The 46,650-nt window shown below is 44.3% G+C and carries 52 protein-coding genes and 2 pseudogenes; 37 read left to right on the forward strand and 17 right to left on the reverse strand.

Going from position 1 to position 46,650, the window contains the following annotated elements; all coding sequences use genetic code 11:
* The 3 genes and pseudogenes from NIES593_RS19765 to NIES593_RS19775 all read left to right on the forward strand — a co-directional run.
* Window positions 1-186 (forward strand): zinc ribbon domain-containing protein (locus tag NIES593_RS19765; protein ID WP_139253760.1); only part of this gene is annotated, 186 nt, incomplete at its 5' end.
* 85 nt (window positions 187-271) lie between these two features.
* Window positions 272-763, forward strand: a pseudogene (locus NIES593_RS19770) (glutathione S-transferase family protein); the annotation flags it as partial.
* A gap of 330 nt (window positions 764-1,093) precedes the next feature.
* Window positions 1,094-1,387, forward strand: coding sequence for a hypothetical protein (locus NIES593_RS19775; protein ID WP_041393096.1), 294 nt, complete (start codon window positions 1,094-1,096; stop codon window positions 1,385-1,387).
* A 335-nt stretch (window positions 1,388-1,722) separates the two neighbouring features.
* Here NIES593_RS19775 and NIES593_RS19780 read toward each other — a convergent pair whose 3' ends face one another.
* Window positions 1,723-1,974, reverse strand: coding sequence for a hypothetical protein (locus tag NIES593_RS19780; protein ID WP_073601220.1), 252 nt, complete (start codon window positions 1,972-1,974; stop codon window positions 1,723-1,725).
* A gap of 131 nt (window positions 1,975-2,105) precedes the next feature.
* Between NIES593_RS19780 and NIES593_RS24350 the strand changes: the two genes are divergently transcribed.
* The gene (locus NIES593_RS24350) at window positions 2,106-2,249 is read left to right on the forward strand and encodes a hypothetical protein (RefSeq protein ID WP_175561185.1); all 144 of its coding nucleotides are present in this window, start codon (window positions 2,106-2,108) and stop codon (window positions 2,247-2,249) included.
* Window positions 2,250-2,277: 28 nt separating this feature from the next.
* On the opposite strand, the gene NIES593_RS19785 is transcribed toward NIES593_RS24350, so the two are convergent.
* The 3 genes from NIES593_RS19785 to NIES593_RS19795 all read right to left on the reverse strand — a co-directional run bounded on the left by NIES593_RS19785 (window position 2,278) and on the right by NIES593_RS19795 (window position 3,669).
* Window positions 2,278-2,568, reverse strand: coding sequence for a DUF2470 domain-containing protein (locus NIES593_RS19785; RefSeq protein WP_073601221.1), 291 nt, complete (start codon window positions 2,566-2,568; stop codon window positions 2,278-2,280).
* A gap of 10 nt (window positions 2,569-2,578) precedes the next feature.
* Window positions 2,579-3,412: a cobalt-precorrin-6A reductase gene (locus NIES593_RS19790; protein WP_175561186.1), complete on the reverse strand. Its 834-nt coding sequence runs from the start codon at window positions 3,410-3,412 to the stop codon at window positions 2,579-2,581.
* A 68-nt stretch (window positions 3,413-3,480) separates the two neighbouring features.
* Window positions 3,481-3,669, reverse strand: a complete 189-nt coding sequence (locus tag NIES593_RS19795; protein ID WP_073601223.1) for a hypothetical protein — start codon at window positions 3,667-3,669, stop codon at window positions 3,481-3,483.
* A gap of 200 nt (window positions 3,670-3,869) precedes the next feature.
* Here NIES593_RS19795 and NIES593_RS19800 point away from each other — a divergent pair, with 200 nt between their 5' ends.
* Together NIES593_RS19800 and NIES593_RS19805 are read left to right on the forward strand one after the other, a co-directional pair.
* Window positions 3,870-6,401, forward strand: a complete 2,532-nt coding sequence (locus tag NIES593_RS19800) for a mannose-1-phosphate guanyltransferase (protein ID WP_073601224.1) — start codon at window positions 3,870-3,872, stop codon at window positions 6,399-6,401.
* A 198-nt stretch (window positions 6,402-6,599) separates the two neighbouring features.
* The gene (locus NIES593_RS19805; protein ID WP_073601225.1) at window positions 6,600-7,100 is read left to right on the forward strand and encodes a single-stranded DNA-binding protein; all 501 of its coding nucleotides are present in this window, start codon (window positions 6,600-6,602) and stop codon (window positions 7,098-7,100) included.
* Between the two features lie 143 nt (window positions 7,101-7,243).
* On the opposite strand, the gene NIES593_RS19810 is transcribed toward NIES593_RS19805, so the two are convergent.
* A complete protein-coding gene (locus tag NIES593_RS19810; RefSeq protein ID WP_073601261.1) occupies window positions 7,244-7,849 on the reverse strand; it encodes a vWA domain-containing protein in 606 nt (201 codons plus the stop codon).
* Between the two features lie 372 nt (window positions 7,850-8,221).
* Between NIES593_RS19810 and NIES593_RS19815 the strand changes: the two genes are divergently transcribed.
* On the forward strand, window positions 8,222-8,542 hold the full coding sequence (locus tag NIES593_RS19815; protein ID WP_073601226.1) for a hypothetical protein: 321 nt from the start codon (window positions 8,222-8,224) through the stop codon (window positions 8,540-8,542).
* Between the two features lie 87 nt (window positions 8,543-8,629).
* On the opposite strand, the gene NIES593_RS19820 is transcribed toward NIES593_RS19815, so the two are convergent.
* Window positions 8,630-9,418 (reverse strand): ABC transporter permease, encoded by a 789-nt coding sequence (locus NIES593_RS19820; RefSeq protein ID WP_073601227.1) that lies wholly within the window; start codon window positions 9,416-9,418, stop codon window positions 8,630-8,632.
* A gap of 18 nt (window positions 9,419-9,436) precedes the next feature.
* Here NIES593_RS19820 and NIES593_RS19825 point away from each other — a divergent pair, with 18 nt between their 5' ends.
* Entirely contained in the window at window positions 9,437-10,420 is a 984-nt protein-coding gene (locus tag NIES593_RS19825; RefSeq protein ID WP_073601228.1) for a hypothetical protein, read from the forward strand.
* Here NIES593_RS19825 and NIES593_RS25830 read toward each other — a convergent pair.
* Together NIES593_RS25830 and NIES593_RS19840 are read right to left on the reverse strand one after the other, a co-directional pair.
* Entirely contained in the window at window positions 10,417-10,587 is a 171-nt protein-coding gene (locus NIES593_RS25830; RefSeq protein WP_217651980.1) for a hypothetical protein, read from the reverse strand. The two genes, NIES593_RS19825 and NIES593_RS25830, sit on opposite strands and share 4 nt — an antisense overlap.
* A 318-nt stretch (window positions 10,588-10,905) precedes the next feature.
* The gene (locus NIES593_RS19840) at window positions 10,906-11,886 is read right to left on the reverse strand and encodes an ABC transporter ATP-binding protein (protein WP_073601230.1); all 981 of its coding nucleotides are present in this window, start codon (window positions 11,884-11,886) and stop codon (window positions 10,906-10,908) included.
* A 325-nt stretch (window positions 11,887-12,211) separates the two neighbouring features.
* Between NIES593_RS19840 and tftA the strand changes: the two genes are divergently transcribed.
* The 5 genes from tftA (at window position 12,212) to NIES593_RS19865 (ending at window position 17,369) form a co-directional block, all read left to right on the forward strand.
* Window positions 12,212-13,516: a hormogonium tapered terminus morphoprotein TftA gene (gene tftA / locus NIES593_RS19845; protein ID WP_073601231.1), complete on the forward strand. Its 1,305-nt coding sequence runs from the start codon at window positions 12,212-12,214 to the stop codon at window positions 13,514-13,516.
* Between the two features lie 29 nt (window positions 13,517-13,545).
* Window positions 13,546-14,118, forward strand: a complete 573-nt coding sequence (locus NIES593_RS19850; protein ID WP_073601232.1) for a DUF924 family protein — start codon at window positions 13,546-13,548, stop codon at window positions 14,116-14,118.
* Between the two features lie 218 nt (window positions 14,119-14,336).
* Window positions 14,337-15,104: a YebC/PmpR family DNA-binding transcriptional regulator gene (locus NIES593_RS19855; RefSeq protein ID WP_073601262.1), complete on the forward strand. Its 768-nt coding sequence runs from the start codon at window positions 14,337-14,339 to the stop codon at window positions 15,102-15,104.
* 79 nt (window positions 15,105-15,183) lie between these two features.
* Window positions 15,184-16,548 (forward strand): glycoside hydrolase 100 family protein, encoded by a 1,365-nt coding sequence (locus tag NIES593_RS19860; protein WP_073601233.1) that lies wholly within the window; start codon window positions 15,184-15,186, stop codon window positions 16,546-16,548.
* A gap of 8 nt (window positions 16,549-16,556) precedes the next feature.
* Window positions 16,557-17,369 (forward strand): RNA methyltransferase, encoded by an 813-nt coding sequence (locus NIES593_RS19865; RefSeq protein ID WP_073601234.1) that lies wholly within the window; start codon window positions 16,557-16,559, stop codon window positions 17,367-17,369.
* A 278-nt stretch (window positions 17,370-17,647) separates the two neighbouring features.
* Here the strand turns inward: NIES593_RS19865 and NIES593_RS19870 are convergent, their stop codons facing one another.
* Together NIES593_RS19870 and NIES593_RS19875 are read right to left on the reverse strand one after the other, a co-directional pair.
* On the reverse strand, window positions 17,648-18,400 hold the full coding sequence (locus NIES593_RS19870) for a phycobilisome rod-core linker polypeptide (RefSeq protein ID WP_015143734.1): 753 nt from the start codon (window positions 18,398-18,400) through the stop codon (window positions 17,648-17,650).
* Window positions 18,401-18,543: 143 nt separating this feature from the next.
* Window positions 18,544-18,975 carry a nucleoside deaminase gene (locus NIES593_RS19875; RefSeq protein ID WP_073601263.1) on the reverse strand — a complete coding sequence of 144 codons (432 nt, stop codon included), beginning with the start codon at window positions 18,973-18,975 and terminating at the stop codon, window positions 18,544-18,546.
* 182 nt (window positions 18,976-19,157) lie between these two features.
* Between NIES593_RS19875 and NIES593_RS19880 the strand changes: the two genes are divergently transcribed.
* The 5 genes and pseudogenes from NIES593_RS19880 (at window position 19,158) to serS (ending at window position 22,479) form a co-directional block, all read left to right on the forward strand.
* A complete protein-coding gene (locus tag NIES593_RS19880; RefSeq protein WP_073601235.1) occupies window positions 19,158-19,409 on the forward strand; it encodes a hypothetical protein in 252 nt (83 codons plus the stop codon).
* A 2-nt stretch (window positions 19,410-19,411) separates the two neighbouring features.
* Entirely contained in the window at window positions 19,412-19,729 is a 318-nt protein-coding gene (locus NIES593_RS19885; protein ID WP_073601236.1) for a hypothetical protein, read from the forward strand.
* 114 nt (window positions 19,730-19,843) lie between these two features.
* A pseudogene (locus NIES593_RS19890) lies at window positions 19,844-20,200 on the forward strand (ankyrin repeat domain-containing protein); the annotation flags it as partial.
* Window positions 20,187-21,077 (forward strand): SagB/ThcOx family dehydrogenase, encoded by an 891-nt coding sequence (locus NIES593_RS19895; RefSeq protein WP_073601237.1) that lies wholly within the window; start codon window positions 20,187-20,189, stop codon window positions 21,075-21,077. The pseudogene NIES593_RS19890 and the gene NIES593_RS19895, both read left to right, overlap by 14 nt.
* A 115-nt stretch (window positions 21,078-21,192) precedes the next feature.
* Entirely contained in the window at window positions 21,193-22,479 is a 1,287-nt protein-coding gene (gene serS, locus NIES593_RS19900; RefSeq protein WP_073601238.1) for a serine--tRNA ligase, read from the forward strand.
* 30 nt (window positions 22,480-22,509) lie between these two features.
* Here serS and NIES593_RS19905 read toward each other — a convergent pair whose 3' ends face one another.
* Entirely contained in the window at window positions 22,510-23,790 is a 1,281-nt protein-coding gene (locus NIES593_RS19905; protein WP_073601239.1) for a sensor histidine kinase, read from the reverse strand.
* Between the two features lie 5 nt (window positions 23,791-23,795).
* Complete coding sequence (gene rppA / locus NIES593_RS19910; RefSeq protein ID WP_073601240.1) at window positions 23,796-24,476, reverse strand: two-component system response regulator RppA; 681 nt, start codon at window positions 24,474-24,476, stop codon at window positions 23,796-23,798.
* Window positions 24,477-24,600: 124 nt separating this feature from the next.
* Between rppA and NIES593_RS19915 the strand changes: the two genes are divergently transcribed.
* From NIES593_RS19915 to NIES593_RS19965, 11 genes are all read left to right on the forward strand, one after another.
* On the forward strand, window positions 24,601-24,987 hold the full coding sequence (locus tag NIES593_RS19915; RefSeq protein WP_073601241.1) for a hypothetical protein: 387 nt from the start codon (window positions 24,601-24,603) through the stop codon (window positions 24,985-24,987).
* Window positions 24,988-25,147: 160 nt separating this feature from the next.
* A complete protein-coding gene (locus NIES593_RS19920; RefSeq protein ID WP_073601242.1) occupies window positions 25,148-25,873 on the forward strand; it encodes a precorrin-2 C(20)-methyltransferase in 726 nt (241 codons plus the stop codon).
* Window positions 25,874-25,997: 124 nt separating this feature from the next.
* On the forward strand, window positions 25,998-26,198 hold the full coding sequence (locus NIES593_RS19925; protein WP_015143743.1) for a hypothetical protein: 201 nt from the start codon (window positions 25,998-26,000) through the stop codon (window positions 26,196-26,198).
* Between the two features lie 286 nt (window positions 26,199-26,484).
* The gene (mgtE, locus tag NIES593_RS19930; RefSeq protein ID WP_217651982.1) at window positions 26,485-27,879 is read left to right on the forward strand and encodes a magnesium transporter; all 1,395 of its coding nucleotides are present in this window, start codon (window positions 26,485-26,487) and stop codon (window positions 27,877-27,879) included.
* A gap of 15 nt (window positions 27,880-27,894) precedes the next feature.
* On the forward strand, window positions 27,895-29,400 hold the full coding sequence (locus NIES593_RS19935) for a WD40 repeat domain-containing protein (RefSeq protein ID WP_073601243.1): 1,506 nt from the start codon (window positions 27,895-27,897) through the stop codon (window positions 29,398-29,400).
* A 118-nt stretch (window positions 29,401-29,518) separates the two neighbouring features.
* Window positions 29,519-29,995: an MEKHLA domain-containing protein gene (locus NIES593_RS19940; protein WP_073601244.1), complete on the forward strand. Its 477-nt coding sequence runs from the start codon at window positions 29,519-29,521 to the stop codon at window positions 29,993-29,995.
* A gap of 175 nt (window positions 29,996-30,170) precedes the next feature.
* Window positions 30,171-31,100, forward strand: a complete 930-nt coding sequence (locus NIES593_RS19945; RefSeq protein WP_073601245.1) for an ABC transporter permease — start codon at window positions 30,171-30,173, stop codon at window positions 31,098-31,100.
* Between the two features lie 46 nt (window positions 31,101-31,146).
* Window positions 31,147-32,367, forward strand: coding sequence for an ABC transporter ATP-binding protein (locus NIES593_RS19950; RefSeq protein WP_073601246.1), 1,221 nt, complete (start codon window positions 31,147-31,149; stop codon window positions 32,365-32,367).
* A 19-nt stretch (window positions 32,368-32,386) separates the two neighbouring features.
* On the forward strand, window positions 32,387-33,031 hold the full coding sequence (locus tag NIES593_RS19955; protein WP_175561187.1) for a class I SAM-dependent methyltransferase: 645 nt from the start codon (window positions 32,387-32,389) through the stop codon (window positions 33,029-33,031).
* A gap of 37 nt (window positions 33,032-33,068) precedes the next feature.
* Window positions 33,069-34,004 carry a hypothetical protein gene (locus tag NIES593_RS19960; protein WP_073601248.1) on the forward strand — a complete coding sequence of 312 codons (936 nt, stop codon included), beginning with the start codon at window positions 33,069-33,071 and terminating at the stop codon, window positions 34,002-34,004.
* Window positions 34,005-34,085: 81 nt separating this feature from the next.
* Window positions 34,086-35,342: an arylsulfatase B gene (locus NIES593_RS19965; protein WP_073601249.1), complete on the forward strand. Its 1,257-nt coding sequence runs from the start codon at window positions 34,086-34,088 to the stop codon at window positions 35,340-35,342.
* A gap of 104 nt (window positions 35,343-35,446) precedes the next feature.
* Here NIES593_RS19965 and NIES593_RS24675 read toward each other — a convergent pair whose 3' ends face one another.
* Entirely contained in the window at window positions 35,447-35,662 is a 216-nt protein-coding gene (locus NIES593_RS24675) for a hypothetical protein (protein ID WP_073601250.1), read from the reverse strand.
* Window positions 35,663-35,747: 85 nt separating this feature from the next.
* Between NIES593_RS24675 and NIES593_RS19975 the strand changes: the two genes are divergently transcribed.
* The 4 genes from NIES593_RS19975 to NIES593_RS19990 all read left to right on the forward strand — a co-directional run bounded on the left by NIES593_RS19975 (window position 35,748) and on the right by NIES593_RS19990 (window position 38,833).
* Window positions 35,748-36,563 carry a sulfotransferase gene (locus NIES593_RS19975; RefSeq protein ID WP_073601251.1) on the forward strand — a complete coding sequence of 272 codons (816 nt, stop codon included), beginning with the start codon at window positions 35,748-35,750 and terminating at the stop codon, window positions 36,561-36,563.
* Window positions 36,564-37,361, forward strand: a complete 798-nt coding sequence (locus tag NIES593_RS19980; protein ID WP_073601252.1) for a class I SAM-dependent methyltransferase — start codon at window positions 36,564-36,566, stop codon at window positions 37,359-37,361.
* 5 nt (window positions 37,362-37,366) lie between these two features.
* A complete protein-coding gene (locus tag NIES593_RS19985; RefSeq protein ID WP_217651983.1) occupies window positions 37,367-38,329 on the forward strand; it encodes a glycosyltransferase in 963 nt (320 codons plus the stop codon).
* Window positions 38,330-38,497: 168 nt separating this feature from the next.
* A complete protein-coding gene (locus NIES593_RS19990; RefSeq protein ID WP_073601253.1) occupies window positions 38,498-38,833 on the forward strand; it encodes a DUF2752 domain-containing protein in 336 nt (111 codons plus the stop codon).
* 449 nt (window positions 38,834-39,282) lie between these two features.
* Here the strand turns inward: NIES593_RS19990 and gnd are convergent, their stop codons facing one another.
* From gnd to NIES593_RS20010, 3 genes are read right to left on the reverse strand one after another with little or no spacing between them, the layout of a single operon-like run.
* Window positions 39,283-40,704, reverse strand: coding sequence for a decarboxylating NADP(+)-dependent phosphogluconate dehydrogenase (gene gnd / locus NIES593_RS20000; RefSeq protein ID WP_015143759.1), 1,422 nt, complete (start codon window positions 40,702-40,704; stop codon window positions 39,283-39,285).
* Between the two features lie 51 nt (window positions 40,705-40,755).
* Window positions 40,756-42,144 carry an AtzE family amidohydrolase gene (locus tag NIES593_RS20005; RefSeq protein ID WP_073601255.1) on the reverse strand — a complete coding sequence of 463 codons (1,389 nt, stop codon included), beginning with the start codon at window positions 42,142-42,144 and terminating at the stop codon, window positions 40,756-40,758.
* On the reverse strand, window positions 42,141-42,329 hold the full coding sequence (locus NIES593_RS20010; RefSeq protein WP_073601256.1) for a DUF4089 domain-containing protein: 189 nt from the start codon (window positions 42,327-42,329) through the stop codon (window positions 42,141-42,143). Before NIES593_RS20010 ends, NIES593_RS20005 begins: the two co-directional genes overlap by 4 nt.
* 10 nt (window positions 42,330-42,339) lie before the next feature.
* Between NIES593_RS20010 and NIES593_RS23740 the strand changes: the two genes are divergently transcribed.
* Genes NIES593_RS23740 through NIES593_RS20020 form a run of 3 tightly spaced genes read left to right on the forward strand, consistent with a single transcriptional unit; the run spans window position 42,340 to window position 43,194 of the window.
* Complete coding sequence (locus tag NIES593_RS23740; protein ID WP_139253761.1) at window positions 42,340-42,543, forward strand: hypothetical protein; 204 nt, start codon at window positions 42,340-42,342, stop codon at window positions 42,541-42,543.
* 14 nt (window positions 42,544-42,557) lie between these two features.
* On the forward strand, window positions 42,558-42,857 hold the full coding sequence (locus NIES593_RS20015) for a hypothetical protein (protein ID WP_073601257.1): 300 nt from the start codon (window positions 42,558-42,560) through the stop codon (window positions 42,855-42,857).
* Window positions 42,835-43,194, forward strand: coding sequence for a DUF5615 family PIN-like protein (locus NIES593_RS20020; protein ID WP_073601258.1), 360 nt, complete (start codon window positions 42,835-42,837; stop codon window positions 43,192-43,194). The genes NIES593_RS20015 and NIES593_RS20020 overlap by 23 nt, the downstream gene beginning before the upstream one ends.
* A 272-nt stretch (window positions 43,195-43,466) precedes the next feature.
* Here the strand turns inward: NIES593_RS20020 and NIES593_RS20030 are convergent, their stop codons facing one another.
* Window positions 43,467-44,954, reverse strand: a complete 1,488-nt coding sequence (locus NIES593_RS20030) for a glycosyl hydrolase family 57 (protein WP_073601266.1) — start codon at window positions 44,952-44,954, stop codon at window positions 43,467-43,469.
* A 286-nt stretch (window positions 44,955-45,240) separates the two neighbouring features.
* Here NIES593_RS20030 and NIES593_RS20035 point away from each other — a divergent pair, with 286 nt between their 5' ends.
* Window positions 45,241-46,566, forward strand: coding sequence for a PhoH family protein (locus NIES593_RS20035; protein ID WP_073601260.1), 1,326 nt, complete (start codon window positions 45,241-45,243; stop codon window positions 46,564-46,566).
* Window positions 46,567-46,650 lie beyond the last annotated feature (84 nt).

Below are 46,650 nucleotides of genomic sequence, written 5' to 3' on the forward strand. Positions count from 1 at the left end.
AAAACTTGCTCTAGTTGTGGAACTATTAAAAAGACTCTCAAGTTATCAGAGAGAGGCTTTAATTGTGCTTGTGGATTTAGTTGTGATAGAGATTTAAACGCTAGTCATAACTTAGCGAAAATGGCGGTAAGCTCTACCGTTACAGTCTGTGGACAGAGTAGGTTACAGAAACTGATGTTTCAGTGACTCTGAATGAAGCAGAAATAAGACATCAGGATAGTGTCTAAGTCGATCTAACTTTATCCTATCTTGTCTAAGTTCTTAAGAGCGGATTCCTTACGAATTCGTCCTGCTCGATATGGAAGCTGGAGAACACCGAAAACCAGATTTTCTGGCAATTAATCCCATAGGAAAAGTTCCTGCGATTGTTGAGGGAGATTTCCGGCTTTGGGAATCGGGAGCAATTTTGCTTTATTTAGCGGAAAAATACGGCAAAATGCCCGAATCTTTGGAGGGAAAAAGCGCTATCGTTCAATGGGTAATCTTTGCCAATTCAACCTTGGCGACGGGACTTTTTGTCGAAAGCGTTCGGGAGCAGGAAACGCCGAAGTTATTGACACCACTCAATCAGATCTTCGATCGCCAGCCATTTCTATTAGGCGACGAGTTTACCGTAGCCGACGTTGCCGTTGGCTCGATTTTGGCTTACGTGCCGATGATGCTAAAGCTAGATTTGAGCGAATATCCAGCCGTTTTAAACTATATCAAGCGAATTTCCGAACGACCTGCTTTTGGAAAAACAATAGGCAAGCGTCCTGCCTAATTCTAACTCTAATACAATACTGTAGAGCTTTACGGACTAATTTAGCAGGAATTTTTACGGTTTTGCAAGGCATGTCTAAATCTTGTGCGATCGCTCCAGGAATCACTTCACAGTCAATAAAAAACTATCGGACTTATGCCATTTCTATAAGCAAGCAACGCCTTTCTAAAAAGATAGAATGGTAGTAGAAATAATCGCGTTTCTCTACTGTGTAGCACAGATAACAAAAAAAACAGAAAAAATTCTTACGAAAAGATAGGAATTTTCTGGTTGAGATAAAGTGAAAAGATGTGAGGCGCGATTGCTTTATATGGACAATTTGAAAACTTTATGAGTCATCCCTATTCATCTTTTGATTGCACTAGCGCAGATTTTGAAAAAGCCGCACTTAACCGTTTTCGGTCTTTAGTCACTTTTCTCCCTCAAGATTGTAAAGTTTTCCGAGAACCGTGGGACTGTTCTACCGTACTTTGTCTAGATTTTGTTAATTGTCCCGACTATCTTAACTCTGTAAAAAAACAAGCTCATTTGCTCGTGAGTGCCGCTCAAGAATTAGGACTAGCAAATGCAATAATTTTTAGAATTGGTAGTAAGTTTATGGGATGGAGGGGAAATAGTTATTAGTAACCTGACTTTTCACAGTATCTTTCTTGTGTGGGGGTCTTCAGTACCTAGTATGCTTAATTAGTAGTTAAAATGCCAATTAAGTAAACATTAAAATCTCGCCAAGAAATAAATTTCTTGGCTAACAGTATAAGTCCATTAAAATGGACTAAAAGCCTTATCTAGTCATCATTTAGTCCTAGAGGCGAGGACTTTCGCGTTCGAACTTGGGAATTCATTCCCTTGTTGAGTGAAGCGGAGGTACAAGATCTGAGTCTATTGAGGTTGGCGATCGCGTAATTTTTTAATACCTGTGATTGGGGTTTATAGAGCGCGATCGCCAACCTAATAAAGGTCTAGGGATTGCCCACAAAGCCAAACAGTTTGGCGAGTCCCCCTAGAATAGCGACAATCAAACCGATCAGAACACCTCGACTGATAAACTCTTGAGACTCGAAGCGTTTACCTAATCCATCCATTTTTTCCTCTAATCTGGCTTGCCCTACCTCTAGCTTGTTAAGACGTTCATCAATTTTGTCTAGCTTAGTATTGATTTGGGCTAGGACTTGATTTAAATCTGTCGTGACCTGTATTGGTATATTGGACATTGTGTTGTTATATACTGCCGTTGTCTAGTCAATGAGTCTCAAACGCAAGATACGTGTTTGTTATCTACTTAAAAATTCTAGTTCTAATTCGAATAGTTATGAGGAAATCATATCGTTTTATATGAATCTACATGATTGCATATGGCACTTTGCTCAGAACGCTTTTAGGACTTGACGATCATACAGAAGCAATTAACCTCAGTGGAATTTATAATCAAGTTCTCAGTGGTTTAGTCAAGATGATTACCTATCCAGATGATTGGTTGATTGACTAACTCCCCACACCTTCCACACTCCTCCTCCTTACGCCTGTACCTGCATTTGTCGAGCTTGTTTAACCATATCGATAAGTTTATAATGAGCGTCTTGGGCATCTTTGAGATCGCGATCGAACTTGATGCGAACGGGTACAGTTTCGCCTTTGATTTGAACCGCTAAATTCATCCCCTGGGGATCGATAGAAATCATCTGGGCGGTTTCAGCTTCGGGCGAATTCCCGAAGGCTTTGGCATAGAGAACCAAGGCATCGCCGTGATCTTCGTTCATGTGCTTGCAGATGCGATCGCTAATAACTGGCGTAATCGGTTCGGACATAATTATCTTCCTAATCGAGCAATAAATGTTGACGACAAAAGGCTATAACATCTGAGAGATTGCTAGTTTGCTGTGGATAGGCAACCTTCGGTCGGGCAATGACAATCAAAGAAACACCTAACTCTGCTGCAACGGATCGCTTGACATCTTCTCCTCCTGCTCTTCCAGACGCTTTAGTGACGACCAGAGAAATCTGCCATTGCTGCCATAAAGCTTTTTCTAACTCGGCACTGACAGGAGGGCGAAGGGCAATAATGCGATCGCTGCTAAAGCCAGCAGAAATAGCAACTTCTAACGAGTTTAGCGCAGGAAGAAGACGAGTAAATAATGTCGCTCGATTTTGCCACGGCTTAAATAAAGGTAAAGCTTTATAACCAACGGTTAATAATACCCGCTGTCCTAGAAGGTAATCGCCATTGACGAGCGTTTCAAGACTATCTAACTCGATCGCGCCCTTATCTAAGCTAGGAAAATTGACTGAAGGACGTTCGTAACGCAGGTAGGGAATCTGTTTTGTCTGGGCAGTTGCGATCGCGCCCTCAGAAACCGCTACGGCGTATGGATGAGAAGCATCGACGATGGCAACGATTTGCTCGCGCCAGCAAAACTTATCCATTTGGGAAATATCCATAGATGCTATCTCAATTTTTAAGTTTTGTCTCTGCGGATAGAGCGATCGGGCTGCACTAGTTGTTACAGTAACTGTACAAGGGAATTGTTCGGCTGCGATCGCTCTGGCAATTGTCGCGCTGTCGCTCGTTCCGCCAACAAGCCAAATTTTTCCCTTAGGAAAGCACAAGGATGGGGCAGAGAACGGAATCAATCTTTCTGTGTCATCCTTCATCCTGACCGAACCGACAAATTTTCAAATCAGTCATTGTTAGGAAATATGAGTCGATTAACTAGGGTTGCCTAACCTCTAAGTGCTTTTTGAAAGTTTTTTCGATAGGACGGATTCATAATGAGCAAAACGGGCCACAGCAAAGCTAACCGCGTGCGATTGGGCAAACTGCGATTAAAATTCGTGCGATCGAATCCTTTCCAGAACTTCCAAGCGCCCCAAATATAGGCAATGACCAAGATAACTCCTATCAGTTTCATCTCAACAACCCCTATTAGCCTTTTTTATTCCATTTTAAGAGAACTAATTCCCTTAAGGTACTTCTAAGACCTTTGAGGTGGCGTTTGTGGGGATGGTAGAATGCAAGGCAATCTTAACTTTAAGTAGGTAGAAAGCAACAGAAAGAGAACAAGCGAGTTGTTCTCTTAGTATAAAAGTATTAAAAAGGCAAGGAGGACTTATGCGCGCAGTGCTGATGGCTGGAGGTTCGGGAACGAGGCTAAGACCCTTAACCTGCGATCTACCAAAACCGATGGTACCCGTTCTAAACCGACCGATCGCAGAACACATCATCAATCTGCTCAAACGGCATCAAATTACGGAGGTTATTGCTACGCTTCACTATCTCCCAGATGCGATGCGAGACTATTTTCAAGACGGGAGCGAATTTGGGGTAGAAATGACCTACTCGGTAGAAGACGAACAACCTCTAGGTACGGCTGGCTGTGTCAAGAATATTGCCGAGTTGTTAGACAATACCTTTTTAGTCATCAGCGGCGATAGCATCACTGACTTTGACTTACAAGCTGCGATCGCCTTTCACAAAGAAAAGCGATCCAAAGCAACCATCGTGCTGACTCGCGTTCCTAACCCCATTGAATTTGGGGTCGTCATTACCGATAGGGAAGGACGCATTCGCCGCTTTCTAGAAAAACCCTCTACCAGCGAAATTTTTTCCGACACCGTTAATACGGGAACCTACATCCTCGAACCAGAAATTTTAGAATATCTACCTCCTAACGAAGAAAGCGACTTTTCTAAAGACCTTTTTCCCTTACTTTTGCAAAAAGACGAACCCATTTACGGATTTATTGCCGAAGGATACTGGTGCGATGTCGGTCATCTCGATGCCTATCGAGATGCCCACTACGATGCCTTACAAAGAAAAGTCAAACTAGATTTTGCCTACGAAGAAAAATCTCCCGGACTGTGGATCGGGCAAAATACCTACATCGATCCCACTGCCAAGGTAGAAGCGCCAGCGATTATCGGCAACAATTGCCGTATCGGTCCGGGAGCCAACATTGAAGCTGGAACGGTCGTTGGCGACAATGTTACTATCGGTGCAGGCGCAGACCTCAAGCGACCGATTATCTGGAATGGCGCTACCATCGGCGACGAAGCCCACCTAGCTGCCTGCGTCATTGCCAGGGGCACGAGAGTCGATCGCCGCGCTCAAGTCTTAGAAGGAGCAGTCATCGGGTCGCTCTCCACTATCGGCGAAGAAGCCCAAATCAGTACGGGAGTCAGAGTCTGGCCCAGTAAGCGCATTGAATCGGGGGCAATTTTAAATATTAATTTAATCTGGGGCAGCACCGCCCAACGCAACCTCTTCGGTCAACGGGGCGTTTCCGGACTGGCCAACATCGATATCACGCCAGAATTTGCCGTCAAACTTGGGGCTGCCTATGGTTCGACCTTAAAACCCGGTTCTCAAGTGGTGGTTTCCCGCGACCAACGTAGCGTCTCTCGCATGGTTAGCCGTTCTATTATTGCAGGTTTGATGTCAGTGGGAGTTCACGTGCAAAATCTAGAGGCAACGGCTATTCCCATTGCGCGTACCATGACCCCGAAGCTGGGCGTGGTAGGTGGCATTCACTCGCGGGTTCATCCCGATCGCCCGGACTCGATTCTGATCGAATTTTTCGATTCGCAGGGAATTAATATTTCAAAAGCGAAAGAAAAGAAAATTGAAGGAGCTTATTTTAAAGAAGACCTGCGACGCGCTTCCATTCAGGATATTGGCAATATGTCAATTCCTTCGCAAGCTCAGGTACTCGATACTTACAGAAAAACTTTTGAAACCCAGCTTAATGTGGAAGCCATTCGCCATAGCGGCTCAAAAATCGTCATTGACTATGTTTATGGAGTTTCGGGAGCAATTTTGCCAGAATTGCTCTCCAAGTTCGGCTGCGATGCAGTGGTTCTCAATGCCAGTTTGCGCCAAACAGCTATTTCAGCAGAAGAACGCGAGGCATTGCTCGGTCAACTCGGTCAAGTAGTAGAAGTCCTCAAAGCCAATTTGGGAGTTCAGGTATCGGCAAATGGAGAACAATTCATATTAGTCGATGAATCTGGACTGGCGATTCGGGGCGAACAGTTGACAGCTTTGATGGTGAATATGATTCTTACCGCTTATCCGAGAAGTACGGTAGTCGTTCCGGTACACGCCTCCAGCGCGGTAGAACAAATTGTCCGCCGCCACGATGGAAAGGTCATTCGCACAAAAGCCAACCCAACGGCATTGATGGAAGCGTCTCAGGATAATCCCAACGTCGTTTTGGGCGGTAGCGGCGAAATGGGCTTTATCTTCCCCCATCTCCATCCGGGATTCGATGCTATGTTCAGTATTGCTAAACTGATCGAAATGCTGACCATACAAGAGCGATCGCTGGCTCAAGTTCGTACCGAACTGCCGCGCGTTTATCATAAGTCCTACACCCTTCGCTGTCCTTGGAAGGTAAAGGGAGCTTTGATGCGATATCTTGTAGAAACCCACACAACAGAAGAGCTACAGTTGATCGATGGCGTAAAAGTCATCAATCCTCGCAACGACAATTGGGTGTTGATTTTGCCCGACGCAGGAGAGCCGCTAGTTCATATCTTTGCCAACAGCGACGATCGCGATTGGGTCGATCGCGCTCTTAAAGATTATCGAGGGCGCGTTCAAGAATTTATCGACCGAGAACAGAGCGAGATCGCAACCGTTTAGGAAACTCCCGGACAAGGAGACAAGGAGAATTTTAAATTTCTGTACGGGCGGGTTTAGTCTTGTTAATCTGGAGTTAGATTGGATGTTTTGAGAATTAAACTCGCTCCTGCTCCTAAATTCTCCAACAAAAGACAAAGGACTCACAAATAAAGTACAAATGTTCTATACTAAGAATAATCAAAAAGGAACTCAATTAAGATGAATAGCTGTATTTTAATGGCAACAATCGTTCGCAAGCCGGAACTGCGTCACACGCCCGATGGAGTTCCCGTCACTGACATGTTAGTGGAGTTTGAAGGGACAAAACCGGAGGAGCGATCGACCTTATTAGTGGTTGGCTGGAGAAATTTAGCCGAAGAGATGGCACAAAACTATTCTGAAGGCGATCGCGTTATTATTGAAGGCCGTCTCTCGATGAAAACAGTCGATCATCCAAAAGGATTCAAAGAAAAAAAAGCTGAATTGGTTGCATCTCGCATTTATCATATCGAGGGGATGGCTGTCTCAACTGCTCCGTCAGTCAAAGCTGCTTTTGAAGGAAATCGCCCAACTGCTGCGACTGTTCGTCATTCAAAAGCTCCTGCACCGACACAGACACAAAGCGATCGGTTTTCTGAGCTAGAAGCTGAAACGATAGGAACGCCCAAAGAACCCGTTTCTACGGTCGCTGAAGGGGATTTGGATGACATTCCTTTCTAAAGGTCAATAAAGCCTGCCGAGTATCCGTTGGCGTTAGCGTAGCGGAGCCGAAGGCTCTCAGCGTCTTTAAAGGAGATAGCGATAGCTAGAGTTGGTTGTCTTACCCCCGCTAGAACTCGTAGCTAGTTTAGCGGCGGGAATATTCATGCAGCGATCGCCTTGAGTAAAACATCGCTCAGCGTCATGCCTTCCATCTCGTCAATCGTAATAGTACTAACAATATCAAATTTGGCTCCGGCATCTTTGAGTCGATCGTCTAAAGCTTTAAGAAACTCTGTTGCTTTTTTATCTTTCCCCACTTGAATCAGAAAAATCGCTAGTTCTTTATCGCAATCGATCGCGCAAGACGCTTCGATAATCTCCCGCATCACCGCTTTGCGATCGTAGGGTTCGCCATCCGTAATTACCAAGATAGTTTCTCCGTTCGGCTTAGTCTTCCCCGCAGCTTTGCGCTGAAAATAGTTATCCAAAGCATCCTGAAGTACGCTAGCCAAATCGCTACGACCCATGGGCTGGTTTTCCTCATAAATTTTCGCGACTCGATCGGAAGTCACATTATCGTATCGCTTAAAGCGACCGGAAAACAAATATAAGGTAATGCCGTCAGGATCGAACTTTTCGCATTCTTTAGCCAAAGCTAGCGTACACTCTTGGGCAGTTTCCCAACGAGTCTTACTACCTGGTCGATCGGAAGTGGACATGCTGCCACTCTTGTCGATGATGAGCGTATAATCGCGATCCCGAACGATAGAATTTCCTTCCACGCGGTTGAATAACCTCCTACAAATTGTAATTGGCTTTCTACTTCTAGCCTATTACAGGATATGAGAAAGTTTGGAAAAATCCCTAATTTCCTTGGGATCGGCGATTGGCACGGTCAAATTCACAATTCGCAATTGACATCGACGATCGGAGCGCTTCGCTATTCCCCCATACTCAATTCAGCCAACATCTGTAGCACTCTTATTTTCAATAATATTACTTATACCGCTGATGACATAAAAGACATCGATTGTAAATTCATATTGCGACTCTTTAGAAAAATCTTTAAATATAGTCTAGAACAAAGATCGTAGCCTTAACCTAGAGCATTAAACTAATACGATTTTGGGATAAGTACGATGGAAAAAGAAATTCAAAGATATCGTATGATCTGTACTCTGACTTTTGGCGATATCTATGGGCAAATTATTGTCTGGTTGATGGTTATCTTCATAACGCTGGCTACTACCTTGGCCTTGTGGAGCAGCACTCGTCAAATCTATGCCTTAGCCACGGTAGGGATCGTTCTGGTTCTGTCATTGCCATTTTTGCTGTTTGCATTCGTGACTACTTTATTAAACCATATAGAGTTTGCTCCTATAGAAGAAGCAACTACTCGCACGTCTTCGACTCCCAGAAACGCCAGCCCATCTCAAAAAGCAGCCGAAGCTGCAAGCTAAATTCAGTTACCAGTTATCAGTTACCAGTTACCAGATATTTGTCGCTCGCTTATGACTGTTTACTGGTTATTGTGCGCTGGTAACTGATTATGCTCCCATTCCTGAATATTGTTGCAGTCCTCGCCGCCATAGCCAACGGTTGATAATGAAGAATAGAATTCCCCATCCCAAGGTAATTAAGGCTCCGCGAATAAAATTAACTGGAAAACCGACCAGTAATGCTGCCGGGAAATATAAGAAATAGGGCAGTGGAGTCCAGAGAACAATTTCCCGGACGAGCGGCGGAAAAACTTCTAGAGGAGCGATTAGTCCGGACAGAAAGATATAGAATAAAAACCAAAATTGTTCGATCGCACTTGCTCGTTCCGTCCAAAAGGCAAACATAGCAAATGAATACTGACTCAAAAAACGCAGCGCAAATGCCATGACAGTTGCGATCGCAAAAAGCAAAAATTCTTTAGGACTTGGTATCCAAAACGCTTGGGGATAAAGCCAGAAAAAGAGAACGATTAGCACGATCGCCAGCGGCAGGCGGGTCATTTTTTCTGCGATGTGCCTAGCAATATGATGCCATACCGGATCGATGGGTTGCAGCAGTCGAAAGGACAACTGACCTTCTACCACTTCCCTTTCAAATTCCCAGATGACCCAAATCGTTGTAAATTGTCGGATTATGAAAACTGCGAAAAAGTAGCGAGCAAAATCGACCGAACTAAAACCAAAATCTCCCTGTTGCGATGCTTGAATCCAAACTCCCATTAAAATAAGCGGTAAAGAATTTGAGAGCGCCCATAAAAATATCTCGGCTCGATATTCGAGCATGTGAGCGTAGTGGGTTAATAACAGGGTAGTCGCCTGTTTCCATATCCATTTCATGATTCGTTATTTCTCAATATGAAGGCAGTTCGTACTACTTTACTCATTTTTTACTGGTGTATTCCTTGTTTGACGATTTTATGGTTATTAAATTTATTTTACTTCAATCGCTTTTTTGAAACCCCAATCCTATCTCCTCGCGCTCCCCTCGATTATCCTTATAGTTTTGCGATCGCAACCTTTGTTTCTCTATGTTGTAGCGCGATCGCGATCTGGGTTTATCAAGAACGCAGAAGCAACTTTAACCCTTTAATTATTTGTTTGGGAGCTTTTATTGGTTTTTTAGGTAACGTTTTGATTATCACTAAGGTAGATAATTACAATCGCTCTATTGGGATTGCTTTTTTCTTTGTATTGGCAACCACTTTATTGTCAGTTTTAATCTTTCTAATTTTGGGATTTTTTATTGCTTCTGTTCCCAAGAAAACAAAAGGCTATCTTTTAAGATCGTCCCTAGAAACCGCCTCGAAAATTTCTTTAGCCTTGCTGATTTATCTTTTTCCCTTTGCAATTATTTTTGGGTTAACCATTTTTCTAGCCTGTCAATTTCCAGCTCAGAAAACGCCATCTTTTTCTCAGAGATTGCTTTATGGCAGTCCTTTATTAGCTACAATTTTAATTCCTTATTTCCTGCTTATTAATACTTCTTTTCCTCCGGGAACGATTATTCCTGCTAACATTCGACACGAGTGGGGATTAAGAAATTTTTCATATACCTACGAAGGAGAAAGCAACCGCCTCGAAGCTTGCAAACTTATTACAGACTATATTGGAGATGTCAAAACAACCGCTCTTGTAGAAGATAATAATGCGCTTTATAGAAGCCTTTCCCCAAGCGATAGCTATTCTATGTTTACGTTAGAATTAATTGGCACTAAAGGCATTGCGATCGCAAAAGTTTGTTCGTCAACGCGCTGTCCCCGCACTAATTTTATCGGCATAATTAAATCGAAGTCAGGCTCTCAAGAAATAGATATTTCTCCTTGTTTGAATTTGAATTAATGAAGTTTCTTCATCTTCCGGCAAATCGCCCAATCCAGTAATGGCACAAACATCACTTCCATCTTGGCTTGCAGGCGATTGAATTGATGCTCTAGTCGGTCAAATCGACTTCTAAATTCGCTTTCTATGCGATCGAGTCGAGCATAAACCTGCTCAAACTTAGTCATCCACATGATTTTCCATCGCACTAAAAACCTCGGTAATTCTTCCGTCAGGCTCCATATCTAATACCAATTTTCAGGTTTTCGCGATCGACATTCTTCTCCCCTCTCCCAAATNGGGAGAGGGGTTGGGGGTGAGGGCGATCGACTATCTGTGTCATTAATGAATGAAAAATGGTATAACTCTAGCGTTTTGATCCGCTCTACTGCTTGCGTCAGTTGCCTTCGTATTTGATTAATACGTTTGTTTTGTTCTAGCTCGCTCATTGTTGGATTATGGGTATTACTCTTATCTCGTCCTATTTTTTGTCTCCATTTCGATCGTCAAACCACTCCCGTACTGAAAAGACGACCGATAACATCTTCAATAGGAGGTTCGGTCACGCTTAAATCGATTACTTCTAATTGAGCAAGAATTTGAGAAATCGTTGTTGTTAATTTCTCTCGCCGCACGAGAAAACGAACTTCTTGTCCTTCTACTGTCTCAATCTCGCCGTATCGAGCCAATTTTTCTGGCGGCATCGGATGCGCCAATTCTACTCTCACTTCTCGACAGGGTGCAAACCGTTCTAGCAGTTCTTCTAAACTCCCGTCGTACATTAACCGTCCCTGATGAATCAGAATGACTCGCTTGCACAAAGCGGTAATGTCTGCCATATAATGACTGGTCAGCAAAATCGTCGCTTGATAGCGTTGGTTGTATTCTTTTAAAAATTCCCGGACGGCAGCTTGGGCATTAACATCTAAACCCAGCGTCGGTTCGTCTAAAAATAGCACTTGCGGGTGATGGAGAAGGGCTGCTAACAGTTCCGCTTTCATGCGTTCGCCGAGAGAAAGCTTGCGCACTGGTTGAGTTAGTTTTTCTTGCAAAGAAAGCATCTCGGCGAGTTCTTGCAGTCGTCGCGCAAAGATCCTGTCGGGAATTTTGTAGACGGCAGCATTGATTTTGAGGGAGTCGAGGGCAGGTAAATCCCAGAGTAGCTGTTGTTTTTGCCCCATGACTAAGCTAATCTTCTCTAAAAACTGCGGCTGTCGGCGAAAGGGAACGTAACCTGCGACTTCTACTCGTCCGCTAGAGGGATGAATAAGTCCTGTCAGCATTTTCAGGGTAGTGGTTTTTCCTGCACCGTTAGGACCCAAAAATCCTACCATCTCTCCCGCTTCTATTTGAAAGGAAATATCTTGTACGGCTTTGACTTGTCGGTAGGTACGGCGGAAAAAATGGGTTAACGTGCCTTTTAGACCCGGTTGTTTGATGGCAACCGGATAGATTTTGGTTAAGTGTTCGACATCGATAACGGGCATTGTTTTGTGTTTGAAAGGTGCAATCCGCGAAGCGATGACCTAAGAAATCGCCTATTTTACGGCTTATAGTAAATTGAAAATGAGTTAGAGCGAGCGTTTAGATTTTGGAGAAGCTGCCGCACGTTCTCGGAGAAGGTTCTTTTAATGGTAAAGTGCAGGTATCTTGAAAAGCGCGAGCGAGACGTATGCCCTCCGGACACGCTACGCGAACGCACTACAATATTTATAATTCATTTAATGAGAACTTGTCTTGCGATCGCTTACAAATATAAACCTAAAATAAACTCGGACGCGATCGCAACGAAAACTCAATTTCTCCTGCATTATGGGCAGAATTTTTCTTTGGACGGGTCATGCAAAACAGCCAGGATTTTTTTGTGCTCAAAAAGTTGCAGCAACCGAGCAGATGGTAATGCTGCGAGATGGGATCGTTGCCGAACTGCGATCGCGCGGAGCCGAAGTTTTTGTCGTACCCGACGATTTGAGTCTATCTAATTCTATTCAATGGATTAACGATCGCTCTCTTCCTACAGATGTAGCTTTAGCGATTGAGAATAGCAGCGATTGCCTTCAAGGAACGAGCATTTTTTACATCGCTAACAACGCCGAACGCAAAAAACACGCCGAACTCCTTTCACTATTCTTAATTCGCAGTCTGCCTCAACTAAATAGTCAGGGATGCCAACCCGATACTGTTACAAAAATGGGAAGGTTAGCCTTTTGCCGTCAAGCGAACATTCCTTCTTTATTGATAAAAATCGGTTCTTTGAGTAATTCCAATAGCGATTTCGATCGCCAAATGACGATAGGATTGGCTGACGGATTGATAGCTTGGAGTCGCGAGGTTGCCAATTTTGTTCCCAATTCCAGCTATCCCAATATCGATATCGAACTCAATCATCAAACCTATGAAGAACGGGGAATTCTGGTTAATGGCAATGCCTATATTCCTATCGATTTATGCGATCGTTTGGGAGTTGATTTCACTGAGTTTGACGATATTCGTTTGGTTTGGGATCGAGGGGTCGTTTATCTCAAAGCAATTGAGTTGCGCGATCGCAATTTTTCAGTTACCTGGGATCATTTAAGTCAAACGGTTATTTTGCGATCGATTTTGTCGATCGATCGCGATCGAATCGATTGCATTATGGGGCAGGGAAATACTTCAGACGTACAGATGATGATTTTCCTCAAAGCCAATAATGAAAATGCATTAGATAAGTTCTCCGATTTGCCCAAAATTTATCGAGAAGAGGGAACAATTGAGGGAGTTAACTATGACATTGCTTTCTGTCAAATGTGTTTAGAAACCGATTTTTTACGCTTTGGAGAAAGTTTTCAGTTTTCTGAGAATAATTTTGCTAATTTAGGTTCTGTAGATAGCAGCGAACATTTAGCTACATTTCCCGATCCTCGTCTCGGCGTTCGAGCGCAAATTCAACATTTAAAAGCTTATGCCAGTTTAGAACCTTTAGTTCAAGAGGTAGTCGATCCGCGATTTTATTTAGTGCGGCGAGGAGTTGCGTCTAAAGTCTCTCAGCTATCGGGAAGATGGTCGGCAGATTTATCTTATGGAAATCGAATTATGGCAATGCTAAGGCGACTATATGAATCAACTAATTTATTATAGACATTCTTTCAAACTTATCTTGGTTTATAATGCAATTTGAAGACATTTTAGAGTTTTGGTTTGGCAAACCCAAAGCTGCTAATTATGGCAAACTTCACAAAGAGTGGTTTATTAAAAATATAAATTTTGATAAAGAAGTGCGATCGCGCTTTCTAGAGACTTATCAAAAAGCTGCATCAGGGAAATTAAACTCGTGGCAAGAATCGCCCCTAAGTTGTCTAGCTTTGATTATCGTTTTAGATCAATTCCCTCGCAATATGTTTCGGGATAAACCACAGGCTTTTGCCACAGACGAACTAGCCTTAAAATTTGCTAAATACGCTTGCGATCGCGACTTCGATAAAGAACTTTTATCCGTGCAACGCTGGTTTATTTATTGCCCGTTTGAACACAGTGAAAATCTCGAAGATCAGCAAAAAGCAGTCGAATTATTTTCGACTTTAAAAGACGATCCTGACAGTGCAAGTGCTATTGATTACGCCTACCGCCATCTAGAAGTTATCAAACGTTTCGGACGCTTTCCCCACCGAAATAAAATATTAGGTCGCCAAAGTACCCCAGAAGAAGAAGAGTTTCTCAAGCAACCCGGTTCATCTTTTTAGAGGCTATTTATTAAGGTAAGTGGTTAGTCGTTAATTGTCTCAAAAGTCCCCCAATCTCCCACTCCTCCGAATTCTAACTCCGCCGCGCACCTAACCCCTCTGACAGGGGGGATAGCCTCCGAACAGCGCCGACTTCTGAATTCCGACTTTCGACTTTCCCCCGTCTCCCCGCTTGCCGTAGTAATCTAGATCGAAGGGATTGGATGATTAAACTAGATATGGCAGGACATAGTAAGTGGGCGAACATTAAACGTCAAAAAGCTAGAGTCGATGCAAAAAAAGGTAAGACATTTACCCAGTTATCTCGTGCCATTATCGTAGCGGCGCGGCATGGCATTCCCGATCCGGCAGGCAATTTTCAACTGCGGACGGCGATCGAAAAAGCCAAAGCAGCAGGAATTCCCAATGAAAATATCGATCGCGCAATCGCCAAAGGAGCGGGAACTTATCAAGACGATGGCGTTATCCTAGAAGAGATTCGCTACGAAGGATACGGGCCCGGCGGCGTCGCAATCTCGATCGAAGCCCTCACCGACAATCGCAATCGCACGGCAGCGGAATTGCGGGCTGCTTTTAGCAAAAATGGTGGTAACTTAGGGGAAACAGGCTGTGTTAGCTGGATGTTTGAACAAAAAGGCGTTGTCAGCATCGAAGGAGAAATCGAAGAAGATGCCCTTTTAGAAGCCTCCGTAGAAGGCGGTGCGGACACCTATAAGTTAATCGAAGACGAAGACACAAAGGGGGCGGAAGTCTTTACAGAAGTGACAAATCTGGAAAACCTCTCTCAGACGTTGAAAGAGAAAGGATTTAACGTTACCGATGCAGAATTACGCTCGATACCCAATCATAGGATAGAAGTGACCGAGCCAGAACAAGCGCGATCGCTCCTAAAACTCATCGATACGCTAGAATCTCTCGATGACGTGCAAAGCGTAACGGCAAACTTTGAAATGGCAGATGAGTTAATGGCTGTCGCGATAGCGTGAAATTTTAAAGATATCGCTTTCGAGAGAGTTTTCTATAACTAAAAAAGGAAATATAAATTTTTAAATCTATAGGGTTGAAATGACATACGATCGTAACCTAACAGAGAACGCCTGGAAAGCGCTAGAAGACTCGATTATTTATTACTGCGATCGCCCAGTCGGTACGGTAGCGGCACGCGACCCCAGCGTAGAAGCACTTAATTACGATCAGTGCTTTATCCGCGATTTTGTTCCTTCAGCCCTCGTATTTTTGTTTAACGGACAAACAGAGATCGTTCGCCACTTTTTAATCCAGACCTTAAAACTGCAAATTAAGGAGAAACAGCTTGATTTTCTAGAACCCGGACGCGGTTTGATGCCTGCCAGCTTTAAAGTGACCCATGAGAATGAGGAGCAATATTTAAAAGCCGATTTTGGCGACCATGCCATTGGTAGGGTGACTCCCGTTGATTCTTGTCTGTGGTGGCTGTTTCTCCTGCGGACTTATGTCAAAGCAACGGAAGAATATTCTTTCGCTCATACGCCCGAATGTCAAAAAGGGATTCGCCTAATCATGGAATTGTGTCTGGCGGCACGTTTTGACATGTATCCGACGTTGTTAGTTCCCGATGGGGCTTGTATGATTGACCGACGCATGGGAATTAACGGTCATACATTGGAAATTCAATCGCTATTTTATGCCGCTTTACGAGCAGCTAAAGAACTGCTTTTAGACAATCCAGAAAACGCTAAGATCAATCAAGCCGTTAAAAATCGATTAGAACCTCTCGTCTATCACGTTCGCCAACATTATTGGCTAGATATCGAACGATTGAATGTCATTTATCGCTACAAAAGTGAAGAATACGGAGAAAAAGCACTCAATCAATTTAATATTTATTCTGATTCGATTCCCTATGCTCAACTGAGCGAATGGCTGCCAGAAGACGGCGGTTATTTAGCAGGAAATTTGGGACCTTCTCAACTCGATTGTCGCTTTTTTACCCTTGGAAATTTGGTTGCGATCCTATCTTCATTAACCTCAGAAAAACAGTCTCAAGCACTCATGAATGTTATTGAAAGTCGATGGGACGATTTGATTGGCTATATGCCAATGAAAATTTGTTTTCCCGCTCTTAAAGATCGAGACTGGCAAATGATTACGGGATGCGACCCCAAAAATCGTCCCTGGTCGTATCATAATGGCGGAAATTGGCCGGTTTTATTGTGGCTTTTAACGGCAGCAGCCCTAAAAACAGATAGAGAAGAAATCGCTCGTAAAGCCATTCACATTGCTGCAAATCGTTTGCTCAAAGATGAGTGGGCAGAGTATTACGATGGCAAAAATGGAAGATTAGTCGGTCGAGAAGCTAGAAAATATCAAACCTGGACGATCGCGGGTTTTTTATTAGCTCAAGAATTAATTAATCATCCTAAATATTTAAAGCTTATTAGTTTTGCGTGACAACAAAGATGGCTAAATTAAGCAACCTCAGAATTGTTCTCGTCGAACCAGCAGGCGCTTTAAACGTGGGTTCGGTGGCGCGGGTGATGAAAAATATGGGGTTGGAGCAGTTGATCTTGGTTCAGCCGCACTGCGATCGCAACTCCGATGAGGCGCGGCAAATGGCAGTACACGGCATTGATGTCTTAGAAGGAGCGATAGAAGTCGATAGCTTGCCAGAAGCCCTCAAAGGATGTCACAGAGCGATCGCGACTACATCCCGCAGCCGCACGCTCACGACTCCCCTAGAATCGCCGCGCATTGCTCTCCCTTGGTTGCTGGAAGAAAATATTACTTCTGCCCTAATCTTTGGACCCGAAGATCGGGGATTGAGCAATGTAGAACTCAACTACGCGCAGCGATTTGTCGGCATCCCTGCCAATCCCGAATATCCTTCGCTCAATCTAGCGCAAGCCGTTGCCGTCTGCGCCTACGAACTCTATCAAATCACTCTCGAACAAGAAGGCGAAAGCGCGCGATCGATCCCATCCTCTAGAACCGATGTAGCCACGCTAGATGCTCTAGAAGGATACTACCAACATTTAGAATCCGTATTGCTCCGCATGGGCTATCTCTATCCCCACACTGCCGCCGCCCGCATGGAAAAATTCCGCAGCCTCTACAATCGAGCTAATCTCAGCCACGAAGAACTCGCTTTGTTGAGAGGAATTCTCGGACACCTAGACTGGATTTTACAACTCGTCCCCGCTCGAAGAGAAAGGGAGATAGGGGGACGGAGAGACAAAAGAGAATTGGGAGAGTGGGAGACAACTAACAACTAACTACTGTACGGACGGGTTTTTGACAGTAACTGTGGAGAAATCTCTCGCGTTTTTAGGATAAACTCTCCCCTGCTAACTACTCCCCCATCCTTTCATCGAATCACTGGTAACTGTCTTAACTGTCTCCTGCATAAAAGCCTTCAGACTCCTAAGACTGATAACTGATAACTGATAATTGACAACTGAATAAGAGACAGCCTCAGATTCACAGAATAATCTATTTCTTTAATTCAATCATCCTGCCAATCCGCGACTATCTCTCGTTTAAATACAAGCGATTAGCGACGAGGAACAGAAGCCTCGATATTGATATTCATCGCTGAAACTCTGGGAGTTGGATTGCCTCTGGCGCTGCTTAAGCTGCGTGCCATATCTAAGTACAGAGAAGGATCGCCTGCTTTGGGTTTCTTCTCTTGGGGCGTAAAGCGCTTGACTTCGTTTTGCCAAACGATTTGGGGGAAGCCCAGGATACGGCGATAGTAGTCATCATAGCGCGGAGACTTGATGTTGAAAGGCAGCTCGCCCTTCTCGCGGCTGGGTAAATTCCGGCGCCGCTGATAGGGAACTGTATCGTAACCAAAGTTTTCTAGGTACTCGTCGCTGTTAAGCAACTGGTCTACCAATCCTTTGATTCCTTTTGTCGCAACTACGATAGACCAAGCAATCTTTTCGCGCTGATTGTAAACATCGCGTCCCAAGACTCGCTGAACGCATTGTTCGACAAAGCGATAATTGCTGTTTTTTTCGTAGAAGCTGTTGTAGAAAGTCTTTGAGAGCAGCAAGCCGCGAATAAAGTCCCGCACGGTAATCTGTCCGTTGCGGAGTTGAGATTCTAAGAAAGGCTCGCGATCCCACTTGAAGGCATGGAAAAAGATCTGGCGGTATGCCGCTTCGATCAAGTCATCCATGTCGCTAGGGGAAAGCAAGTTTTCTGTCGTGAAAATTTTCGGCTGCTCGTCGCCAGGAACTTCATATCCAGCAACGCGCGTATTTGGACAGGTTGGCTTGTAATCTAATAGAGGAATAGCCAAATTTGAACCTCCGTTATCTTAGAAATGCTTAAAAACAGTCATCCTAATCATAAGGGAGTTGGTGCCTTTACGCGGACGATTGTTAAGAATTGTTACAAGCATTAAGATAAACTGTTCCTCATGCAGCTACTGGGAATACGACCTCACTTTCCAATATCTTCATTCCAAAGCTGAGGCTTCTGGGCAATAAAATCTTTCATCAACTGCTTACATTCATCTAAATTGAGGTCGATCGTCTCAACGCCGTGAGACTCCATAAATTCTCTGGCACCAGCAAAGGTTTCTGACTCTCCGGCAATGACTTTTTTAATCCCAAATTGCACTACCGCCCCCGCACAGAGATAGCATGGCATTAGGGTTGAATATAAAACCGTATCGTCGTACTTGCCGATCCGACCTGCATTGCGCAAACAGTCAATTTCTGCGTGGGTCACGGGGTCGTTATCTTGGAGGCGCTTATTATGACCCCTTCCGATAATTTTGCCATCTTTGACCAGAACCGAACCGATAGGAATTCCTCCCTCGCTCAATCCTTGCCTCGCTTCTGCAATGGCTGCTGCCATGAAACTATCGATGTTTTGCGTCATTGTCGATCGCTCGAATTAAGGTAACTACTATTTTCCTTTCCTTTATTTAATCGATTATCTCGTTTTGCGATCGATTTTCTCGTTTTATGTCAATGTGGCTTTTAATACGGCTTTCTCTATTTCATCAAAAATAAGCTTTTAATCAGATCGCAAAATACTATCTATTTGTCATGACCGAAGAACGCCAAAGCCAGTATTTACGTTTGATCGAGCAGTTAATGCGCTGCCCCAACGGTCAAGAACCCGAAGTATTAGATACAAATTCAGATTTGCTGGATGCTGGCTTAGTGCAAACCATGATGCAAGTGGCAACGATGTTTGCCCATGAGAATAATCCAGATGGGGCAAAGTTTCTCATCCATATTGCTCGCGAACTAGCCAAACAACTCGGATTGTACCCGCAAACGCCCGTACAGGAATAGCTATGGAAATAACCGCACCCGAAGCAGAAGAACTGGCTTTATCCTTTCTAGTTGAAGATTTGGAAATTCCTCCAGACGAGCAAGATTATTTCGCCGTCCTCAACTCTCGTCCCATTGGGGAAGACTGGTATGTCGTAGAAATCGGCGTAGAAGGATTTCCCGATAAATGGGTGATTCAGGTATACGATACTCACGAATGCGATCCCTGCTATACGTTTGTCTCTCCCATGCCTCCTACGGAAGCTAATACTGACTTAGACGAATTGCCGCAGTCGCTAGCTGAGGTATTGCTGACACATCGAAGCGAACAAAAAGTTTAATTGGGCAATGCTACGACGATGAATATAACGATAGGTAAAAATGCCCAGCAGTGGATGCGCGATCGCGGCTACAATCCCAAAAATCTCGAACAACGGTGAGATAATGGCGATACAGCCATAATGAAAGCAACTAGAGAAGGAGAACTTGCCATTGTCAAAGAATTGCTCGATACAGGAGCAAATGTTAATTCTAGAAATAACGATGGCAATAATGCGCTTTGGTTTGCTTGTTTTGGCAATTACGAGAATTTAATTCATCTACTCGTCAAAGCCAAAATCGATCTTAACAACCAAAACGACAATGGAACGACGGCACTGATGTATTCAGCCTCATCAGGAAAGGCAAAAATTGTAAAACTTTTGTTGGAAGCTGGGGCTAATTATAATCTCAAGAATTTGGACGATTTTAAGGCAATAGATTTTGCTGCTACAGTAGAAGTTCTCAAGCTTTTAAAGAATGTTAGTTACTAAAAGTACCGGACAGAAATATCACACCGCCACAAAACATTCTTATCTTTCTGTCCAAATAGATCCAAATTATGTAGATGCTTCTACTCAACTAGGAGCCATTGAGGCTTCTGCCTATCTTCACGATCGCGATATTCAAATAATCTTTGATTTTGACAAGATAGCTCTCAATGAAGATTTAGGTTTCGAGAATAAAGAATTTATTACTGCTTGCGTTGTTGCTGGAGAAATTGGAGAAAAATCGGTCAGAAAACTCAGGGATAAGATTCCTTTTGTCTGCGCAACTGACTATTTCGAGAAAAATTCATTTGTAGAAGCAGGATATCAAAATACAATTTTACCTGAGAGCGAAAAACAAAAACTTTTATTGCCTCAGTTTCAGTTTGACAAGGAAAGATATTTAGAGGCAGTTTTAAATAGGCGTTCTGCTAGATATTTCGAGCGATCGCGTTCTATTTCTCAAGCTAATTTTCTGCAAATCCTCCAAGTCCTCGCTCAACCAATTCCAACAGAAATTGTTGAGGATATCGAGCTTTATTTTGCCATCAAGCGCGTTGAAGGCATAGAGTCTGGTTTATACCGAAGCGATCGCATTAATGTAATTTCTAGAATAAAAGCCGGAGATTTTAGCGAGAAGACGGGTTATTTATGCATCAATCAAGCTATTGCTAAAAATAGTGCAGTTACGCTATTTTTGGTTTCTGACTATAGAAATTATCAAACTGCAACGCAACTGGTGAGTTTGTTAGGGCAAAGACTGTATTTAGTCAGCGAATATTTAGGTCTTAGCTGTAGCGGAATTGGCGCTTATCATGATGATGAAACCCAGGAATTTTTAGAGACAGATAAAGATGTTCTTTATGCTATGGCAATTGGTTGAAAAGGTTGCGATCGCATCGCTTTATCCCGTCCCTTTTAGTTGTCTGACTTCCAACTCGGCAGAGCGATCGGCTATCCTAGCATAGTGTCAGATCGAGCAAGGGGTTAAGTCATCGGTGTTAGACCTTAAGCAAATCCGAGAAAATCCAGACCAGATTCAAGAATTACTCAATCGCCGTAGCGCCTCGAACGAATACGATCTCGCGCCGATATTAGAGTTAGATCGGCAACGGCGAGAACTCGAAGCAATGCGAACTCAATTACAAGCTCGCAGCAACGAAATTGGTAAACTATACGGTCAAAAGATTAAAAGTGGCGGCGATCCTAATAGCGCAGAAATTAAAGCCTTAAAAGAAGAAGGGAACGAAGTTAAGGCGAAATTAAGCAACTTAGAACCCCAGGAAAAAGAAATCAAAGCGCAAATAGAAAACCTTTTATTGCAGCTTCCCAACCCACCCAGCGAATCGACTCCCATCGGTAAAGATGAAACGGACAACGTAGAAATTCGCCGTTGGGGAGATGAATATATCCCGCAAAACCCTAAAATTATTCCTCATTGGGACATTGGGGAGAAGCTGGGCATCCTCGATACCGAACGTGCGGTTAAAGTCGCTCAAGCTCGTTTTGTGAACTTGATTGGGGCAGGTGCGGCATTGGAAAGGGCTTTAATTAATTTTATGCTCGATCGCCAGATTGCTGCTGGATACCTGGAAGTCATGCCACCTGTCCTTATTAACAGCACTTCCTTGCAAGGGACGGGACAATTGCCCAAATTTGCCGAGGAAAGCTTTAAATGCCAAGATGATGACTTATGGCTAGCGCCTACGGCGGAAGTTCCCGTGACCAATCTCTATCGCGACGAAATTCTCGATGCGGCGCAATTGCCGATTAAGCACTGCGCCTATACGCCTTGTTTTCGTCGGGAGGCAGGAAGTTATGGCAGAGATACGCGCGGATTGATCAGACTGCACCAATTCAATAAAGTCGAGTTAGTCAAAATCGTCCATCCCGATACCTCAGAAGACGAACATCAAGCCTTAGTCAAAGATGCAGAAGCAATTTTACAAGCATTAAAATTGCCCTATCGCGTCATCGAATTATGTACGGGAGATTTGGGATTTGGGGCGGCAAAATGCTACGACTTAGAAGTCTGGCTGCCGTCTGCGGGGACTTATCGGGAGATTTCCAGTTGCTCCAATTTTAGAGATTTCCAGGCGCGACGGGCAAACATTCGCTTCAAAGAAGCTGGCAAGAAAGGAACGCAATTCGTCCATACCCTCAATGGTTCGGGACTGGCAATCGGGAGAACCATGGCAGCGATTCTAGAAAATTACCAACAATCCGATGGTACGGTCAAGATTCCAGAAGTCTTGCAACCCTACCTCAAGCGCGAGACTTTGTAGTGTTTTAGTAGTGGGTGTGGCAGGAAAAACCTACCCCACAGGCAAGCAGATCTGAAACTTCGTGCCTTTGCCGAGGGTGCTTTCTACCGCAATCTGACCGCCATGTGCTTCAATAATTTGTTGTGCGATCGCCAGTCCTAACCCAAATCCCCCTGTTTGTCGCGATCGCGCTTCGTCTACTCGGTAAAAACGCTTAAAAATATGGGGAAGATCGGCTTGAGGAATACCAATGCCATTATCCTCGACTTCGATGAAAACTCGACGCACTTTTGTCAACAGCTTGAGCTGAACGGTACCGCCGGAAGAAGTATATTTACAAGCATTGTCGAGCAAGTTCTTAACGGCTTGCGATAACAGTGCCGAGTCAGCATTAAGTTTGAGAGGCTCTAATGGAAGGTCAGCAATCAAGTTTAAGTTACGTTCCGCTGCCAGTGTTTGATATCGATCGACCGAAGATTTCAGTAAATCGACCAGATCGATCTCTTTTAAATCTTGAGGATTTAATCGTCCTTCGTGACGCGCCAAGAACAACAGATTATCGATCAGGGAACTCATTGACTTAGTAGTTTGGACGATCTTTCCCAAGCGCTGGCGCTGTTGTAGGCTATCTTCAACCGGAGCGAGCAAACCAACCTGAGCGTTGCTCAAAATCGCTGCTACGGGCGCTCGCAACTCATGAGAAGCATCTGCGGTAAAGCGTTGTAGTTGTTCGTATGCCCGTCTGGATGGCTGCATTGCCAGTCCGCCTAGAATCCAGCCGACTAAACCCGTTAACCCCAGCGTTAAAGGGACTCCTAGCGACAAAAACAGCCGCGTCTGCTTTAAGTTTTCTTGAATGGGACTCAAACAAGCGGCAACTTGCAGATAAGCGATCGCTGTCTCATCCTGTTTGATAGGAAGCGTCAACTGACGCAGCCATTGTTGGTCAGAGACTTCATTATTGTTGCCCTTGAGGCTTTGATAGCCGGGGGCTGAGGATAATTTTTTTGGGGCAGCAGTACCAATAAATTGCACCAGTTGTCCCCGTGCGTCATACCAACGGATATAGGCAATTTCCGTTTCAATCTCAAGGGGTGGGGCATCGCCTTCTTGCAGAGAAATCTTCTCGGCGTTTATCTGCCAGCGCCCCTTCTCTAGCTCATAGTCGGTTTTAGCATTGATCCGTTTAGTTTGTGCGTAAAGCGTTTCGTCAAAAGCACGAATGCGATCTTTGAGTTGCAGGTAATAAATCGTGAAGGCAAAGAGAATCAAAATGCTCCCCATTGAGAGAGTAAACCAGTAAGCGAGGCGGCGACGGCTACGATGAAACATAAAATTTAGCTTTCTTTTGGGGTATTAAGGCGATAACCCATTCCGTAAACGGTTTCCAACCAATCTTTAGCGCCAACCGACTCCAAGCGCTGCCGCAGTCGCCTGACTAGCGTCGTTACAGCATTACTTTCCGGTTCGGTTCCCCAACTCCAGAGCGCCTGTTCGATTTGGTCGCGAGATAAAATGCGATCGCTATGACGCATTAGATACTCCATCAGTTGAAACTCGCGGACTGATAGTTGAATTTTTTCTTGTCCTCGCTCTAGGGTTAAACTGGTCAGATGCAAATGCAAATCGACTGCACTTAGTATATCTCCCTGCCAAAGTGGCGATCGCCGTCCCAATGCTCGCACCCGCGCCAGCAATTCGGGAATGTCTACGGGTTTAACCAAATAGTCGTCTGCACCGGCATCTAAACCATTAACTTTGTCAGCCGTCGTATCTTTGGCAGTCAACATCAGAACTGGCGAGGTTTTCCCGCCCTCTCGGTACTGACGACACAGACTCAGTCCGCTGATTTTGGGTAACATCCAATCCAAAATTAACAGGTCGTAATCTTTCTCGTTCATCAACCACTGAGCGGTATGGCTATCCTCCACGGCATCGACGATATGTCCTGTCTGGGATAAGGCTGCTTGTAGGGGTTCTAATTGAGCCGGATCGTCTTCAACAAGGAGAATCAGCATGACTTGAGTGCGATTGGGGAGCCTATCTACTGCTAGCTGAATTTTCTACATACTAATCAATTCTGCTGAAAATTGGCTGCGAGATAAACGAGATAGAATAGAGTTCTGATTGACTAGGGTTTTGATGCGCAGACCTCAATGGCTTGAATTTTTGGGTTCTTTAGGATTGGAGTTTTGGCTGCCTTTACCGCTTCTCGGACTGGGATTGTGGCTGGTGACTGGCTCGATTAGCGATCGCAATTTGAGTCGTCCTCAACCGACGATGGGCGAACTGAGAATTGCTCGCAACGTTCGACCCTCCTCGGATTCAGTGCTACTGATTCACGTAAAAATTAAGCAAAACTCAGGCGTTTCTCTGGTTAGAGTCAAGCAAGCAACCAGGGTTTTTCAAAAGCAAGAGTTTGAATTATCAACGACGGAGTTGGCTCGCGTTGAAGTAGAAATTGCTAAAAAACTCGACCTATCCGTCGAGGAAATTAGACAGCTAGCACGCTATCAAGTAGAAGATTGAGACTCGCTGCCAAGAGACGCTAGCCGCTGCGCCCTATGCCAGCAGAGTCGTCCGAGCAACGCTCCCAGCCAAATAAGGTATAAGAGCTTCGGATTCAAAACTTCTGGCCAAGTAGCTCGGTAAAATAACTCGGTAATGATATTTTTAAGCTAGGATAGCCGTGCAAATCGGAATTCTCTATGGGATTAGTTTGGGAACGGGCGACCCGGAATTAATTACGGTCAAGGGATTGCGCTTGCTACAAAAAGCTTCGGTCGTCGCTTTTCCGGCTGGGCTGGGCGGCAAACCGGGCATCGCCGAACAAATTGCCTCTCCTTGGCTGGACGCAAACCAGCAGAAGTTAGCGTTGCACTTTCCCTACGTGCAGGATGAGGCAGTGTTGCAACAAGCTTGGCAGGAAGCAGCCAAACGGGTTTGGCTGCATCTGAAGTTGGGTCATGACGTAGCTTTTGTCTGTGAAGGCGATATCAGTTTTTATAGTACGTTTACTTATTTAGCACAAACCTTAGTAGCGCTTCATCCAGAAGCCGTTATCGAGAGAGTGCCGGGGGTTTGCTCTCCTATGGCGGCGGCGGCTGAGGTGGGAATGCCTCTAACCGTCCGCAGCGATCGCTTGGTCGTATTACCTGCCCTTTATACCGTCCAAGAGTTAGAAGCCATTTTAGAGTGGGCGGACGTGGTGGTGCTGATGAAGGTGAGTTCGGTTTACGATCGCGTTTGGCAAGTTTTACAGCAGCGCGATTTGCTCGATCGCTCTTGGGTCGTCGAACGAGCGACGTTTCCCGATCGCGTTATTTACATCGATCTGCGCGATCGTCCTTCTCTAAAACTCTCCTACTTTTCTCTCCTCGTCATTTCTGTCAAGCAATCGTTGCGTTCTCAATGAGACAAAATATTACGCTCTGTTGAGAAATATGTAAACTTTTGAGGCGAATGGATACATAGCGAGGGCGGTCATGATAATTTTTTGGGTGGCAGATAGTTAGATAAATTGAGGTAAGGAGGACACTTTGACACTGCGCGTCGTTCCCGCTAACACCGAAATTTTTCGTGAAGATATCAGTGAGTATGTAGCACAACTACAGCTTCACATGGCTTTACAAGCACGAAATTTAGTTCCAAGCCTGACTCAAGCTAGCGATAGCCGAGAAAAGCTTTTGCAAGAAACTCAGGCTAATGTTGAAAAGATGGTTTCTCGTCAAATTCTGTAGTTCTAAATCAGCAAAAACGATTTAGATATTGCAATTTCATACCCCTTACTCCCAACTAATTGCCTTAAAATAGAGTTGTTGCGAAATAGCCTTTTCTGAAAATTCGAGCCTTATCTAATAAGGGTTTCAGCAACGCATATATTTAATTCGCAACAAATCTAATAACCTAGCAATTTGGCGCAGATAATCGCAGAGATACTGTTACAAAACGCAACCTTAGATAAAATGAGCAGCAGGAGCGTTTTGTTAAACTGAGGCTTGTCCTTGGGGTAAGGAAGGAAGGGTTGTGAGCTTGACTGAGGAAATTAGTGCGATTCAAGCTAGTTCTCGTAGAGAGTTGCGACAGTTAGTTCGCAGCCAACTGCAACTTTTGCTAGAACAAGGCAACCTCGAAGGAGCTAAAGCCCTGCTAATCCCCGTGCAACCTGTCGATATTGCCGAGGCAATCGAAGGGTTGCCGGAGTCGATGCAGGTGATTGCCTTTCGCTTGCTGGCAAAAGATGAAGCGATCGCCGTTTACGAACATTTAGACTCAGCAGTTCAACAGTCATTGGTTCAGCAGTTCAAGCATCAAGAAGTTTTAGATATTGTAGACAAAATGTCTCCCGACGATCGCGTGCGATTGTTTGACGAGTTGCCCGCCAAAATCGTGCGTCGCCTGCTCTCGCAACTCAGTCCGGGAGAACGCCAAGCAACCGCCTTGCTGTTGGGCTATGGGGAAGCGACAGCGGGGCGCATCATGACCCCAGAGTATATCTCCCTCAAAGAAACCTTAACCGTTGCTCAAACCTTAGAGCGAATTCGCAGCTTAGCAAAGACTTCCGAAATCGTCTATTATCTCTACGTTACCGATGCCTCTCGACACCTGACCGGAATTGTCTCGCTCAGAGATCTCGTCATTGCCTCCCCAGAGAAAACCCTCGGCGAAATTATGACGCGCGATGTGGTGTTCGTCCACACGGATACCGACCAAGAAGAAGTCGCCCGAATGATTCAACGATACGACCTACTAGCTTTACCCGTGGTCGATCGCGAACAACGTTTGGTAGGCGTAGTCACGGTAGATGACGTAATCGATATTTTAGAACAGGAAGCGACCGAAGATATTTATGCCTTGGGAGGCTTGCAATCGGATGGCGATAACTATTTCCAAACCAATCTGATTACCGTTGCCCGCAAGCGCGTTGTCTGGCTATTTGTGTTATTAATCACCAACACGGTGACGGGAACGATCATCAAGTCTCAGGAGTCCGTTCTAGAAAGAATGGCGATTCTGGCAGCCTTTATTCCCCTGCTGGTGGGAACCGGGGGCAACGTAGGCGCGCAGTCTTCCACTGTAGTCATTCGCGGCTTAAATACCGAGGAGATTCGGGATTTGGGAATGGGTCAGGTAATTTTTCGCGAGGCACTGGCAGGAGGACTGTTAGGGCTAATTTTGGGAGCGATTGCAACGCTCTGGGCATACGGGTTGCAAGGAAATGTTTTCGTCGCCGTGTCGGTCGGCGTTAGCCTAGTAGCGATCGCGATTCTTGCCTCGATTTCGGGTTCGGCTCTGCCTTTCCTATTTCACTCTCTCGGTTTAGATCCCGCTTTGATGTCGGCTCCGTTTATCACCACAGCTGTTGATGTTTTGGGGGTGTTGATTTACTTCTATATTGCCAGAATAATTTTAGGTATCTGAAAGTCATATGAAAATATGCTACTGAAGCAACATCACTGGCTAGAAATTGCCGAATATCTGGCAGTTGCTATGACTTTAATCGGTTTATCGATCGCGATCGCAACGGGAAACCTATTTTTTCTTGCGATCTGTCTCTCGATTGCGCTGGTGTTAAATCTCATCAATCGTCTGCGCTTTCAACACCTGAGCCGCAAACGCCTCTCAGGAACGGTCAAGCAACTCCAGCAACAGCTATTTGAGGAAATACGAGCCATAGCCGAACGAGAAAGAAACGCGACTCGCACCACTTCCACAACCCCAACAAACGCCGACAGCTTGACCGCGTTTCAAGAAAGCTTGCTCGGTTTAGAACGAGCGATCGATAGCATCGCCTGCTACCTCAACAGCCATACCTTACCTGAGCGGATCGAGCAACTAGAACAATCCTACGAGCAACTAAGACAACAAATTCCCTCTCTGGCTAACGAGCAACCCATAGCTTCTCCACCCTCGCCTTCCCCTTCCCTCGTCCTCCCTCGGTTTTCATCCCCATCCACAACTTGCCTATCGAACTGGACTTGTATCCATACCCTAAACGCTCATGCAGATGCGGTTGTCTCCCTCGCAATTGGTTCCGATGGTCGGTTCCTTGCCAGCGCTAGCTGGGATCGAACGATTAAATTGTGGGATCTTGCCACAGGACGCTCGCTTGCACCGACTGTCGGACATTCTCAAGCCATACTCGCCGTTATCTTTATCGACAACGAAGATCGAGTCGGGCACTATCAATTAGCGACGGGTAGTTTCGATCGCGCGATCAAAATCTGGTCGCTTGTGCCAGAAGAGGAAGGCAAAATTAATCTTCGCTTAGAGCGAACCTTGACCGACCATTCGGGATCGATTCACGCGCTTGCTGTGGCTGCCAAACGCCGAATTCTCATCAGTGGTAGCTACGACCAAACTATCAAGCAATGGGATCTCGCAACCGGAAAAATGCTCAAAAGTTCCTACGATGATTCCGGGGCAATTTATGCCATCGCGGTTAACGAATCGGCTCAAATAATTGCTAGTGGAGGGGGTGACGGTCGGGTGACCCTCTGGCAACTAGAAACTGGCGAAGAATTGTGCTGGCTGACTGGAAATATCTCTTCTGTGGAATCTTTATCCATCAGCCCGGACGGACGAGTGCTAGCAGCCGGATGCATTGACGGTCAGATTAAACTATGGCAGCTAGAACCCGGCTTGTCGGATTCTCGGCAACTACCGCAACCTCCCCTGCCGATTCGGATCCTCCATGCCCACGTCGGGCAAATCAAATCTCTCATCTTCAGTCCCGACGGACTGACCCTATTTAGTAGCGGTGCGGATGGAACGATCAAAACCTGGTATCCCAATAGTATGGAAGCTGTAGACGCGATCGCGATCGCCGACGATTCGACTTCTCGCCTCACCCCCGTTTGTTCCCTTGCCATTAGTGCTGACGGTCAGTTCTTAGCAGCAGGTAGTGCAGACGGTAAAATTAAGGTCTGGCAGCGAAATTGAGCGAGGTTTGGAGAGAGTGGGGGACAAGGAGACAAGGGAGACGGGGAGACTGGGGGAAAGAGATTTCCCAATCCAAAATCCTTTCATCCCAAATCGAAGGACAAATGACCGATGACCAATGACTAATTCTAAAGACGTTTGGCAGCAACCTGAGATTATTTCTTGGAGTCAAATTCTGTTGAACAGCTATGAGAAACTGCTAAAGAAGCCATTAATAGAAAGAAAAGGCGATCGCCTAGAACAAGCCAAGGCACTTTTTTTGGCTCCTTTTGTCGTCGTCTCTCACGGAACGGAGAGCGATCCTATCCTCAACTACGGCAATCAAATGGCGCTAACGTTATGGGAGATGAGCTGGCAAGACTTCATTGCTACTCCCTCGCGACTGACCGCAGAACCCATCAATCGAGAGGAGAGAGAACGAATGCTTGCTCTAGCAGCTCAACAAGGATTTATCGATGATTATCGCGGAATCCGAATTTCTAAGACAGGACGGCGTTTTTTAATCGAAGGCGCGATCGTGTGGAACTTGACAGATTTTCAAAATTGTGTAGCGGGTCAAGCGGCCACCTTTTCTCAATGGTCTTTTTTAGAGTAAAAAGTCTAAAAAATCGAAAATATGAAGACCGAAAAAACGGTTTTTATCACTTGCTCGCTCGTCTAACTTTTTTCGGTTTGGCGCCTTCGATCCGCAATTGAATAAAGATTGAATGAAGTTACCAGGAACGGGTAGATTTTTAGAAATGCGATCGCTATGATGGTAAAAATTAAAAATGCAACAGTCAAAACAGCTAGATGCTAAGGGAGATCAAGCATTGAAACCCGTGCAACAATCAAGAAAAGACTTGCCCGTCATCGTTTACGCTCCTGAAAGTCGTCTCAGAAGTCCCGGCAAATTGTTTAAAGAAATGTGGTACGACCTGTTAGCTTCGCGGGACTTAGCATGGCAGTTGTTAATTCGAGATATTAGCGCCCAATATCGTCAGTCAGTTTTAGGCATTCTCTGGGCATTTATCCCGCCGCTTGTAACGGCACTAGGACTATCTCTACTTCAAAATAACCGAATTGTTAACTTGGGAAAAACAGACATTCCCTATCCGCTATACGTACTCTTTAGCATGACTTTATGGCAAATGTTTACCGACTCTATGAATAATTCTATGGGAGCTGTCAAAGCAGCAAAATCGATGCTATCCCAAATTAGAGTGCCAGCAGAAGCATTTGTTATAGCTAAATTAGGGCAGACCTTCTTTAACTTTAGCGTTCAGTTAATATTAGTTGTTATCTTATTTATCGTCTATCAGATTCAAGGTCAGCTTCAAGTAAGTTGGAGCGTTATTTTAGCACCTGTCGCTTTGATTCATTTGGTTATGTTCGGAACGGCAATTGGCTTGATTTTAGGTCCGCTCTCGTCCCTATATTCAGATGTTAACAAAGCGATGTCGTTTATCATTCGGATTTGGTTTTTTATAACCCCAGTCATTTTTGCCCTTCCCCGTGGGGGACATTGGGCAACCTTGGTAAAATTGAATCCCGTTACGCCTTTGTTGGTCACAACCAGAGAATTAGCTACGACAGGTAATATTTCCTATCCGATCGGATTCTGGGTAGCCAGCGCGATCGCGATTATTAGTTTTTGCCTGGGATGGACGTTTTATCGTTTGGCAATGCCGTTTATCGTTGAAAGGGCAGCTATGTCTTAAAAGTAACTCTATAAAAAATTAAACGGCGAGGAAAAAGACAAAAACTATGGATGACGAGATATTAATTAAAGTAGAAAACGTCTCAAAAAAATACTGTCGCGATTTAAAACGCTCCTTATGGTACGGACTTCAAGATATTGCATCCGAAGTCCTAGCGGGACGCAGACACAACGCCGAACTACGTCCAGATGAGTTTTGGTCGGTCGATAATGTTTCCTTTGAGTTGCGCCGAGGTGAATGTCTGGGACTAATCGGGCCCAACGGAGCTGGAAAAAGTACCCTATTAAAAATGCTTAATGGCTTGCTCAAGCCGGATAGAGGAAGAATCGAGCTACGGGGACGGGTAGGCGCGTTAATCGAACTATCGGCTGGATTTAACCCAATTCTCACGGGACGGGAAAATATCTACAGCAGAGGAGCGATTTTAGGTTTCACCAAAGCAGAAATCGATCGCAAACTGGATGCGATTATAGAATTTTCCGAATTAAAGGAATTTATAGACACCCCCGTAATTAATTATAGTTCCGGAATGAGAGTGCGACTGGGGTTTGCCGTAGCGGCGCAGATGGAGCCAGATGTCTTGCTTCTCGATGAGGTTCTCGCCGTCGGTGACGTTGGATTTCGGGCTAAATGTTTTAATGCTATTTATAAAATGATTAAAAATGCAGCCGTGATTTTAGTAACCCATACGATGCCACAGGTATCGAGGGTTTGTTCGGACATTATGGTAATGAATCACGGTAAATGCGAATTTCAAGGCAAGAATGTGCCCAAAGGAATCGATCTTTTTTATACTTTTTTTAAAGGTGAAGAAAGTAGTTTTTCAGGAAGCGGTCGGGCAGTTATTCATCAAATTGAACTTGAAAGTAATGGCAAAAAAGATATTGAGTCGATTAAGTATTTAGATGAGCTTTCAATTTATATCGATGCCACAATAGATACAACAGTTAAGTCTCCTACGATAGCTGTTGCAATAATGAGTCAGGAACTACAGCACGTGGCTCAATGTATTTCGTCATTTAATGGAGTGGAAATAGCTAATACGGGAGAAAGAATGAAGGTGGTGCTGAATTTAGGTAAGCTTAATTTCAATCCAGGAATTTATTCAATAGCTATCACTATTAACTCTGAAAATCTAGGAGAAGTGCTGTGCAGATATGACAATATTAAAAAGTTTAGAGTAGTCGGACAACAATATGGATATGCTCCCGTACTAATAGAAGGTGAATGGAAGGTTTTCAATGGGGCTAAGTATCAGGAAATTTAAATTATATATCGATAAAAAAATGAGGGATTCTATCGATGAGCTTAAACAATTTTTAAAGCCTAAAAATTGGCTTATCAAAAATAAATTTATCTTTCAATTATATCAGCGCGATCGCTTAAAGAAAATCCTGGACTCTAGAAAACCACTTAAAATTCATCTCGGTTGCGGAGACGATTACTTTCCAGGATATGTCAATATCGATGCTTATCCTGAATCAAAAGCCGATTTAATTATGGACTCAAAAAACTTAACTTTATTTCCAGATAATTGCGCAGAAATTATTGAGTCTTACCATTTTTTTGAACACCTTCAGCTACACGAAGCGAGAGAGTCTCTAAAAGAATGGTTTCGCATTCTTCAACCTGGAGGTACGGTCGTTATAGAATTGCCAAACCTAGCAGTATGCGCTCAAGAAATTGGCAAGCATTTCAATCCCAAGGATGGTGTTGATTTAGCTATGGCAGGAATTTTTTCCTACCCTGCTTTAGTCGCAGAGCAAGGATACGGCATGATGCATAAGTGGGGCTGGACTCCCGAAACCTTGGGAGCAGAATTATCAGCTGTTGGTTTTGTCGAGGTTCGGCAGCATCCTATCAAGCAGACGTGGAGACTCGGTACCTCATGGAATAGAGATATGCAAATGAGAGGAGTCAAGCCGCAGTAGACAACATTATTAATCGAGACTTTCTAGGGAATTTGTTATGACAGAACGAGCAGCTATATTAATTGTCAACGGCGGCAAAGATCCAAAACAGGGTAAGTGGATCGAATTGTGTATTAATAAAATTTTGGAACATACTAAATGGTCGAATTATCATATTTACGTATGGAACAATAATCTTGAAGATACTGCTGTTGTAAACTTTCTCAAAAGTATCCCCTTGGTTACGTTAATTCAAGCCAATCCTGGGGAAAGTCTCGCACACGTTCATGCAGTGCCGCTTCAGAGACTTTATGAATTAGCTCTTCAAAACCGACCCAAATATATTGTTGCGATGGATAGCGATGCCCATCCTATTCAAGATGGTTGGCTGACAAAGCTGATATCTTCATTAGATAAAGAAGTTGTTTTAGCAGGAGTTTGGCGAGATGAATTAAAGAAAGCCATCACTCCTTATATCCATGCAAGTTGTCTATGTACTACGGTAGACTTCATTGAGAGTAATAACTTAAGACTAGATTTTATTGCGCCTAACACAAAGACAGAAATACACGATACCCTTTCGGTTTTGACGGAAAAAGCCAAAGAATTAAACTTAAAAATGTTTAAGCTATGCAGAAGTAATAAGAATAATTTTCATCGTCTAATGGGAGGTATATATGGCGACTTAATCTATCATCACGGAGCGGGATCTAGAGTGAATATTAGTTTTTGGGATGAAGCTCACAATGAAAGTAATGTAGAAAAAAATAAACAATTGGTAGAAATTGCTACTAATTTAGTTTTTACTCATTATTTTGAGTACATTCAGTGGTTGCAAGGTCATAATCAAGAGAAAAATTTTGAGGCAATGATGTTAGAGCTTAAGAAGCTCGAACGACGTCAATTCAAACCCCAGAATACTATTCAATTTTCCTGGAAACTTTTTGAGCGATCGCTAAAAAAACTCAAAAAAATATTAATCAATAAAAAATGAATGGATCTCATCTCCTATTATAAGAAGAGGCGCAGGGGTAGAGATAGGAGAGAAAAGGAAGGAAAGAAGTCAATTGTTTTTATGAGCGCTTATATTTTTCTGAATAAAAAACTTATTGTTGGAATTATTATATTTTTTAGCGTAGCGATCGCAGCTATTTTCAATAACTTTTTTGTATCGGATAGCGTTCGAGCAGCCGCCCAAAAACCAAACATTATAATCATCATGGCGGATGATTTAGGCTGGAATGACGTAGGATATCATAACTCTGAAATTAAAACTCCCAATCTAGACAAATTAGCCGAATCTTCTACGAGACTCGATAGATTTTATGTCACTAGCTCGTGTACTCCAACTCGTGCTGCACTCATGACGGGAAGGCATCCTTCTCGTTATGGAATGTCATCTAGTGTCATATGGCCCTGGGATAAAGTTGGTTTGCCTCTCGAAGAAAAAACAATCGCTCAAACCTTAAAAGAAGCAGGTTACTATACAGCTATTGTTGGTAAGTGGCACCTCGGTCACTACAAAGAAGAATACTTACCGACTCGCAGAGGATTCGATTATCATTACGGGCATTATTGCGGCAGTATCGATTACTTTACTCACCAATTAGATGCAGGTATACAAGGCGGGTTGGATTGGCATCGAAACGAGCAACCTGTCGAGGAAGAAGGGTACGCAACAGATTTACTTGCTCAAGAAGCCGTCAAGCTGATTCGCGATCGCGATTATAACAAATCTCCCTTATTCCTTTATGTTTCTTTCAACGCTCCTCACGCTCCTTTACAGGCTAAAGAAAAAGACATAAAAAATTATGCCAATATCCAAGATGAAGGGCGGAGAATTTTTGCCGCTCAAGTGCAATCGATGGATGAAGCAGTCGGTAGAATTGTTGCAGCCCTTAAAGAAAAACAAGTCTGGGACAATACCCTACTGTTTTTTACTAGCGATAATGGCGGAGGAAGCGACCAACCCTGGACTAGAGGAAATAACCGTCCTTTGAAAGGTCAAAAAGGTACTTTATACGACGGAGGAGTTCGAGTTCCAACCATAATTTCCTATCCAGCTCAATTAAAAGGCTCTCAAGTCATCGAGCAAGTTTTCTCGGTAGTCGATTTATATCCTACTTTAGCTAAATTAGCTGGGGTTAAGATAAGTTCTCAAAATCAACTCGATGGAGTAGACATCCTGCAATCTATCGCTACTGGTTCGACTCGACGAGATGAGGTCTTGATACAATACCAAGCACTTGCCTCGCCGCCATGGTTTAAGGCCGCCTTAGTGAAGGAGAATTATAAGCTAGTTCTCAATAGCACTTCACCCTTACCCTATTAAGGTATCGCAGAACTATTCAATCTTAAAGACGACCCATTAGAAACTCGCAACCTCGCTTATTCAGAACCAGAAAAAGTTTTAGAACTGCAAAAGCAAATAGAAACCTATAAAAAAGAGGCAAAACCCCCCATATTGAATAATTCTACTGAAATGCCGCCAGGTTTTGTAATTCCTAAAGTTTGGTCGCCTAAATACTTACAGGCAAGTCGAGACAAAGAGAAATCTTCTAGCAAAACTAGGATATTAGATAAATTTTCTACACGCTCTATTGTTCTTGTTTCTTTCTTTATGGGTGTTTTGAGTGGTTCTGTAGCAACCACAGTGTTAATGTTTATCCGAAAAAGAAAGATCGCAGTATAGTTGTGGCTAAGTATTCATGATTCCCAATATAAAAATCGACGAACTATGCGTAACGTTGTTATATTAGGCTCTGGGCGAAGCGGCACCAGTATGGTAGCGGGAACCCTATCTCAAGCGGGTTACTTTATGGGAGAAAATTTTTGGCCCACCCGCGATGCCAATCCAAAGGGTTTTTTTGAAGACGTAGAAATTAATGAAATCAATGAAGATATTCTAGAGCCACTCATTCCCAAGCGGTTGCATATCCCTGCAATAAAAATCAGAAGGCTGCGCCTACATATCCCCGAACGAGCTTTCTTTCGCAATCGCCCTCTCAAATGGCATCGATGGCTAGCTTGCGTGCCCGTAAAGGCTGAGATTCCTTCTTCTTCTCAAATTATAGAGCGAATCCAAAAAATTACTCAAAAAGAGCCTTATTGTCTAAAAGACCCTCGCTTTTCCTATACGCTTCCTGTATGGAAGCCTTATCTAAAAGATACTGCATTTATTTGCGTATTTCGCGATCCGGCTAGTACTGTCTTGAGTATTTTGAAAGAATGCAGCAGCGTCGATCATTTAAGTCACGAAATAACGGGGATAAGACTATCTTGGCAACAAGCTTTAGAAATGTGGACGCTCATGTACGAACATATTTTAGAAAAACACTGTCGCCAGGGAGAATGGCTGTTTATTCACTACGAGCAAGCCGTTTCTCCAGAAGGATTAAATAGATTAGAAACTTTCACAGGAGCATCAGTCGATCGCTCTTTTCCCAATCCTAATATTCGCCGCTCGTTTTCTGATAAACCCGTTCCTAAAAAAACTATGAAAATTTATCAGAAGCTATGCGAGCTTGCAAATTATGAAATTGATTTAAAGTAAATGGTTATTGGTGACTGGGAAATATTGGTAGAACAAAAGGAAAAAACCATGGAAACTAATGTAATTGAATTACTTGAGCAAGAGCAGCCAATGTTTCATTTAAAAAGCTTAACTCAAGAAGTTCCAAATGCTGAGAATTTTTTCTTTAAACGAGGCACTACAGAAACAAAAGAATTTTCTCGAACGTCTTATACGATTGGCAAAGATGTTTTGAATTATATTGCATCTATCGTCACGCCCAATTCTGTTACTCTGGAAACTGGGGGAGGATATTCTACCGTTGTATTTACCAGTAATGCTAAAAAACATGTTTGCGTCAATCCAGATGTAACTGCTAATCAGTTAGTAAAAGATTGGTTGCGCGATCGCGGTTACACTTGCGATAATTTATACTTTATTGAAGATTCTTCGGATCGCGGATTGGCAAAACTAGCACTATCAGAATCATCAGAATCAATCGATGTTGCGCTAATCGATGGAAGTCATAGTTTTCCTTTTCCTATAGTAGATTGGCATTTTATAGACTTATTTTTAAAGGCTGGCAGCAAACTTCTTGTCGATGATACTCAAATTAACTCTGTCAAAATATTGAGCGATTTTTTATCGCTTGAATCATCTTATAAAAAAATCGCTGAAATTGGTAAATGTATCGTTTTTGAAAAAACAAGCGATACTAGAATGATGGGATGGCTCGATCAAGAAATAAATAAGCGACCTTTCACAGGGTTTTCAGAGTCGGAAGTTGCTAGCAAGATAAATCCTTTCAAGGCTTTTTTACAAAAAATTGGTATTCTTTGAATTGAATGCAAATCGCTCAAATTATGGTAGCAGGCATAACCATTCAAATTTCTGCCATTATTTGCACCTTCAATCGTGCCTCATATCTGCGCAAAGCAATCCAAAGCTCGATCGCGCAGACTCTCGATCCCAGTTGCTACGAAATCTTAATTATAGATAACCGTTCGACAGACGAGACTAAGAAAGTCGTCACCGAGGAGTTTTCCCACGTATCCAATCTCCGCTATATCTACGAACCCATTCAAGGACTTTCACAAGCTCGCAATACAGGTTGGCAAAACGCGCGGGGAGAATATGTCGCCTATTTAGATGACGATGCGATTGCCTATCCCCAATGGTTGGAAAAAATCCTCGAAGTCTTTGCCACGGTTAACCCTAAACCAGGTGCTGTTGGCGGCAAGATCGAGCCTATTTGGGAAGCACCTCGACCTTCTTGGCTATCAGAGGGGTTAGCGCAAGGATTGACGATATTAGATTGGTCGGAAACCCCTATCTTCTTAGAAAGCGATCGCTGGCTGGCAGGTGCTAACGTGGCTTATCCCAAACATCTGCTCCAAGAAATGAAGGGCTTTGATGTTAATTTAGGTCGCAAAGGTAGCAATCTCCTGTCGTGCGAAGAATCCCTGTTGCACGATCGCCTAAAAAATAATGGCTATCGGCTTTATTACCATCCTGCCGTTGCTGTCAGACATCACATACATGCTTCTCGTCTGGTTAAGGATTGGCATATTAAAAGACAGTACTGGAACGGGGTATCTATATCTACGGCATTGCTCTACCAAATTAAACTGCCTCGATCGGTGCGTTTGAAAAAAGCGCGATCGCATCTTAGAAATGAGATACTGCCACTGCTCAAAAAGATGTGGTTGCTGAGGGCACAAAAAAATGAGAATGAATTCTTCGATCTGAGATGTTCCCTCGCCTATCAACTGGGATACTTGTATGGGTTATTGAGATTAGCTGGTTGATAGGTAGTCGCGCTCTCTCGTCTCTTTTCCCTTTCGCTCGATCGGTTCCGTCACTTCTAAAATTCCCTAAATCCCCCAAAAACAGCGTAAAACTAAAGCAATATTTAGTTTTTTTACCAGAAAGCTTTAGAGGTGGTTATACTATAGCTCAGATTTAATGAAATATTTATGCTAAAGTTTTCTGCTTCTTCTCTATCTCCTCATGCCTTACAAGTTCGCGCGATCGAGTTAGTTTTATTGGCGTCGCCTTTAGTAGGAGCTTACTATTATGGCTATACGGAGCAATCGTCGCCTTTATTTTGTCCCTTCAAAGCTTTAACAGGAATTCCTTGTCCTGGATGTGGAATGACTCGTTCTTTTATCGCGATCGCGACGGGGCATCTCGATAAAGCTTTGGATTATCATTTTTTTGGGATTTTCTTATTTATAGGATTTGCGATCGCTACAATTCATTCATCTCTTTTTAGAACTTTTGAGCAAACGAAAAGTCATAACTCCCTTTAGCAAGCTGATTAAAAATAAACAAATCCAATTATCATTTCTTTTCCTGTTTTTAATCTACTATTTAATTCGCATTAACAATCTATTGAAATCTGGAGAAATAGCTTATGGCTTTTATCATTCTCCGTTAGGAAAATTAATTTTTCAAAATCTCTATTACTGAACTAGAACTTAATTTTATATTTTATTTAATTTTTTATCGACGGTTCTAAGTTTAAATGCTCAATTTAAAAAAAAACTAACGCTAACAATATTATTAGCTTTATTTGGGCTGGCATATTTTAGCGGTTTATCTAGTTGGGAAATTAATGTTTGGCTCAGGAATTATATTGCGATCGCTCCTTTGCAGATTTTAGCGTTGCTTTATGTTTATTTTTATTGGAAACAGCGTAGAATCAAAAATTTGATAATTAAATGATTTGGGCGGGCAATGCCCACCCCAGCATTAAACGCTACTTAGCAGTCCATTCCGTATGGAAAAACTCGCCCCTTGGTCTATCGATGCGTTCGTAAGTGTGGGCACCGAAATAATCTCGTTGCGCTTGGGTGAGATTTTGTGGCAGGCGATCGCGTCGATAGCTGTCAAAATAATCTAAAGAAGCACTAAATGCTGGAACTGCAATTCCTAGCTTATTAGCGATACAAAGAACTTCTCGCCATGCTTCTTGCCGATCTAAAATAGTTTGCTTAAATTCAGGCGCTAGAAGAAGATTGGGCAAGCTTGGATTCTCATTGAAGGCAGTTTGAATCTTTTTCAGGAATCCAGCCCGAATAATACAGCCTCCCTTCCAAATCCGGGCACATTCAGACAAATTGATATTGTAGTTAAACTCAGCCGATGCTTTAGCAATCAATGCCATTCCCTGAGCATAAGAACACATCTTTGAGCAATAAAGAGCGTCCCGTATTTTGTTGATAAATGACTTAGTATCCCCATCGTATTTGCCCGTAGGACCAGTCAGTTCCTTCGAGGCAGCCACCCGTTCGTCTTTGTAAGCAGACATGATACGCGCGTTGACTGCCGCAAAAATCGTGGGAATGGAGACCCCCAATTCCAGGGCACTAAATACAGTCCAACGTCCCGTTCCTTTCTGTCCGGCTGAATCTAAAATCAAATCGACTAGCGGTAAATTCGTCTCTTTGTCGATGTAGGTGAAGATATCCGCCGTAATCTCAATTAAAAATGAATTGAGTTCGTCGGTCGTATTCCACTCGGCAAAAACCTCGTGAAGTTGCTGATGATTCAGTCCCAGAGTATTTTTGAGCAAATCGTAAGCCTCGGCAATGAGTTGCATGTCGCCGTACTCAATGCCATTGTGTACCATCTTGACATAGTGACCCGCACCGCCGGGTCCGATATAAGTGACGCAAGGACCATCCTCGACTTGAGCGGCGATTTTCGTCAGAATGGGTTCTAACTCTCTGTAGGCCGATTCTGTGCCTCCTGGCATCAAACTAGGACCGTGCAGGGCACCTTCTTCGCCACCACTAACCCCCATCCCAACGAATCCCAACCCAGTAGGTTCTAATTCTTTGGTACGTCGTTCCGTATCTTCGTAGAGGGAGTTACCGCCATCGATAATCATATCTCCCTTTTCGAGCAAGGGTTTTAGGTCTTGAATGACTGCATCGACAGGGGCACCCGCTTTTACCATAACTAGAATTTTGCGGGGGCGTTCCAGGGCATGTACGAATTCTTGGAGGGAATAGGCAGCTTTAACGTCCTTACCTTGCGCCCTCGTCGCCATGAATTCCTCTGTTTTGGCGGCGGTACGATTGTAGACGGCGATGGGAAAACCGCGACTTTCTACGTTAAGGGCGAGGTTTTCACCCATTACCGCTAGACCGATTACACCGAAGGTTCGCTTATTCATAAACCGTGCTTGTCTGAAGGGTCAACTCACTTTCAGGGTAGCCCGATCTTCTTAATCTTCCCGTAAAGAAGACATTAAAAAACTATTGCCGATCGCGGCGGCAACGCGGAGTATGGCAGATTCATTGTAGGGTGCGGCGACAATTTGCACGCCTAATGGCAGCTTGCCGCCAGACAAAACAGGAAATGAAAGGATGGGCAAACCAATAAACGAAAGCGGTTGAGTAAAACGCCCCAAATTGGGACGCACTAAGATTTCTTCTCCCGCAATAACCATTTTTTCTTGACCGATAGGCGGTGCGACGCAAGGTGTAGTGGGAGCGAGAATAATATCGACTCGATCGAAGATTTCTCGGACGCGATCGCGATACCAGCGGCGAAATCGCTGTGCTTGAACATACCAAGAGGCAGGAATCAAAGCACCCGCTAAAAAGCGATCTCTGGTGGCGGGATCGAAATCTCCGGGACGCGATCGCAAATTTTTTAGATGCAAGTTCGATCCTTCAACTGCCGTAATAAGATATGCCGCCGCCCTAGCGCGATGGGATTCCGGTATATTCACTCGTTGCGCGACTCCTAACGCTTGCGCCACCCGTTCGACGGCTTCTATTGCTTCTGGTTCGGCTCCTTGAGTAAAATAACCATCGGCGACGGCAATTCGCAACCCTTCAATGCCGCGATCGAGTTCGGGAAAGCAGGGTTGGGGGGGGCGTTGGGTACAAATCGGATCGCGGGGATCGCTTCCTTGCAAGATATCGAAAACCGCAGCAATATCGCGCTGCGATCGCGCAAACGGTCCAATACAATCCAAACTGGCGGAAAATAAAAATGTCCCCCCACGAGAAAGACGACCGTAAGTCGGTTTTAATCCGAAGATCCCGCATAGGGCGGCGGGAACCCGAATCGAACCGTTGGTATCCGAACCGAGAGAGATAGGGACTAATCCTGCGGCAACGGCGGCAGCAGAACCGCCAGACGATCCTCCAGCAATGCGAGTCAGATCGTGAGGATTGTGCGTTGCCCCATAGTGAGCATTTTCTGTGACGAATCCATAGGCGTATTCGTCCATATTTAACGCTCCCACTAGGATAGCCCCCGCTTGTTTGAGTCGGGCGACGGCAGTAGCATCGCGGCTGGCAGGAGGATTTTCTGCATTGATTTTTGAACCCGCTAGGGTGGTCATTCCAGCGATATCGAAGAGATTTTTCGCGGCAAAGGGCACGCCAGCAAGAATGCCGGGATCGTTTCCTTGGGCGATCGCGGTGTCGATCTGTTCGGCTTGCGCGATCGCTGCTTCGGCAGTAATCGTCGTAAAACAGTTTAGGGTTGGGTTGTGTTGGGCGATCCGATCGAGGGTAGACTCAATTACGACTTTGGCAGTCGTTTCGCCATTGCGAATTGCTGTGGCGATTGCGATCGCGTCGGAGGTTTGCACATTCATGGCTCAAAAACTGGGGCGGCTTCGAGATCTTCTGGTAACTCAAATTCTGTCACCAAAGTCGCGATCGCTGCAATCCTCGTCATATTATCAATGACTCCAGGAAGATATTCCGGCGCAATGGATAAATCTAGCAATTGCGCCGTTCGTTCTACATAGTCGGCAACATCGAGCGTTTTTTCGTTCATTTAATTGGCGATGCGATCGGCTTTTGTCAAGAAATTTTATAATAACTGGCTGATTAATTCTAGTTTTTTTACTCCTTTAATGATGCGATCGCAATTAGATACAAAAATTTGGTTAACTTCTTTCTCAATATATGCTCCTACAATAGAATTAGTCATTAAGAATTTGGATGGAGAGATCGCATCTGAGTTTCTCAAAAAAGTAGACAGGAAATAAGTAAAGGTATCGGCATGACTACTAACTCTTCAAAAACTCAATGGCAATATTTAGAATCTCGCCCCGATTCCTGGCGCAGGCAGCTTTACCTCAAAGGCAGAAAGTTAAGAGCGCATACTGTTTGGGCTGACATGATTGTCAATGAAATGTCTCCAGAAGAAGTAGCAGACAGTAAGGATTTGCCTTTGGCTGCTGTAATAGAAGCCATTAAATACTGTGAAACGCATCAAGAACTTTTGAAGAAAGAAGCAGAAGAAGAGCGCCGTTTTTTGGAAGAAAAGGGAGTCATACTTGAGCCTAAGATTACTTATTGATGAAGACTCCCAAGATAAGCGACTGGTTCAATTACTACGAGAGACTGGACACGATGCAATAACAGCAAATGAAGCTGGTTTGATGAGCCAGCCAGACCAAATAGTTTTTCGCTACGCTATCAACGATAATCGCGTACTGCTGACACTAAATTGTCGGGATTTTGAAGCTCTCCACGAAGAAGACTCAACTCACCCAGGAATTTTGGCAGTTTACCGCGATGCTGACCTTTCTAAAAATATGAGCTTTAAAGCAATTGTGAAAGCGATCGCTAATTTAGAAGCTGTTGGAATTCTTTTAGCAAATCAGTTTATCTCCCTCAATCACTGGAGTTATTAAAACTTTTAAAATTGTATGTTCCTGGTAGAGGTAGAAGCGTCTGGTGGTTTGAGAACTTGCAANTCAGATACATATCAGATTCAGTTGACTTACAGAACTCCTACAGAATTAACTAACCCAGGATTTATAGAAAACTGGATGCAAGGAAAGAAATTCAAAGATCTCTGGGTGGGAATGGTTTATAGTCCCTTTGTAAATCTTAATTTAGGAGATAAATAAGTTGGAATTCATAGTAAGGTGGGCGTTGCCCACCTAGCTCATTTCGATCCTCTTTACACTTTCAATAGCGCCTCGCCCCGTTCGTAAAGCGTGCGAGCATAATCCGTCCAAGTCCCTTGTCCCCAGTAACGGAAGCAACTGGTTTGCAATAACAGATTATACAGCAAAGCTTCGTGATAGTCGGGACGCTTCGTTACCGAGGGATCTGGCTTGACCAACGGGTCATATTTTTCGTGGAACATGGCACTCAACTTATTCATTGGTTCGAGAACATTTTCATAACCGCGAACCCAACTGAGATTATTTGTCCAAGAGGCACCATCCATATGGAATTGATGGTCGGTTTGTTTCAATTGTGCTATTGTCTTTTCCACGGCTTCTGGCGTAGCCTTATCCGGTTCGACTCGCTGCCAAATCTTGTGTTGCCCAATAGCCTGACAAGTCGGATAGTCGTCGGGATTGACACCTGCTGCTTCAAGCAGTTCTATATATTCAGTGCCGTTGATGCCGACAACACCTGCCGTGTTGATTCCATTATCTTTGATTTCATACCAAACGGGTTGAAAATCGCGAGGAAATTCGTTCATCATCACGCCGCCATTTTCTCCATCGGCAATCTGAGTGACGCAACTGGGAACGGTTACATTGCCAATTTGCTGCTTGCCCCGTCCTTTCGCTTCGTGATAGGGCTGCATCTGGGCGACTAATTTCGTATCCGAACCTTGCGTTTTAATCAACGCCGTGATGCTGATAGTTTCCCCCTTGGAATTGCGGGCAATCAAGCGGTTGGGAACGTATTTATCCTCATGCCGCAACCCCGAACCATCTAGGCGTTCTACTGAATGCTCTTGCACCAATAGCCAACGATAGCCGCATTCTTTAAGCGCCTTAATATACTCGTAGAGCGTATCTGGATGGTTGGGTAGGTGCATTTCTGGCGGCGAGAAACCCTTGACGCGCTTGAGGGCATCGTAACCAAAAATAGCAGCAAAGTACTGTTGCCATGCCTGAATGTGTAATTTGATGTCAGGAATGGGCGTGGAAGGAACGACAGCATGACTCCACATCGTCCCCAGCCATTCGACATAGGGTTGATACTGGGGATCGCAAGCAATGCGTTTAAGATTGTTAATAATGTCCTCTCGCCTCATCTGATGCAATCCCCACAACAGATTGCCCGAATAGTCGAGCATGATGCGAGGATTGCAACCATTACTCACCAGTTCGGGAATGAAATCGCCCATGCGACTATAACACCAGGCAAAAACCCCCGCATTGTGGTTATCTCCCTCGCCGGAATGCTCGAACATGTATTGGAGATTACTAATGAGTTCGCCATTTGGTCCGGCGGGAATGGTGGGTTGATGCATGTGCAGGGCACAAGCAAATCCTGCCGTAATGTTTTCTAAGCGAAGGTTGGTTGTGGGTAAGAAGATCGGTTCGTTGTGATTGACGACTGCATTAATTTCTGCTTCCCAACCGCAAATATTCGGCAATTCCGATTGGGTCGGCAGGTTGGGAGATGGGACTGTTGCGATCATAAGTTTTTCCTTAATGTTTGCGACTGTGCGGATACTTTCCCACACCACACTTAGGCGCGAATCTATCATACATTACGTATAGCTTGCGTCTGCTTTAAGTAAAATTTAAGTAAAAGTGCTAGGGTCAGGATGTCCCGATCGCACCTCGAACGATAAAATCGAACGCGATCGCGCGGAAAGTTGCATTTTCGCAACACAATCCCCAATAATTGCCCGGAGCGCGATAGATTAGGCTTAGTTTGCCTTAATTCATAATACTCGCCGCGATCGCTAGCGAGGAGGGTCTATGAAAAAAGCCTTTGTCATCGATACCAACCTGCTTCTACACGACCCAAACGCGATGTTGCGGTTCGAGGACAACGATGTCGTGCTTCCAATTACAATTATTGAAGAACTAGACCGCTTTAAAAAGCAAGCCGACGTTATTGGCAGAAATGCGCGTCAGGCATCTCGTACTCTCGATAAATTACGTCAGCAAGGTCATCTAACCGAAGGCATTCTCCTCGATAGCGGCGGTACGCTGCGGGTAGCTCTGTGCGACAAAAAGATTCTTCGGGAACTGCCTGCGGAACTAGAGGGAGATAGTGCAGACAATGCCATTCTCGCAGTAGCGCTAGAACTCAAGCGCCATTGTCAATGTCCGGTTGTACTGGTTAGCAAAGATATCAACCTGCGCATCAAAGCCGATGCCTTGGGGCTAGCTGCCGAGGATTACAAAACCGATAAAGTCAATGTTGAAGGACTTTACACGGGCACGGGCGAGGTTATGGTAGCGGCGAAAGAAATCGAGCAACTGTTGAAGGAAGGTTCTCTTATTCTAAATCGCGAGTTTTTTCCCAACCAAGCCCTAACTCTGATAGATAGTGCCAATCCTTCGCATACAGCCCTTGCCGTAGTTGACGGAGCGAGTCAACGGATTGTCCCGCTGCTCAAACTTCCCCAGTCGGGGATCTCCCGCATTCGTCCCCGCAATCGCGAACAAAAATTTGCTTTCGATCTGTTGCTGCGCGATTCGATCCCATTGGTCACTTTAGTAGGTAAGGCGGGGACTGGTAAAACGCTACTCGCGATCGCGGCTGGATTGCATAAAGTAGCCGACGAAAAAGCCTATAGCAGGCTATTAATTTCTCGTCCTGTTGTGCCGATGGGTCGAGATATCGGCTATCTGCCTGGAGAAGTCAAAGAAAAGCTGACTCCCTGGATGCAACCTCTCTATGACAATTTCGATCTCATCTTCGGCACTCAAGAATCCTCGGATAAACCCCGTCACTGGCGACGAGGACACGAGGAACTGATAGAATTTGGTTTGCTGGAGATCGAGCCGCTCACTTATATTCGCGGTCGCACGCTGCCCAAGCAGTTTTTTGTCGTAGATGAGGCTCAGAACCTAACCCCCCATGAAGTCAAGACAATTCTCACCCGTGCCGGAGAAGGAACTAAAGTAGTACTGACTGGCGACATCGATCAAATCGATAACCCCTATGTAGATGCTGCCAGCAATGGTCTTAGTTATGTGGTAGAGAAGTTTAAGCGCGATCCCCTAGCCGGACATATTACCTTGCTTAAAGGCGAACGATCCGATCTAGCGGAACGGGCAGCATCTTTGCTTTAGTGCGATCGTTTAATCGACTAATTGATTATTCCGCTCTTAAGAACTTAGACAAGATAGGATAAAGTTAGATCGACTTAGACACTA

It is taken from the genome of Hydrococcus rivularis NIES-593 (genome assembly GCF_001904635.1).
GTDB lineage: Bacteria > Cyanobacteriota > Cyanobacteriia > Cyanobacteriales > Microcystaceae > Hydrococcus > Hydrococcus rivularis.

Coding starts and splice junctions, on each gene's coding strand:
- NIES593_RS19855 (WP_073601262.1), top strand. CDS start 14,337: ATGGCAGGACATAGTAAGTGGGCGAACATTAAACGTCAAAAAGCTAGA.
- NIES593_RS19960 (WP_073601248.1), top strand. CDS start 33,069: ATGACAGAACGAGCAGCTATATTAATTGTCAACGGCGGCAAAGATCCA.
- NIES593_RS19865 (WP_073601234.1), top strand. CDS start 16,557: ATGGCTAAATTAAGCAACCTCAGAATTGTTCTCGTCGAACCAGCAGGC.
- NIES593_RS25830 (WP_217651980.1), bottom strand. CDS start 10,587: ATGACTAAGTTTGAGCAGGTTTATGCTCGACTCGATCGCATAGAAAGC.
- gnd (WP_015143759.1), bottom strand. CDS start 40,704: ATGAATAAGCGAACCTTCGGTGTAATCGGTCTAGCGGTAATGGGTGAA.
- NIES593_RS19905 (WP_073601239.1), bottom strand. CDS start 23,790: ATGTTTCATCGTAGCCGTCGCCGCCTCGCTTACTGGTTTACTCTCTCA.
- NIES593_RS20010 (WP_073601256.1), bottom strand. CDS start 42,329: ATGAACGAAAAAACGCTCGATGTTGCCGACTATGTAGAACGAACGGCG.
- NIES593_RS20035 (WP_073601260.1), top strand. CDS start 45,241: ATGAAAAAAGCCTTTGTCATCGATACCAACCTGCTTCTACACGACCCA.
- NIES593_RS19840 (WP_073601230.1), bottom strand. CDS start 11,886: ATGCCCGTTATCGATGTCGAACACTTAACCAAAATCTATCCGGTTGCC.
- NIES593_RS19950 (WP_073601246.1), top strand. CDS start 31,147: ATGGATGACGAGATATTAATTAAAGTAGAAAACGTCTCAAAAAAATAC.
- NIES593_RS24350 (WP_175561185.1), top strand. CDS start 2,106: ATGATTGCATATGGCACTTTGCTCAGAACGCTTTTAGGACTTGACGAT.
- NIES593_RS19940 (WP_073601244.1), top strand. CDS start 29,519: ATGACTAATTCTAAAGACGTTTGGCAGCAACCTGAGATTATTTCTTGG.
- NIES593_RS23740 (WP_139253761.1), top strand. CDS start 42,340: ATGCGATCGGCTTTTGTCAAGAAATTTTATAATAACTGGCTGATTAAT.
- NIES593_RS19975 (WP_073601251.1), top strand. CDS start 35,748: ATGCGTAACGTTGTTATATTAGGCTCTGGGCGAAGCGGCACCAGTATG.
- NIES593_RS19775 (WP_041393096.1), top strand. CDS start 1,094: ATGAGTCATCCCTATTCATCTTTTGATTGCACTAGCGCAGATTTTGAA.
- NIES593_RS19825 (WP_073601228.1), top strand. CDS start 9,437: ATGAAGGCAGTTCGTACTACTTTACTCATTTTTTACTGGTGTATTCCT.
- NIES593_RS19805 (WP_073601225.1), top strand. CDS start 6,600: ATGAATAGCTGTATTTTAATGGCAACAATCGTTCGCAAGCCGGAACTG.
- NIES593_RS20005 (WP_073601255.1), bottom strand. CDS start 42,144: ATGAATGTGCAAACCTCCGACGCGATCGCAATCGCCACAGCAATTCGC.
- NIES593_RS20030 (WP_073601266.1), bottom strand. CDS start 44,954: ATGATCGCAACAGTCCCATCTCCCAACCTGCCGACCCAATCGGAATTG.
- NIES593_RS19790 (WP_175561186.1), bottom strand. CDS start 3,412: ATGAAGGATGACACAGAAAGATTGATTCCGTTCTCTGCCCCATCCTTG.
- NIES593_RS19780 (WP_073601220.1), bottom strand. CDS start 1,974: ATGTCCAATATACCAATACAGGTCACGACAGATTTAAATCAAGTCCTA.
- NIES593_RS19885 (WP_073601236.1), top strand. CDS start 19,412: ATGGAAATAACCGCACCCGAAGCAGAAGAACTGGCTTTATCCTTTCTA.
- NIES593_RS19990 (WP_073601253.1), top strand. CDS start 38,498: ATGCTAAAGTTTTCTGCTTCTTCTCTATCTCCTCATGCCTTACAAGTT.
- NIES593_RS19895 (WP_073601237.1), top strand. CDS start 20,187: ATGTTAGTTACTAAAAGTACCGGACAGAAATATCACACCGCCACAAAA.
- NIES593_RS19955 (WP_175561187.1), top strand. CDS start 32,387: ATGAGGGATTCTATCGATGAGCTTAAACAATTTTTAAAGCCTAAAAAT.
- NIES593_RS19815 (WP_073601226.1), top strand. CDS start 8,222: ATGGAAAAAGAAATTCAAAGATATCGTATGATCTGTACTCTGACTTTT.
- NIES593_RS19980 (WP_073601252.1), top strand. CDS start 36,564: ATGGTTATTGGTGACTGGGAAATATTGGTAGAACAAAAGGAAAAAACC.
- NIES593_RS19800 (WP_073601224.1), top strand. CDS start 3,870: ATGCGCGCAGTGCTGATGGCTGGAGGTTCGGGAACGAGGCTAAGACCC.
- NIES593_RS19880 (WP_073601235.1), top strand. CDS start 19,158: ATGACCGAAGAACGCCAAAGCCAGTATTTACGTTTGATCGAGCAGTTA.
- NIES593_RS20015 (WP_073601257.1), top strand. CDS start 42,558: ATGACTACTAACTCTTCAAAAACTCAATGGCAATATTTAGAATCTCGC.
- NIES593_RS19945 (WP_073601245.1), top strand. CDS start 30,171: ATGCAACAGTCAAAACAGCTAGATGCTAAGGGAGATCAAGCATTGAAA.
- rppA (WP_073601240.1), bottom strand. CDS start 24,476: ATGCTGATTCTCCTTGTTGAAGACGATCCGGCTCAATTAGAACCCCTA.
- tftA (WP_073601231.1), top strand. CDS start 12,212: ATGGGCAGAATTTTTCTTTGGACGGGTCATGCAAAACAGCCAGGATTT.
- NIES593_RS19820 (WP_073601227.1), bottom strand. CDS start 9,418: ATGAAATGGATATGGAAACAGGCGACTACCCTGTTATTAACCCACTAC.
- NIES593_RS19860 (WP_073601233.1), top strand. CDS start 15,184: ATGACATACGATCGTAACCTAACAGAGAACGCCTGGAAAGCGCTAGAA.
- NIES593_RS19965 (WP_073601249.1), top strand. CDS start 34,086: ATGAGCGCTTATATTTTTCTGAATAAAAAACTTATTGTTGGAATTATT.
- NIES593_RS19785 (WP_073601221.1), bottom strand. CDS start 2,568: ATGTCCGAACCGATTACGCCAGTTATTAGCGATCGCATCTGCAAGCAC.
- NIES593_RS19985 (WP_217651983.1), top strand. CDS start 37,367: ATGCAAATCGCTCAAATTATGGTAGCAGGCATAACCATTCAAATTTCT.
- NIES593_RS19795 (WP_073601223.1), bottom strand. CDS start 3,669: ATGAAACTGATAGGAGTTATCTTGGTCATTGCCTATATTTGGGGCGCT.
- NIES593_RS19850 (WP_073601232.1), top strand. CDS start 13,546: ATGCAATTTGAAGACATTTTAGAGTTTTGGTTTGGCAAACCCAAAGCT.
- NIES593_RS19935 (WP_073601243.1), top strand. CDS start 27,895: ATGCTACTGAAGCAACATCACTGGCTAGAAATTGCCGAATATCTGGCA.
- NIES593_RS19915 (WP_073601241.1), top strand. CDS start 24,601: ATGCGCAGACCTCAATGGCTTGAATTTTTGGGTTCTTTAGGATTGGAG.